Raw genomic sequence first — 46,109 nt, forward strand, 5'->3', positions numbered from 1 at the left:
TCTCGATTACCATCCTCCAGTTAGCCGGCTGGGCCTTTCCGTGAACAACCTGGTGGGTTTACACATCTAGGGATCCCCAGAACGCAGTTTACAGGGTTTCCCCGCCCGCCAACCCCGCCGGCGATGGCGGGCTGTGCCTCTGGCAGGTGTGACGTGCCTACCGTTTCAGATGTCTCAACAATGACGTCTGCAGGGCTCGCCGATTGCCCCTGAGGCCAAACTCAATTTGGATGGGCTGGAGTGCCCGCCCTTGAGGACCTCGTGAATCATGTCCGGGTGCCATCCAGCGCCCAGTTGAAATCATTGATGCGTTCATCGGCGATGTAATACAGCACACTCCCCGGCGCGACCTGCATGGACAGCGAGGGATTGATGGCAATCGGGTCGTAGTGACTGGCGGCCACGCCGATCAGTGTCGCGTCGTAGCGTTCCTTGAAGAGGTGAAAGAGCGCCTTGAGTTCGACGCTTTGCTCACCGGCATACTCGATGGAATATTGCGTCATGCCCTTGTCGACACTCAGCAGCTCGTGCTGCACACGACTGGAGCCCGGATCCATGGCCGCCTTGGCGAGCATTTCGGTGGCAACGGAGGGCATCGGCTCGATATTGGGCAGGTGGCGCTTGAGCAAATGCCCCATGTTCTGGTTGTTGAAATAGGTGATGACATGGGCCTCGGAGTTGGCATTGCAGACGAACAGGGCCGCCGAGGAGGTGGCGTCATCGTCCTGACAGTCGATGATGATGCGTGCCGCTCTGTCGACGCCGGCGCGCTTCATGTCGGCTTCGTCGGTGAAGCTTGCCACCCGCACAAAGCCGATCCGGTCGGGGATGGGGTTTTCCATCTCGGTCCGCACGCACAAGGCCAGCGGGCGCTTGTCGGCTTGATAGTCGAGCTCGCGCAGCAGGAGTTTCAACAACTGCAGCGTGTGTTCCTCGTTCCAGCCAATCACCAGGATATGCTGGTCGTAATCCAGAGAATCCAGACCCATCACGCCCTTTCTCCACAAGAAGGAAATATGGGCCGCCAGGCGGCCAATGAGAATACCGAAGAGCCCCAGCCCCAGGGGAAGGACAAACAGGCTGGTTACCCACTTGCCGGCCGAGGTGACCGGCGAGAAATCGCCATAGCCGACGGTGGAGGCCGTCACCACGATCCAGTAGAAGAAGTTGCCGGGGGCGACAATATCAGCTTCCCCGCACAGCCACATCAGCAGCCAGCTGGCCACCAGGTAGAACATCAGAGCCAGCAGCAGGTTGTACCACTTGAGCTCGATGAAATGGCGAATCAGCAGTTGTTTGACTTTGTACAGTATATGCATGCTGAGTCGTTTTCCCGGGCCTTCCGAAGTGGGCGAAGGTGTCAGGGAAAGGGGGAAGTTGGTCGCATTGACCGTGTCCGTTCATCCGTGACAACTGTCGTGCCAGCGGTTCCATGAGCGGCTTGCGCCGAGGGGCCAGGGTCCGCCAGTGCTGTGTCGGCGGCCGTCCTTTAGCCGCGTCCGAAGCGCCGGTATATTGGCAAAAAAGGGCGGAGCTGGCAACGCGCATCACGCCCTTGTGTAGCCAAGGGGCGCGGACTGCCCGCCATCATCCAAGGACCCTGCTATGACCCTGGTCGAGGCGCTGGCGCTGCTGCTGATCGGCAGCCTGGCTGGTTTCATCAATGTACTCTCGGCCGGCGGCTCCATGCTGACCCTGCCGTTACTGATGTTCATGGAGTTGCCGCCGCAGGTCGCCAACGGCACCAATCGCGTCTCCATCGCGCTGCAGAGCGTCTCGGCGGTCTATCATTTTGTGCGTGCCGGGGCGCACCATCTCGGCCTCTCGCTGCGCCTCGCGTTACCGGCGGTGGCGGGCTCGCTGGCGGGCGCCTGGCTGGCCCTGCGCACCGGCGATGCGCTGTTCGAGGCGATTCTCATCGTGGTGATGAGTGGTGCGGCGCTGCTGATGCTGCTGCCCCAAGCGCCGCTCGATACCCGGGCGCTGACCCCGGCGCGACTGACGCCGGCGGTCTATCTGGCGATGTTCGCCATCGGCCTCTATGGTGGTTTCATTCAGGTGGGAGTAGGGGTCCTGTTTATCGTGGTGCTGTATCGCATGCTGCGTATTGACCTGGCGCAGGTGAATGTCTTCAAGGTGCTGATCGTGCTGATCTATACCCTGCCGGCGCTGGCGCTTTTCGTGCTCAACGACCAGGTGCGCTGGGGGTATGGCCTGCTGATGGCGGCGGGCAGCATGACCGGGGCCTGGCTGGCGGTGAAGGTCAATGTCAGCCCGCGTGGCGCCCTGGTGGTCCGTTGGCTGACCTTGGCGGTGATTGCCGCCATCATCCTGCGGCTTTTGCTCGGGTGAGGCGCTGGCGGAGCGCCTCGGGTGCCGGCCTGTCGCGTCAGCGCGGCGGGGCCGCGTCACTGGCGTCATCGGCACTCAGGCCCAGGTTGCTGACGCCGTCATTGCGCCCGAGCGTTCGCATTGCCTTGATGGCGTCTTTGTCGAGTCTGGCCTGGGCGGCTTCGAGCGCGGCGTCCTGGAAGTCGTTTTCCTCGATCATGAGGGGGTGCTCGCGGGCCAGTTGCGCCAGCTTCTCGGCATCCTCCTCGCCCTCGGTCAGTTCGATGAAGGCGCGGACCCCGCCCCGCGAAGTGCGGCTGACCTCGAGGATCGAGCCGGGGGCATCGCCGCGCAGCGTATCGAGCAGCGAGGAGAGAGCGACCACGGCCTCCAGGGCGCGTCGTGCGCCAAAGCTGTCGTCCTCGGCGGGAGGCTCCAGCTCGGCCAGCTTTTCGGCCTGGCGCTCGAAGTCGATGCGCGCCTCCTTGACGCTCAGTTGCTCCCAGACCAGGGCCAGTATCGCGCGCAGGGCCTGGGGGTCGCCGTGACCGCTGGTCTCGGCATAGAGGGCATAGTTGGGCACCAGGCGCTCGCAGAGCGCGGCCATGAAAGCCTGCTGGCCGCGCGGCGGCAGGGCCTGGAGTCGGTCAAAAAAACCGGAGGGTGACGAGGACATGCAATCTCCTGTGTGACATCTTGCTCAGGGCCAGAGGCGTTCCGGGGCAACCCGGCCGCGCTGGTCGAAGGCTACGCCTTCCTCGATCAGGCGGCGGCCTTGTTCGTCGGCGCCGGGGTGGTCAGCCAGCCGGCGTGACGCGGTGATGACGCGGAACCAGGGCAGGCCGTGACCGGCGGGCAGCTCGCGCAGTGCCCTGGCGACTAGGCGCGGAGTGGCACCCTCGTTCATGGCGGCGATCCGCCCGTAGGTGGTCACCCGGCCGTGAGGAATCTCGGCCAGAATGGTCAGAATCTGTTCCTTGAGGGCAGGCTTCATGTACCCTTTCGCTCCAATCCGTCCTTCATGCCATCCGCGAGGTCTGACATGCATTTTCATCTGCTGCAGCACAGCCCGCACCAGGGGCCTGCTCGAATCGCCGACTGGCTGGATAGCATGGGGCATAGTCATACCGTTTTCCATCTGCATGACGGCGAATTGACCCCGAAGCTCAAGGATGCCGACGGGCTCATCGTGCTGGATGGGCCGGAGGAGCGGCAAGTCGACCCCGCAGCGCCCTGGCCGCGCCCCGAGAACAAGCTGATCGATCGGGCGCTGGACGGCCGCAAACCCCTGCTGGGGGTGGGCTACGGCGCTCGACGCATTGCCGAGGCACTGGGCGCCGTGGTGTCCGGCGGCACCCATGCCGAGCGTGGCTGGCACCGGGTGCATTTGGCGCCGCAAAGCCCCTTCGATCTGCCCGAGGTCTTCGAGGCGTTCATGTGGCATCGCGATATCTTTGCGTTGCCCGAGGAAGCCCTGCCGCTGGGGGGCAGTGAGGCCAGCCCCATGCAGGGCTTCAGCTGGGATGCCCACCGGGTGATCGGTCTGCTCTGTCACCTCGAGGCCACTCCGGCGAGTGTTGAGTCCATGCTGGCGCATCGGCCCGCGCTGGATAGCGGCCCCTATGTGCAGTCGCGCCCGGCCATGCTCGACGACGCGCGACGTTTCGATCGCCAGGCGCCGTTGCTGGATCGCCTGCTTTCCCAGTGGCTGGCCAGCGTGCCGCGCTGAGCGACGCCTTGCTCCGGGTCAGGCCGTGGCGCTCTGGCGAGCCGCCCAGTCCTGCGCGGCGGCCAGGCAGCTTTCCCAGTCGCCGACGTGTAGGAAGTGCTGGTCGTGGTGCTTCTCCAGCTGATAGCGGTACATCGGATCGTAGTACTCGGTCAGCAGGGGCGCTAGCCAGGCTTCGTGGGCTCTGGGGTTGCCGCGCTCGTGCTCGCGGAAGGCGAGTTCCTGCAGGCGCTGCAGGCGAGCCAGCCGGGCGCTGCCGAGCCGCTTGCGCAGGCGCAGAAGAGCACTGGACAACTGCTTGCGCATCAGGCGCCAGCCCAGCCAGTCGCCGAACTGCCCCTGATAGACCGCCCACAGATCCTCGATATAATCCTTGTGAATTTGCTCCAGCCGCCAGTCCAGCGGCATCTCCACGCGGAGGCGGGGTGCCTGCTGCATGCCTCGCCAGAAGGTCAACGGGATGTTGGCGACGCCGATCTGGCGGGACTCGTCCTCCAGGACCAGCGGCCCGGGTAGCCCCAGTAGGCGCCGCCCCATGTCGTGCTCGAAGTCGATCTGTGACGGCGCCTCCAGAGGATGTCGGCCAAAGGCCGAGCCCTTGTGGCGGGCGCAGGCCTCGAGATCCAGCCCGCACTCGAGGGCCTTAATCAGGCTGGTCTTGGCACAGCCGGTGAGGCCGCCGACCACCAGCTGGGGCTGCTCGGCGGCGGCATCGATGCGCGCACACAAGGCCTGGCGCATGGCCTTCCAGCCCCCCTGGATGCGCGGCCGTGGCATGCCCGCCTCGGCCAGCCATTGCTGGGCAATCCGTGAGCGAAGCCCGCCGCGAAAGCAGTAGATGATGGCGTCCGGGTGGCGTTCCACCAGTGCCTGCCAGGCGGCGATCCGCTCGCGGCGCACATCGCCCGCCACCAGTCGCTCGCCCAGCGCGATGGCCGCCTGCTGACCGGCCTGCTTGTACTCGATGCCGACTCGATGACGTTCCTCATCGTTCATCAGCGGCAGGTTGACGGCTCCCGGCAGGGCGCCCTGGCGGAACTCCACCGGCGCGCGCACATCGACCAGCACCTTGCCTGCCTGCAGTAACGCCAGATCGGGCTCGATCAGCTCGGGGTTCATCCCCGCACCTCGATACGCGCCTCGCCACGGGCCGTGACGACTTCCCCGAAGGATTCGAGCGCGAGGCCATATTCCCGCCCGAGGCGTTCGATATCGTCCTCCCAGGACGGGTGTACCGAGAGCAGCAGCCCGCCGGAGGTCTGGGGGTCGCACAACCACTGCCAGTGCGCCTCGTCCATGGCTGGCAGGGCCTTGCCGAGGGCCTCGCGGTTGCGTCCCGAGCCGCCGGGCACCGCACCCTGGCGCCGATAGGCCTCGGCCTCGGCCAGGCGCGGCAGTCGGCGGAAGTCGATGCGTGCCGCCACGCCGCTGGCCTCGCACATCTCGGCCAGGTGGCCGGCCAGGCCGAAGCCGGTGACGTCGGTCATGGCATGCACGCCCTGGATGCGTGCCAACGCCATGCCGATGCGGTTGGTCTCGAGCATGGTGCGGCGGGCCAGACCCTGATGACCGGGCTCCAGGCGGCCCTGCTTCTCCGCCGTGGTCAGCATGCCCACGCCGAGCGGCTTGGTCAGATAGAGCAGGTCACCGGGCCTGGCCCCCTTGTTGAGCTTGAGGTGCTCGAGGTCGACCAGGCCGTTGACCGCCAGGCCGAAGATCGGCTCCGGAGCATCGATGGAGTGCCCGCCGGCCAGTGCCAGCCCCAGTTCTCGGCACACGGCCTGGGCGCCGCCAACCACGTCCCCGGCGATCTCCGCGCCGAGCTTGTCCAGCGGCCAGCCCAGGATACCCAGCGCCATGACCGGCGAGCCGCCCATGGCGAAGACATCACTGATGGCATTGGTGGCAGCGATGCGGCCGAAATCGAAGGGGTCGTCGACAATCGGCATGAAAAAATCGGTGGTGGCAATCATGCCGCGGCCGTCTCCCAGGTCATAGACCGCTGCATCCTCGCGCCCTTGGTTGCCGACGATCAGTTGCGAGCTCGAGGTGCCGGGACCGGCCCTGGACAGGATGCTGTCCAGTACGTCGGGGGCGATCTTGCAGCCGCAGCCGGCGCCGTGACTGTATTGGGTCAAGCGGATCGCACTCATTGGGGTCTCCTTGGCAGATGGGCCTGATGTATCGCACGTGTAAGCCCGGGGGATCAGCCGCCGGCGCGCTTGACCTTGAAACCGCGCTTCTCGAGCTCTTCCTGCAGGGCATCGCGCTGATCCCCCTGGATCTCGATTACGCCCTCCTTTAGGGCGCCGCCGGTGCCACAGCGCTTCTTGAGGGCCTTGGCCAGGGTCCTGAGCTCCTCGGTCTTGAGCGGCACCCCTTCCACCAGGGTCACGCCCTTGCCCTTGCGGCCCTTGGTTTCACGCCGCAGGCGCACGATGCCATCCAGCGCCGACAAGCGCTCATCCTCGGCGGCGTCGGCACAGCGGCACTCCTCCACCGGCTGCCGACAGTCCGGACAGGTATCGCCGTGCTCAGTCGAGTACACCAGCCCGCTCAGTTGGTCGCGCAGAGATGCCATCTCGGGCTCCTCATCTCGTCATGGCTTTGTTGACCATGGTAACGCGTCAGGCGACGCTAAGGCATGTCAGGTTATCCACAGCCGGATGGCTTTCATGCCCTGTGGATGATGCCGCGAGCAGCGGCCTCCGCGCTCATGGCGTGCCACGGCGCGGCAAGTCGAGCTCGCCCGGTGTCTAGCCGGAGGTGAAGACCAGCGACAGGGCCCCCACCAGGTAACACAGCGCGATGCCCAGACTCTCGAACCCGATGCGCCCCGGGCCTTCGCGCTCGCGGTGGATCATGCCGACCATCAGAATGGCGGTCATCAGCAGCGAAAGGGCGACCCACAGCGCCACTGGGTCGGCGATGGCGTGATAGATCGAGCCACCGCGATAGGCCACATCCGAGGCGGCAACGAAAAGCGTGTCGAAGGCATTGCCGCCGATGATGCCGGCCACGGCCAGGGTCAGGGCGCCACGTCGCACCGCGGCCACCGAGGTGACCAGCTCGGGCAGTGACGTCACCACAGCGGTCATCAGAGCGCCGACCACGGATTGGCCAAGGCCGGTCGCCGAGGCGATCACGGAGGCGGCACGCTCGAGCAGAAAGCCACTGACGGCGAGCGCCAGGGCCAGGCCGATAAAGCTCAGCCACAGGTTCAGGGCCGAGCGGGTCATGGCCTGTTCATCCGGGGTTTCGGGCTGTGTTTCCCGGGTGTTGGCTGGCCGCCACATCGGTCGGTCCTTGGTCCGGTCCGCCAGGCGCAGGCCGTACAGATAGGCAATCAGCAGTAATGGCGTGATCGGATGAACCTGCCACAGGGTCCACTCTGGGGCGAAGCGCCCTACCAGCACCAGCGACAGCAGGCACAGCAGCAGCCCACCCTGCATGAGGTTGCCGATGGAGGCCGCCGCATGTTCCAGGTTGGCGCGCCGGTGAACCAGGTCGGCGATGGTCAGGAAGAGGGTCTGCACGGCGATGCCGCCCAGCGCATTGCTCATGGCCAGGGTGGGCTTGTCGTCGAGGGCCGCGGACACCGACAGCACCAGTCCCGAGAGAGAGGTGGCCATGCCCAGCAAGACGGCGCCGGCAATGGCTTCGCCGAGTCCGGTTCGGTCGGCGAGATCATCGACGATTCGCGTTAGCTTGGTGCCGGCCACGCCGATCACCAGGGTGCAGCCCAAGAAGAGAGTAATGGCGGTGCCCAGGGGAAGGTTGGTCAACACGAACGCAGCCCCTCCAGCGTCAGACAAGGGGGAAGGGGGCAAGCGTGGAATCTGGCCCGGTCACAGGCGGGTTCGGGCATTTGGGCTCCTGCTGGGCATTGCTGGACGATCAGGTTCTCGCCCTGCCATGATGCGGACATGGGCGACATTGGCTCGCCAGTTCACAGTGTTCAGCGGAGGTCGTCAAGTCATGAAACGCCACATGCTCTGGTCAGTGGTCGGTTACACGGCGGTCATGGGCGCCAGCCTTCTGACACGTCGCTCGGCCCGCGAGGCCTACCGCAGAACCACCGGTGATACGCCTCCCGAAAATCCCGCTCGTCGTGATACGCGCTGGCGCGATGCGCTGCTCTGGGGCATGGCAAGCGGCGCGGTGGTGGGCGTGGCCCGTGTGGCAGGCAGTCGTCTGGGCGAGGAAGCCCGGCGGCGAGGCGAGCGTGGTCGAACGCGGCGCTTGCTGAAGCATCTCGAAGACTGAGCCGGACGCTGCCCCGGCTACCGGGCTTTGCTCTGGCTCAGTTGACCATCACGCTGGGCTGGGAAAGGCGTGCGATCACGGTGGGCAGTTGAAACATGCTGGTGATGCCGATGGCGCCTTCCGGCGTTTCCTCGACATCCGGGAAGCGATTGAGATGGATGACCGTCATGCCGGCGGCCAGCGCCGACTCGACGCCGACCAGGGAATCATCGATGGCCACGCAGTCGGCGGCGGCAAAGCCCATGATGCTGGCAGCATGCAGGTAGATGCAGGGGTCGGGTTTCCAGCACTGGGCATCGTAGGCACTGAACAGACACTTGCCGAACAGCTCGGCCAGCCCGGTCGCCTCCAGGGACGTGCGGATCTTGGTTTCCGGGCCGTTGGAGACCACGCCCATGGGGATCTTCGACAAGGCGGCCAGGGCCTCGGTGGCGCCCTCGATGGGTTTGAGGTCGGTTGCTAGGCGCCGGTTGAGGTTGCGGCGCATCTCGCGTTCCAGAGGGTCCAGCCGGGCGGCATCGACCTCGCCGTGACGGCGCTCCAGTTCGGCGACGATATGCCGGAAGCGTGCGCCGCGGAACTCTCCGATATAGTCGCCGGCGTCGAAGGGCAGGCCCACGGCGTTCAGGCTGGTCGCCATCTCGTCGGCCAGCAGCGGTTCGCTGTCGACCAGGGTGCCATCGCAATCGAAGAGCAGGCAGAGAGGGCGCATTGTTACTGAGCCTTGTTGTAGATGTTGATAAGCGAACACGATGCAGGACCAAAGGATGCTTGCCGTTAATTAAAGACTATGTTCGGCATTTTGTGAACACTGTTTTTCAATGCTTCATCATCGTTGCCCTTTCGATACCCCGGTGAGAGCCGCCATGCCGGGCGATACTCGGGTGTTCGCATCCGAAACCCGCGAACTGTCGCCGCGCGATACGCCCACAAAAAGGGGCGGCCAAGTGCCGCCCCTCGCCGGTCGAGTGCCGAACCCGATCAGGTCACGCGCGGAGCCAGTTCGCCACGCTCGTAGCGCAGGAACATCTCCTCGAGATTGATCGGCTTGATCCTGGACGCGTTGCCGGCGGTACCGAAAGCCTCGTAGCGGGCCTTGCAGACCTCCTTCATGGCGGCGGTGCTGGCCTTGAGGAACTTGCGCGGGTCGAACTCGGCCGGGTTCTCGGCCAGGAAGCGGCGCACCGCGGCGGTGGAGGCCAGGCGCAGGTCGGTGTCGATATTCACCTTGCGAACGCCGTGTTTGATGCCCTCGACGATTTCCTCGACCGGCACGCCATAGGTCTCCGGAATCTGGCCGCCGTGCTCATTGATCACCTCCAGCCACTCCTGTGGCACGGAAGATGAGCCATGCATCACCAGGTGTGTTTCCGGGATGCGGGCGTGGATCTCCTTGATGCGCTGGATGGAGAGGGTGTCGCCGGTGGGCGGGCGGGTGAACTTGTAGGCGCCGTGGCTGGTGCCGATGGCGATGGCCAGGGCGTCCACATGGGTCGCCTTGACGAACTCGGCGGCCTCTTCCGGGTCGGTGAGCAACTGGTCGTGGTCGAGCTTGCCGGCGGCGCCCACGCCGTCTTCCTCGCCGGCCATGCCGGTTTCCAGGCTGCCCAGGCAGCCCAGCTCGCCCTCGACGGAGACGCCGCAGGCATGCGCCATCTCGACGGTGCGGCGGGTCACCTCGACGTTGTAGTCATAGCTGGTCGGGGTCTTGCCGTCCTCGCCCAGCGAGCCGTCCATCATCACCGAGGAAAAGCCGAGCTGAATCGAACGCTGGCAGACGGCGGGGCTGGTGCCGTGATCCTGGTGCATGGCCACCGGGATGTGCGGGAACTCTTCCACGGCGGCCAGGATGAGGTGCCTGAGGAAGGGGGCGCCGGCGTATTTGCGCGCCCCGGCGGAGGCCTGAATGAGAACCGGCGAATCGGTCTCGTCGGCCGCCTCCATGATGGCGCGCATCTGTTCGAGGTTGTTGACGTTGAAAGCGGGTATGCCGTAGCCGTGTTCGGCGGCATGGTCCAGCATCTGGCGCATGCTGATGAGTGCCATGGAGGTTCCTCTGGGGTCGATAGCGGGTCTTGAAGGTGTGGCGCACCGGGGCGCCACGGGATTGGATGTCGCTGGGCCCGGGCGCGCCGCCACCCGGGCCGCCGGCGTGAGCCTTATTGTGCCGCGGCTTCCAGGGCGGCAACGGCGGGTAGCGTCTTGCCCTCGACATATTCGAGGAAGGCACCGCCGCCGGTAGAAATGTAGGAAACGCGATCGGCAATGCCGTACTTGTCGATGGCCGCCAGGGTGTCGCCGCCACCGGCAATCGAGAAGGCGTTACTCTCGGCGATGGCCAGCGAAAGGGCTTCGGTGCCGCGACCGAACTGGTCGATCTCGAAGACGCCCACCGGGCCGTTCCATAGGATGGTGCCGTCGGCCTTGAGTTGTTCGCCGAAGCGCGCGGCGGTCTCTGGGCCGATGTCCAGGATCATCTCGTCATCACCCACTTGGTCGATCGGCCGAGTGACCGCGCTGGCGCTTTCGGAAAACTCGGTGGCCACCACCACGTCGCTGGGCAGCGGGACCTCGACCCTGGCCATCAGTGCCTTGGCCTGGTCGATCAGGTCGGCCTCGTGCAGCGACTTGCCGACGTTGTAGCCGGCGGCGGCGATGAAGGTGTTGGCGATTCCGCCACCGACGATGATTCGGTCGCACTTCTCCGACAGTGCCGTCAGGACGTCCAGCTTGGTGGAGACCTTGGAACCGCCGACGATGGCGGTCATGGGACGTGCCGGCGTGGCCAGGGCCTTCTCCAGGGCGGCCAGCTCGTTGGCCAGCAGCGGGCCGGCGCAGGATTCCGAGGCAAAGCGGGCGACCCCATGGGTCGAGGACTGGGCGCGGTGGGCGGTGCCGAAGGCATCCATGACGAAGACATCACAGAGGGCGGCATACTGACGCGAAAGCCCTTCGGCGTCCTTCTTCTCGCCGGTGTTGAAGCGTACGTTCTCGAGCAGCGCCACTTCACCTTCCACCAGCTCGACCGGGGTGTCGAAGTAGTCCTTGACCAGGCGCACCGGGCGCTCGAGCAGCTCGCTCAGGTGCTCGGCCACCGGCGCCAGGGAAAACTCCTCGGCGGGATCGCCCTCGGTGGGCCGGCCCAGATGGCTCATCAGCATCACCCTGGCACCGCCGTCGAGCGCGGCCTGGATGGTCGGCAGGCAGGCACGCAGGCGGGCATCGCTGGTCACCTTGCCGTGCTTGACGGGCACGTTCAGGTCTTCGCGGATGAGTACACGTTTGCCGCTGAGGTCGAGGTCGGTCATCTTGCGCACGTTCATGAAGTAGAATCCTCGTCTGAAAAGCCGAAAATGATCAAGTGTGAAAAGTCAGGCGCTGCCGAGCCTGGCGACCCGCTGGGCCACATCAAGCATGCGATTGGCAAACCCCCACTCGTTGTCGAACCAGCACATCATCTTGATCAGGCGGCCACCGGCAACCCGGGTTTGCGTGGCATCCACAATACCCGAGCGCGGGTCGTGGTTGAAGTCGATCGAGGCCATGGGCTCTTCGGTATAACCGAGCAGCCCGGCCAGGCGAGTGGTACAGGCGCTGTGCAGCAACTGGTTGACGCTGGCGGCCGTGGTATCGGCACGCACGCAGAGTGACAGGTCCATGGCCGAGACATTGATGGTCGGCACGCGCACGTGCAGGCATTCGAAACGCTCGGCCAGTTGCGGCATCAGGCGACTGATGCCGCGCGCCAGGCCGGTGTCCACGGGAACGATGGAGTGCATGGCCGAGCGTGTCAGGCGCAGGTCGGTCTGGTGATAGGCATCGATCACCGGCTGGTCGTTCATCGCGGAGTGAATGGTGGTGGTGACGCCATGCTCCAGGCCCAGCGCCTCGTCGAGCACGGTCAGCACCGGCACCAGGCAGTTGGTGGTGCAGGAGGCCGCCGAAATGATGCGGCAGTCGGGCGTCAGTTCGGCGTCATTGATTCCGGTGACGATGGTGGCGTCAACATCGCTTTCGGCCGGTTGGGAGAACAGCAGGCGCCCGGCCCCGGCCTGCAGATGCTGCTCTGCCGTCGCGCGGTCTTTGAAGCTCCCCGAGCACTCGAGGACCAGGTCGATGGCCAGTTCGTCCCACGGCAGGGCGGTGGGCTCGGGCTCGGAGAGAACACGGATTGGCCGGCCGTTGATGAAAAGGTGCTCGCCAGCGACGCTCACTTCCCCGGGGAAACGGCCATGGGTGGTGTCATAGCGGGTCAGATAGGCGATAGTATCCAGCCCTGACAGCTCATTGATGGCGACCACTTCGAGATCAGGCTCGCCACGCTCGACCAGGGCGCGCAGGACGCACTGGCCGATACGGCCGTAACCATTGATGGCGATGCGAAGAGCCATGTTGGGCCTCGGTAAGCTCGGTAAAATTGTGCTGGCGCCGAAAATGACAGGCCGCTTAGTCTACCGCAAAACACGCCTGGCGTCCCGGGTGGCTGGACGTGCTCCGGTGGCTTCGGCAGTCTGTGGGTAGTGTCTTGCCTGATGGCGCCAGCCGATGCAGACCCCCGGGTAGACTTCGTCATCCGTCAAACCACCATGGAGAGGAATCAATACATGACTGACACGACTCAGCTGCTTGGCGATGAAGCCGACAGCCTGCTGAATCACGTATGCCGGGGTGTGCCGGCGACGTCGATTCACCAGCCGGGGCCGGACTTTATCGACCGTGTGATGGCCGACAGCGACCGAAGCCCCCAGGTACTGCGCAACATGCAGTCCATCTACAACCATGGCCGTCTGGGCGGTACCGGTTATGTCAGCATTCTGCCGGTCGATCAGGGCATCGAGCACTCCGCCGGGGCCTCCTTTTCCCCCAATCCGCTGTACTTCGATCCGGCCAATATCGTCGAGCTGGCGATCGAGGGTGGCTGCAACTGCGTGGCCTCGACCCTCGGCGGGCTGGCCTCGGTGGCGCGTCGTTACGCCCACAAGATTCCGATGATGGTTAAGCTCAACCACAACGAGACGCTGACCTATCCGGCGGTCTACGACCAGACGCTGTTCGGCCAGGTTGAGCAGGCCCATGCCATGGGCTGTGTCGCGGTGGGGGCGACCATCTACTTCGGCTCTCCGGAAAGCCGCCGCCAGATCCAGGAAGTCAGCGAGGCCTTCGAGCGGGCGCATCAGTTGGGCATGGTAACGGTCCTCTGGGCCTATCTGCGCAACCCCGAGTTCAAGAAGGATGGCACGGACTATCATGTGGCGTCGGACCTGACCGGTCAGGCGATCCATATGGCCGCGACTCTCAAGGCGGATATCGTCAAGCAGAAGCTGGCCGAGAACAACGGCGGCTATCGCGCCGTCGGCTTCGGCCATACGCATGACAAGGTCTACGATGAGCTGACGTCCGACAACCCCATCGACCTGGCGCGTTACCAGGTGGCCAACTGCTACATGGGGCGTACCGGCCTGATCAATTCCGGCGGCGGCTCCAAGGGGCACTCCGACCTGGGCGAGGCGGTGCGTACCGCGGTGATCAACAAGCGCGCAGGCGGCATGGGGCTGATCTCCGGTCGCAAGGCCTTCCAGAAGTCGATGGCCGAGGGCGTCGAGCTGCTCAACGCCATTCAGGATGTGTACCTGGACGACCGCATCACTATCGCCTGATACGAGGTCGATCCATTGCGGCGCTCGCGGCATGGATCGACGCTTTCAGGGGCGGATCGAATGAGTCTCGTGAGACATGAAAGGGGCGCGGCCGGTAGGTCGCGCCCCTTTGTTCGTCTTGAGTTCCTGACGGTTGCCGGGCCGATGGCCTCATGGCTTCTTTCGCAACCCCGTCGATCAGGCATGTCGCCCGTGGCTGATCCGTCGACAGGTCTCCGAGGGGGCGCTGTGAACCTTTCCCTGGGTGCTACCGATACCATTCACGGCATCGGCCCCTTCTTCGACCTGTCGCCGGCGCCCTTCGCGAGCTCCAAGGGTGATTTGGCGTCAGCCTTCGGCGTCGTCCAGCAGTTGCTCGGCTTCCTCGATCACGTTCTCGGCGGTGAAGCCGAAGTGCTTGAACAGGTCGCCGGCCGGGGCGGACTCGCCGAAGGTGGTCATGCCGATGACGCGACCCTCGAGGCCGACGTACTTGTGCCACAGGTCCGGGTGAGCGGCCTCGATGGCCAGGCGGTTGCCGACCTCGGCGGGCAGTACCGACTGACGGTAGGCGGCGTCCTGGGCATCGAAGACATCGGTTGACGGCATGGAGACCACGCGTACCGCACGGCCTTTGTCGGCTAGCGCCGCGGCGGCGTCCATGGCCAGGCCCACCTCGGAGCCGGTGGCGATCAGGATCAGCTCCGGCGTGTCGGCGCTGTCCCGCAGGATGTAGCCACCGCGCTGGATGCCGGCCAGCTGCTGCTTGTCGCGGGTCTGATGGGGCAGGTTCTGGCGCGACAGCACCAAGGCGGTGGGGCCGGACTGACGCCTGAGGGCGGCGCTCCAGGCGGCGGCGGTCTCCACGGCGTCACAGGGGCGCCAGGTCGACATGTTGGGCGTGGTGCGCAGGCTGGTCAGTTGTTCGATCGGCTGGTGGGTGGGGCCGTCCTCGCCCAGGCCGATGGAGTCATGAGTGAACACATAGACGCTGCGCACTCCCATCAGCGCGGCCATGCGCACGGCATTGCGCATGTACTCCATGAAGATCAGAAAGGTCGCGGTATAGGGCACGAAGCCGCCATGCAGGGCGATGCCGTTGGCGATGGCGGCCATGCCGAACTCGCGCACGCCGTAGTGCAGGTAGTTGCCCTCGGGGCTGCCTTCCTGGGAGCCGTCGGGGGCGATGGCCCGGGCGCCCTTCCAGGAGGTCAGGTTGGAGGGCGCCAGATCGGCGCTGCCGCCGAGCAGCTCGGGCAGCTGCGGGCCGAGCTCGTTGAGGCAAGCCAGCGAGGCCTTGCGCGAGGCGGTGGTCTCGGCCTTGTCCTGGGCCTGCTCGATCAGCGCTTCGCTGCTCAGTTCGGCGGGAAGATCGCCCTGCTGGCGGCGCAGAAACTCGCGGGCCAGCTCGGGATGTGCCTCGGCATAGCGCTCGAAGCGGGCTTGCCAGTCGGCCTGGCGCTGCTGGCCGACTTCGGTGGCGTCCCAGCCCTGGTAGAGCGCCTCTGGCACATGGAAGGGCGCATGCGGCCAATCCAGCTGCTCGCGGGCCGCGGCGACCTCGTCTTCGCCGAGCGCCGCGCCGTGGCATTCTTCTTTGCCCTGCTTGTTGGGCGCGCCGAAGCCGATCACCGTCTTGCAGATGATCAGGCTGGGCTTGTCGTCTTGGCTGTGGGCGAGCTCGATGGCGGCCTTGACCTCCTCGGGCTTGTGGCCGTCGACGTTGGGCACCACGTGCCAGCCGTAGGCCTCGAAGCGCTTGGCGGTGTCGTCGGTGAACCAGCCCTTGACCTCGCCGTCGATGGAGATGCCGTTGTCGTCGTAGAAGGCGACCAGCTTGCCGAGCTGCTGGGTGCCGGCCAAGGACGCCACCTCATGGGAGATGCCTTCCATCAGGCAGCCGTCGCCGACGAAGCAGTAGGTGTGATGGTCGACGATGGTGTGGCCGGGGCGGTTGAACTGGGCGGCCTGGGTGCGCTCGGCGATGGCCATGCCGACGGCATTGGCCAGGCCCTGGCCGAGGGGACCGGTGGTGGTCTCGATGCCCGGCGCGTAGCCGTACTCGGGATGGCCGGCGGTCTTCGAGTGCAGCTGGCGGAAGTTCTGCAGCTGCTCGAGGCCGAGCTCGTAGCCGGTGAGATGCAGCAGGGAATAGAGCAGCATGGAGCCGTGTCCGTTGGACAGCACGAAGCGGTCCCGGTCGGGCCAGTGCGGGTCGGCCGGGTTGTGCTGGAGGAAGTCGTTCCACAGCACCTCGGCGATGTCGGCCATGCCCATGGGGGCACCGGGATGCCCGGAGTTGGCCTTCTGGACGGCATCCATGGAAAGAGCGCGAATGGCGTTGGCCAGTTCGAAGCGGGTTGGCATCAGGTTGCTCCTCGCCTGCGGCGGTAGTCTACAAATACCCTCCGGCCGGGGCTGGCCGGGCATTTAGCTGGCTGGAAGCGCCGCGAGAGGTAGCGGCGCGGCCGAAATCGAACGGTTATTGTCGCCGAGATGCCAGCTGCCTTCAAATTGTCGCGCGATCCGCCTGGCCATGGGCGACCTTGCTAGGAAGGCTGGCAGCTAAAGTGTAGAATTTCTCATCGAATAATTGCCCGAGTGGTGTCGCAAGCACCGCCCGGCGTCTGCGTCGCCGCCTGTTCTGGCGGCATGCCCTGCCGCCGTTACCACCTTATGTTGAGGGTCGAGGACGCCATGAGCGAATATCCCCTGTTCACCTCCGAATCCGTGTCCGAAGGACATCCGGACAAGATTGCCGATCAGATCTCCGATGCGGTGCTGGATGCCATCATCGCCCGCGACAAGCATGCCCGCGTGGCCTGCGAGACCATGGTTAAGACCGGCGTGGCGATCGTCGCCGGCGAGATCACCACCTCGGCCTGGGTCGATCTCGAGGATCTGGTGCGTCGCGTCATCCTGGATATCGGTTACACCTCGTCGAAGGTCGGCTTCGATGGCGAGACTTGCGGGGTGCTCAACCTGATCGGCAAGCAGAGCGTGGATATCGCCCAGGGCGTCGACCGCGCCAAGCCAGAGGACCAGGGGGCCGGTGACCAGGGCCTGATGTTCGGTTATGCCACCGATGAGACCGAGTCCTACATGCCGGCGCCGATCCACTACTCGCATCGCCTTGTTGAGCGGCAGTCGGAACTGCGTCGTCAGGGCGTGCTGCCCTGGTTGCGCCCCGATGCTAAGAGCCAGCTGACCTTCCGCTATGACGACCAGGGCAAGCCCTGTGCCGTGGATGCTGTGGTGCTCTCGACCCAGCATGACCCCGAGATCGATCAGCAGGAGCTGCGCGACTGCGTGCGTCGCGAGATCATCGAGCAGGTGATCCCCGCGGAGTGGCTGACCGCGTCCACCCAGTATCACATCAACCCTACCGGCCAGTTCGTCATCGGCGGCCCGGTGGGCGACTGCGGCATGACCGGCCGCAAGATCATCGTCGACACCTACGGCGGCACGGCACGGCACGGGGGCGGTGCCTTCTCCGGCAAGGACCCCTCCAAGGTCGACCGCAGCGCTGCCTACGCCGGCCGCTATGTGGCCAAGAACCTGGTCGCGGCAGGGCTCGCCGAGCGCTGCGAGATCCAGATCTCCTACGCCATCGGCGTCGCCGAGCCGACCTCGGTGTCTGTCAACACCTTCGGTACCGGCCGGATCAGCGACGAGCGCATCGTTGCCCTGGTGCGCGAGCACTTCGACCTGCGACCCAATGCGATCACCCGCATGCTCGATCTGCAGCATCCGATGTATCAGCTCACGGCGGCCTATGGCCACTTCGGCCGCGAGCCGTTCGAGCATTCCTATACCTGGACCGACACCAACGGTCAGGAGCAGGTCGAGACCTTCACCGCCTTCCCCTGGGAAAAGACCGATCGCGCCGCCGATCTGCGTGCGGCCGCTGGCCTCCAGTGACGCCGGTTGTGTGCGTGACCACGCCGCGCGTGCGTAGTGGATGTCGCACAGGGTGAGAGGCTCAGCAGCGTGGCTCCTGCCGGCTCGACTTGCTAGGTTTCCTGTCATGCACCACCTGATGGGATCTGGCGGGGGAGGTTGTCATGGCGGGGCGGGGCGGTCTGGCGGCGCGATGTTCGGGGCGGGGTCTGCTGCTGTTGTGTCTGTGCTGGCCCGCCGCCGGGCTGGCGGACTGCCCGCCCTGGTCTTCCGAGCGCGCCGAGCGTGAACTCCAGGCGCTTCAGCAGCGTCTGGTCGCCTGGGATCGCGCCTATCGTCAGGATGGCCATTCTGCGGTCAGTGACGCTGTCTATGACCAGGCACGGGCACGTTATCGGGACTGGCGCGCGTGTTTCCCGCAGGTTGCCGCACTCGCTGACCCGCACTTTTCCACCCCGGCTTCCAGCGGGGCCGGCCAGGCAGCAATGCCGTTGACCGATGGCCGCTTGCGGCATCCCGTTCCCCAGTCAGGCCTGAACAAGCTGGACGACGCCGCGGCGGTCGAGGTCTGGCTGCAACGCCGCGATGACGTCTGGATGCAGCCCAAGGTCGATGGCGTGGCCGTGACCCTGGTGTACGAGTGGGGCCGACTGCAGCAGGCCATCAGCCGCGGCGATGGTCGGGTCGGCCAGGACTGGACGACGACGGCGCGTCGCATCCCGGCGGTGCCGGATCGCTTGCCGAGCGAGCAACGTCTGGTGCTGCGCGGTGAGCTCTATCAGCGTCTCGAGGGCCATGTTCAGGCCGCGGGCGGCGCGGCCGGTGCCCGTAGCCGGGTCATCGGCTGGATGGCCCGTGACCGGCTGGGCGATGCGCAGGCCGAGCGTATCGGGCTGTTCGTCTGGGACTGGCCCGGCGGGCCGCCCACCATGCGCAAGCGGCTGGCCCGCCTGGCCGAGCTGGGGTTTCCCGAGGCGGCGCGCTGGACCCTGCAGGCCGATTCGCTGGGCGCGGTTCGCGATCAGCGCGAGTACTGGCATCAGGCCGCGCTGCCCTTCGCCACCGATGGCCTGGTGCTCAAGCAGGCCGGGAGGCCTGGTCTTGCAGGGCGCGGCGAGGTACCTCCCGACTGGGCGGCGGCCTGGAAATACCCGCCCCGCTCGGCGCTGGCCGAGGTGCGTGGCGTGGCCTTCGAGATCGGCCGCACCGGACGCATTACCCCGCTGCTGCACTTGCACCCGACGCCACTGGCCGGGCGCAGCATCCGCCGCGTCTCCGTCGGCTCGCTGGCGCGCTGGCAGAAGCTGGATATTCGCCCGGGGGACCGGGTGGCGATCAGCCTGGCCGGGCATACCATCCCGCGGCTGGATAACGTCGCCTGGCGCGCGCCTGAGCGGCCCGACGTCACGGCGCCCTCTCCCGATGAATACCATGCGTTGAGCTGCTGGCAGCCCGAACCGGGCTGCAAGGGCCAGTTCCTGGAGCGCCTCGCCTGGCTGAGCGGGGAACAAGCACTGGATCTGGCGGGCGTCGGGCCGGGGACCTGGAAATCCCTGGTCGAGGCCGGGCTGGTAACGCGACTGCTCGACTGGATGGGGCACTCCGCCGAGTCGTTGCAGGCGGCGTCGGGGATCGGCGAGGTACGCGGGCGGCGCCTGGCAGCTCGCTTCGCGGCAGCGCGCCAGCGCCCTTTTCGTGCCTGGCTGGAAGCGCTGGGCGCGCCACCCGGCGCCCTGGCCGGTGTGGCAGCGGGTGAGCGCGTCAGCTGGGCCGAGCTGGCCACGCGCCGCCGCTCGCAATGGCAGGCCCTGCCGGGCGTGGGGCCGGTGCGTGCGCGTGCCCTGCGCGACTTCTTCCGCCATCCGGAGGTACGCCGGCTGGCGGCTCGGCTGGAGCAGGCGGCAATATCAGGCTTCTAGCGCGATACCTTGTTGGGGATCCGTCCCGCTGCCTATAGTGAAGATAGTCTCGCCCAACAACGAGGTGTCTCATGAATCAGCCCGCTGTGACGGTACCCACTGGTGTGGATTATCGCGTTGCCGACATGACTCTGGCCGATTGGGGGCGGCGCGAGATGCGCATCGCCGAGACCGAAATGCCCGCCCTGATGGCCATTCGAGCGCGCTATCGCGACACGCAGCCCCTGGCGGGGGCCCGCATTGCCGGCTGCATTCACATGACCATCCAGACCGCCGTGCTGATCGAGACGCTGGTCGATCTCGGTGCCAGTGTTCGCTGGTCCTCCTGCAACATCTTCTCCACCCAGGACCATGCCGCCGCCGCGATCGCGGCCGCCGGGATTCCGATCTTTGCCTGGAAGGGCGAAAGCGAGGAAGCGTTCTGGTGGTGCATCGAACAGACCGCCGAGGGTCCGGACGGTTGGCGACCCAACCTGGTGCTCGATGATGGTGGCGACCTGACCGCGCTGCTGCATGACCAGCGTCCCGAACTGCTCGATGCCATCCACGGCATCAGCGAGGAAACCACCACCGGCGTGCATCGTCTGCTCGACATGCTCCAGGCAGGCACACTCAAGGTGCCGGCCATCAACGTCAACGACGCGGTGACCAAGTCGAAGAACGACAACAAGTATGGCTGTCGCCACTCGTTGTCGGATGCGATCAAGCGGGGCACCGACCACCTGCTGGCCGGCAAGCAGGCACTGGTCATGGGCTACGGCGATGTCGGCAAGGGCTCTGCGGCCTCGTTGCGCCAGGAAGGCATGATCGTCCGGGTCGCCGAGGTCGACCCGCTGTGCGCCATGCAGGCCTGCATGGATGGCTTCGAGGTCGTCTCCCCCTACCGTGACGGCCTCAATCAGGGCGAGGCGAGCCTCGACCGCGACCTGCTGGCAAGGATCGATCTGGTGGTCACTGCCACCGGCAATATCGACGCCTGTGACGCGCCGATGCTGCGCTGGCTCAAGCCAGGCGCGGTGGTCTGCAACATCGGCCATTTCGACAGTGAGATCGATACCGCCTACATGCGTCGTCAATGGCACTGGGAAGAGGTCAAGCCGCAGGTCCACAAGGTCTATCGCGACAGCACCCCGGATGACTACGACCCCGAGAGCCGCGACTACCTGCTGTTGCTCTCCGAAGGTCGGCTGGTCAACCTGGGCAATGCCACCGGGCATCCCTCCCGGGTGATGGACGGCTCCTTCGCCAATCAGGTGCTCGCCCAGATCCACCTCTTTGAAGCCGGCTTTGCCGCCCTCCCGGACGCCGAAAAGCCGGCCGCCCTGGGCGTGCGGGTACTCCCGCGCCACCTGGATGAAGAAGTCGCGCGTTACATGGTCGAAGGCTTCGGCGGCGTGATCACCCGCATGACAGACGCCCAGGCCGACTACACCGGCGTACCCGCCGAAGGCCCCTACAAGAGTCTGGGGTATAGGTACTGAAGGCCCGAGCCACGGGCCGCGAGATACGAGCAGTACGGTGCCGGCAAACTGCTCGCGACTCGTGGCTCGTTACTCGCTGCTCGTGACTCGCGGACACAACATCGTCATCTCTTCGCCATGGGGTGGTCACTCGTTTTCGTCATGCTGGTTCGGCATCGATTGGAGAGAGCCTCATGTCGAATCCCGTGTCCGTGCGTACCCTCTTTGTCTCAGACATTCATCTGGGCACCCGCGATTGTCAGGCGGAGTTGCTGGCGCGGTTGTTGCGGCGTGTGCGCCCGGAGCGGTTGTATCTGGTCGGGGATATCGTCGACCTGATCGCCATGCAGAAGCGGGCGATCCTGCCGCCGGCGCAACAGCGCCTGGTGGCGCGTCTGCTGCGGCTGGCTCGCAGTGGCTGCGAGATCATCTACATTCCCGGCAACCATGATGCCGCCTTCCGCCGCTTGAGCGGCCTCAAGGTTCACCGCGTGCGCATCGAACGGCGTATGGTGCATGAAACCGCCGACGGACGGCGTCTGTTGATCAGCCATGGCGATGAGTTCGATACCCATGTGCGTATCGCGCCCTGGCTGCTGGCGCTGGGCGACGGCATGCACCAGTTCGTGCTGGCGCTTAATCGCTGGTGCAACCGCGGGCGGCGCCTGTTCGGCATGCCCTACTGGTCGCTGGCCGCCGCCCTCAAGCGGCGCAGCGGTGCCGCCCGACGCTATGTCATGCAGTTCGAGCAGGCCGCTCTGCACCAGGCGGCCCGTGAAGGGCTGGACGGCTATGTCGGTGGCCATATTCACAAGGCCGGCTTCCGCGCCCGTGACGGCGTGCTCTACTGCAACGACGGCGATTGGGTCGAGCACTGCACGGCGCTGATGGAAAACCATCAAGGCGGCCTGCAGTTGATCGATTGGCAGGGTGAGCTGATCGAGCGCGAGCCTCCCATGGCCAGCGCGCCGCTACCCGAGGGCGTCGAGTTGCCGATGGCCGGGCGGGCGTCCTGAGTTCAGCCACTCACCAATGGCAGCATCCAGCCCAGGTAGAGCGGGATCAGCAGCGGGGCGGCGAGGGTGGTGATCAGTACGGCGAGGGCGCCCTTCTGAGGGGCGATGCCGAGCTCCATGGCGACCACCACCACATTGGCGGCCATGGGCACCACGCCGATGAGCAGCAGGGCCATGGCGAGATCCGCGGAGATACCCAGCGTGGCCTGCAGGCCGAGCACCGCGCCCAGTGCCAGCAGCGGCCACCACAGATAGCGGATCGCGACACAGGCGCCGATGAAGCGCCAGTCGAACTGGCGCAGCGAGATGCGGCCCAGTGTCATGCCGATGATCATCATGCCCAGCAGGGTGTAGGTCGGAGGGAAGACCTCCAGCCCCTCCATGACCGCCTCGGGCACCTCGGTGCCGAGCGCCTCCACCAGCAGGGCCGCGAGGAAGGCGTAGATCAGCGGCAGACGCAGGATCTTGACCAGGCTCTCGCGCACCGAGAAGCGACCACGGGCGCTGAGGTAGAAGCCCAGGGTGAATTCATACAGGGTCATCCCCAGCACGCCGAACAGGTAGAGCGTGACCCCGCTGGGCGGGAGCAGCACCAGAGCGACTGGCAGGCCGAAATAGCCGGTGTTGCCGGTGCCCGCCGAGAAGGCCAGGACGGCGCTCTCCTCGGCCGGTAGCCGGCGTCGCGCCACCAGGCTGGTGATCAGGGCCACCAGACAGGCCGTGACAAATAGTCCAAGGGTGACCAGCAGATAGCCAGGGGTCGGGCCGCCGAGTACCAGGCCGCGAAAGAAGGTCAGCGGTGCGATCAGATAGATCAGCAGGGTCGCCATCGGCCGTGGGTCGATGCCGAGACGGCGCGCGGCTAGCCAGCCCAGCCCGACGAAGGCCAGCAGTGTCCAAAGCGGACCCATCAGGGTGTCGGGGTCCAGGGTTGCCATCCTTGAGTCAGCCTCTGGTATCGAGTCGGGTCTCTATCATGCCTTGGCGGCCGGCGACTGTCAGCACCTGGCACCGAGTCGGTCTTTATTACACCTGGTTATTTTGTCTCCGGTTTTTATATGAACCTGATTGATGATGACCTGCGCACCTTTCATTGGTTTCGACTCGCGTGAATCGTCACAATGACGCCTCATCGATTCACCAAAAGGAACCGCAGATGAGCGCGCAACAGCACCCGATGGGCATCAGCTTTGAATTCTTCCCGCCCAATACCGAGGCCGGGCGCGACAAGCTGATGCAGGCTCGGGATGCCCTGGCGGCGCGCGATCCGCGCTTTTTCTCGGTGACCTATGGCGCGGGGGGCTCAACCCAGCATCGCACTCTGGATGCCGTCAGGGCGGTGCGCGAGTGTGGCATCGACACCGCGCCGCACTTGTCCTGCATCGGCAGCGAAAAGTCTCAGCTCCGCGATCTGCTGATGCGCTTCAAGGAAGACGGTATCAAGCGCATCGTGGCCCTGCGCGGTGATCTGCCCTCCGGCATGGCCGGTGTGGGCGAGTTGCGCTATGCCAATGAACTGGTCGAGTTCATCCGCGCCGAAACCGGCGATCATTTCGAGATCGCCGTGGCGGCGTACCCTGAGTCGCATCCCCAGGCGCCGAGTCTGGACCACGATCTCGAGAATTTTGCCCGCAAGATGCAGGCCGGTGCCGATATTGCCATCACCCAGTATTTCTTTACGGCGGACGCCTACTTCCACTTCGTCGAGCGGGCGCGTGCCCTGGGCGTCGAGGCGCCGATCGTGCCGGGCATCATGCCGATTACCAACTACACCAGGCTGGCGCGTTTCTCCGATGCCTGCGGCGCCGAGATTCCGCGCTGGATCCGCAAGCAGCTCGAGGCCTATGGCGATGACAGCGCGAGCATCGCGGCCTTCGGTGAAGACGTCATCTCGCGGCTCAGCCAGCGGCTGCTGGATGGCGGCGCGCCGGGCCTGCACTTCTACACGCTCAACCAGGCCGAGCCGACCCTGAAGGTGCTGGATAACCTGCGCTTTTGAGCTGCCGAGAACGCGCTCTGCACAGCCACGGACTGAGGTGAATCAGCCTTCGAGGATGGAAAAGGGCCCCGCCGGCTGAATGAACCGTCCAACTATTGGGGGGCAGTTCATTGCCTCGGCGAGGCCCTTGGATTTGGCGACCGATACGGTCCTCTAACGCTAGAGCGTCCAGCTGGATAGGCGTCGACAAGTCTTCGCGAGGGCGCTGTGAACCCCTCCCTGGGCGCTACATCCGCCCTGCGGCGCTCCCGCCTCCTGCTTCGCTTGCAGGACCTGGGCTGGCCTTCCATGGCCAGCCCGTTCGGCGCATGCGCCTCACCCTTGGGCGGATGACCCTCGCTTCAACTTGTCCCCGCCAATCTATCTGGGTTGTGCATGCCCGTGTCCACCCTCAGAAAGTGACTGACCTCAGCTCGTGGCGGCGGTCCGCGTGCCACCATCGCCGCGGCCGCGCTGCATCAGGAAGAGCGCGATGCCGATGGCCAGGCCGGCCACATCGGTGATCAGGCCGCCGTAGATCATGCACAGCGCGCCGATCAACATGACCACTCGCTGCCAGGTCTTCACCGGCCCGAAGAACCAGGCCTGAACGGTGGCCGACAGCAGCACGATGCCCAGGGTGGCGGTCAGGCCGACCCGCAGGATCTGCAGCCAGGAACCTTCCATCAGCATGGCCGGGCTGTAAAAGAACATGAAGGGCACGATGAAGGCCGCCAGGCCGACCTTGAACGATGCCACCGAGGTGCCCATGGCGCGGTCGCCCGAGATGCCGGCCGCCGCATAGGAGGCTAGCGCCACCGGCGGCGTGATGGCCGAGACCACCGCGAAGTAGAACACGAAGAAGTGCGCCACCAGCGGCTGAATACCGATCTCGATCAGGCCGGGTGCCACCACCGAGGCGGCCACGGCATAGGCCGCCGTGGTCGGCATGCCCATGCCCAGCAGGATAGAGATGCACATGGCGAAGAACAGCGCCAGCAGCTGGCTGACCCCGGCCAGGCCCAGCAGCAGCGAGGAGAAACGCGCCCCCACCCCGGTCAGTGCAATGACGCCGACGATCAGGCCGGCACAGGCACACACGGCAATGATCTGGATGGCCATGCTGCCGGCCAGTTGCAGGGCCTTGAGAATGGCACCCGGCCCCATCCGGTAGGGTGTCAGCCAACTGACGATGGCGGCCGAGGCGGTCGCCAGAGTGCCGGCGCGGATCACCGAGTAACCCATGAAGAGGGCCACGATCAGGATGATGATCGGCGCGAACAGATAGACCTGCTTGACCAGGCGGCGGAACTGCGGAATCTCCTCCTTGCGCATGCCGCGCATGCCCTTGCGGGCCGCCTCGAAGTCGACCATGCAGTAGATCGAGAGGAAGTAGAGAATGGCGGGAATCAGTGCCGCCACGGCGATCTCGGTATACGGAATACCCGTCACCTCGGCCATGATGAAGGCGCCGGCGCCCATGATGGGCGGCATGATCTGCCCACCGGTGGAGGCGGCAGCCTCGATGGCACCGGCACTGCGCGCCGGGTAGCCGACCTTTTTCATCAACGGGATGGTCAGCGAACCGGTGGAGACCACATTACCGGCGCTGGTGCCGTTGATCATGCCCATCAGGCCCGAGGCGAAGATCGATACCTTGGCCGGGCCACCCCGGGCGCGCCCGGCCGCGGCGAAGGCAAAGTTGACGAAGTAGTCGCCGACCTTCGATGCCTGCAGGAAGGCCGCAAAGATGATGAACAGGATGATATAGGTCGACGAGACCGCCGTGGTCGGCCCCAGGATGCCGGCATCGGTATACACCTGGCTGAAGAAGCGGCCCACCGACAGCCCCGGGTAGCCGAGAAAGCCAGGCAGGTAGGGGCCGATGAAGACATAGCCGAGGAATATCGCCGAGATGGCCACCAGTGCCAGGCCGGCCACGCGGCGCGTCAGCTCGAGAATCAGTAGCGAGCCGGCAATGGCCGCATAGGAGATGCCCATGGGGGCAAAGGAGGTACCGGTGGAGGCGCGCAGCGGACTGTTGAACATCACCAGCAGATAGCCGGCCACGGCCATGGCACAGACCATCAGCACCAGATCGGCGGGCGAAAGGCGGTCCCGCGCCTCGCGGTCTGCCCAGGAGAGCAGGATGGCCGCGGTGCTGGCGAGAATCAGCGGGTAACCGAAGTGCCAGGCCTCGATAGCCGGCGCGATGCGCATGGCGCCGGCATTCATCTCCTGATACATCATCACCACGCGAACCAGGGCGTAGATGGCAGGAATGAGCAGTGCATAGCTCAGCCAGCGCATCCAGGTGGCCGAGCGACGCTGGTCGCCGTCGGCAAACTGGGTACCGGCATAGAAGCCGTAGCCGAGGATGAGTGCCCCGGCGATGTGCAGAATACGAAAGGACCAGGTCTCGAGCGGATAAAGGTTCAGCGAGACCAGGTGGAAGAGCGAGTAGACGATGGCCAGGCCACCGAACAGTATCCATTGCCAGCCGCTGTAGAGCCGGCGGTTGGCTTCGACAGCGACATCATCGACGCCTTCGGCGTTGACGGTCTGGACGTCGTCGATGGCGGCCTCGTCACGCGAGTCTGGAGTTTGCGACATGGGAACACCCTTGGGTGTGGAGCGGAGGGGCAGACAGATGGCCCCGCACCGGCGTGTGCGGCACGGGGCTGAAGCACTGAAATGGGCTTACAGCTTCAGGTCGTCGGGAATTTCGTAGCCGTTCTCTTCGTACCAGCGCACGGCGCCGGGGTGGAAGGGCAGCACGGTGTTGTACTCGAGGTTCTCGGGAACACTGAACTGGGCGCTGCGATGGATATCCATCATCTTGTCGTTGTTTTCCATGCTCAGCTTGGTGATCTCGTAGACCAGGTCTTCGGGCAGGTCACAGCCAGCGATGGTGAAGTTCCACATGGCGACGGCGCGGGCATCCTCGTCCAGGGTTTCGTAGGTGCTGGCCGGAATCTCGAAGGCCGAGACCGGATATTCTTTCATGACTTTGGCCTGCTCTTCCTCGGTGAACTCGATGATGTTCACGTCGGTCTGCACTTCGAGCTGGCTGACGGCGGGGATCGGAATGCCGGCGGCGAAGGCGATGACATCGATGAGACCATCCTGCAACTGACCGCCCAGGTCGTTCCAGCCACCGTTGCGACGGTCGAACTCGACGCCGAGGGTCTCGAGCATGGCCGGGAAGTAGGTGTCGGAGGTCGAAGCGGCCGGGCCGAAACCGATGCTGGCGCCATCCGGGATATCCGAGATCGACTCGATGCCGCTGTCGGCCAGGGTGGTGATCGAGAAGGGGGTCTCGTACATCGGGAAGAGCGCGCAGACGTTGTCCATCTTCACGCCCGGCGCCAGGGAGCTTTCGCCGGCCACGGCGTCGGCGGCCGGGCCCATGGTGGTCAGCCCGAGGGCGACGTCACCGCCATGGACCAGGGCGAGGTTCTGGTTGGGGCCGCCGGTGACTTCGCCGCCGCCGGAGAGGCCGAGCTCATCGGCGATCAGGTTGGCCCAGCCGGAGCCGTAGACGAAATAGGTGCCGCCCTGACTGGCGGTGCCCACGGTAAAGTTGTCCGGCCAGTTTTCGCGATCGGCCTGGGCGCTGCCGGTGATCAGCATGACGCTGGTCAGGGTGCCGGTGATCAAGCAAGTCTTGAGGGTCATGGCGCGTCTCCCGCTGTTGACTGGTTGTTCTTGCTGGTGGCGTGGTCGGCTCAGTGGGCCGACCCAGGTTATGCCCTGTACCAATAGCAAGGGATGTTCCAGAAGCGGGTTAACGCTTTTTAATCAGTGATTTATGGGTTTAATATGCCACTAAAGTGGCAGAAGAGCAGCCCCGCCGGGGCTGGGAGTTCGCACACTGCCGGTTCGTGGTTGTGCGGCATTCCGCACACGCCGTGTCAAGGTTTCGAGGGGCCGGGGTCGAGGATCCTCACCGGCTGCAGGTCATCCTGGGGGGAGGCGGGTGCCGCTTGTGACTGACTGATACGGGTATTCAGCTCGGGCGGTGCCTCATCCTCGATGGGCAATTGCTCGAAGAAGTCGCAACTGACGCAGTCACGGTAGCGCATGCCGTTCTGTTCCCAGGTGCGAACACGGTCCATCTCGGCGCAGCGCGGGCAGACGGCGCCGGCGATAAAGCGTTTCTGGTTGGCCATACGGCCTCCTGATGATGCAGCGCCGGGTCCTGCCCGGCGCTCGTCGGGTGAAGCAAGGGTTCAAGCGGCGCGGATGCCGCAGTGGCGAAGCAGCGGCTCGACGCTGGGCTCGCGCCCACGAAAGGCCCGAAACAGCTCGGCGGCATCCTGCGAGCCGCCTCGCTCGAGGATTTCGGTGCGGAAACGGCGCCCGGTGTCCGGGTCGAAGATACCGGCTTCCTCGAAGGCGCTCCAGGCATCGGCCGAGAGTACCTCGGCCCACTTGTAACTGTAGTAGCCGGCGGCGTAGCCACCGGCAAAGATGTGGCCGAAGCCGTTCTGGAAGCGGTTGAAGTCGACCCGCGGTACCACCGAGACCTGGTCGCGTACTTCGTCGAGCAGGGACTGGATGTCGGCGGCGCTGGGCGCCTCGGTCTCCATGTGCAGGCGGAAGTCGAACAGCGAGAGCTCGAGCTGGCGCGCCATGCCCATGGCGGACTGAAAGTTGCGGGCGGCCAGCAATTTGTCAAACAGCGCCTGGGGCAGCGGCTCGCCGGTATCGACATGGCCGGCGATCAGGTCCAGGCCTTCGCGCTCCCAGCAGTAGTTTTCCATGAACTGGCTGGGCAGTTCCACGGCGTCCCAAGCCACGCCATTGATGCCGGAAATGTCAGCAATGGTCTGGCGGGTCAGCATGTGATGCAGGCCGTGGCCGAACTCGTGGAAGAGGGTGGTGACCTCGTCATGGGTCAGCAGCGCCGGCGTGTCGCCCATCGGCCTCGTGAAGTTGCAGGTCAGGTAGGCCACCGGCAGCTGCAGCTCACCGTTTTCCTCGCGACGTACCCGGCATTCGTCCATCCAGGCACCGCCGCGCTTGCCTTCGCGGGCATAGAGGTCCAGGTAGAAGCCGGCGATGGGGGCGCCGTTCTCCATGATGTGGAAGAAGCGCACGTCCGAATGGTAGCGCGGCACCTGATAGTCTTCCTCGAAGGTGACCCCATAGAGTTTGCCGACCACCTGGAAGAGGCCATCGACGACCCGGGGAGCCGGGAAGTAGGGGCGCAACTGCTCGTCGGAAATCGCATAGCGGGCCTCGCGAAGCTTCTCGCTGGCGTAGCCCACGTCCCAGGGCGCCAGCTCGTCGAGGCCCAGATGCTCGCGGGCAAATTCTGCCAGCTCGGCATATTCCTCGCGCGCTTGGGGCACGGCACGCCTCGCCAGGTCTTCCAGGAAGCCGATCACGGCCCCGGGGGAGTCGGCCATCTTGGTGGCCAGTGAATAGTCGGCATAGGTGGAAAAGCCCAGCAGTTCGATCATTTCCTGGCGCAGTGCGAGTATCTCCTCCATGACCGGCGCATTGTCGAATTCGCCAGCGTTGGGGCCGGTCTCCGAGGCACGGGTGACGAAAGCGGTATAGACCTCGCGACGCAGCTCACGATCGTCGGCATGGGTCATGACCGGAAAGAAGCTGGGGAAGTCTAGCGTAATGCGATACCCCGTCACGCCCTTGGCCTCGGCATTGGCTGCCAGGGTATCGAGCGCGCTCCGGGGTACTCCGCCCAGGCGGCTGTCGTCTTCCAGCACCAGTTGCCAGGCCTGGGTGGCATCCAGCAGCTGGTTGGAAAAGGTGTTCGACAGGCTCGACAGACGGGCCCGGATCTCGCCATAACGCTCCTGCTTGTCGCGCGGCAGGTCGACACCGGCCAGCCGGAAGTCGCGCAGGGCATTTTCGACGGTGCGGCGCTGGCTGGCATCGAGTTCGGCCCAGCCCGGGCCGTCCTTCAAGGCCTGCCAGGCGCGAAAGAGTCCTTCGTGCTGCCCCAGCCAGGTGGTGTACTCGGACAGCATGCCCAGGCTCTGCTCGTAGGCGTCACGCAGTGCCGGGTTATTCATGGTGCCATTGAGGTGTGACACCGGCGACCAGGCGCGTTCCAGACGGTCGTTGAGGGCCTCCAGAGGGGCGGCGAGGGTTTCCCAGCGTGGCGTTTCCTGCTCTGCACGCGTGACCAGGGCATCGATGGCCCGGCGGTTTTCGGCGAGCAGCGTCTCGATGGCCGGCACCACGTGCTCGGGCTGTATCTCCGCAAAGGGGGGAAGCGAGTGATGGTCGAGCAGCGGGTTGGTGGACATGCACACCTCGGTGAAAGGATGAAATCATCTTTTTAGGTGCGGGCAGCGACGGCGTTTTTCAATGTGCCCAGGCAGTGGGCGCATGCGGCCTCGCTTGCTAGACTGCGTGCTTGTCGTGTCGCCCCGGTTGTTGCCCTTGATCGGCCATCCCCGGCGGCCTGGTGAACCCGAACGGAGCAAGATCATGCATGAGACCCTGGAGCGCTGGAGCAGCCGTCGCGCCTTCATCCTGGCGGTAACCGGCGCAGCGGTCGGGCTGGGCAATATCTGGCGCTTTCCCTATATCACCGGTGAGAACGGCGGCGCCGCCTTCCTGATGTTGTATGTGGCCTTCGTGGTGCTGCTCGGCTTACCGGTGATGATGGCCGAGATACTGATCGGCCGAGCCGGCCGCCGCAGTCCCATGCAGTCTCTCGGGTATCTGGCAGGCGCCGCATCGGCCAGTCGTCACTGGCGCTGGCTGGGGCTCTTCGGAGCCTTCACGGTGTTCTGCATCCTGTCGTTCTATTCGGTGGTGTCGGGCTGGTCGATCGAGTTTATCACGGCGGCGTTGCAGGGTGAGTTCGTGGGACGCAGCGCTCAGGAGATCGGTGCCGGCTTCGATGCCTTCCTCGCTAACCCGGCCTTGATGGCGATCAATCACAGCCTTTTTCTGTTGATGACCATGCTGGTGGTAGCGGCCGGTGTCGCCAAGGGGCTGGAACGACTCAACAATGTCTTGATGCCGCTGCTGTATCTATTGCTGCTGGTGCTGGCCGGCCATGCGGCCACCACCAGCGGCTTCAGCACGGCACTGGCCTGGCTTTTCACGCCGGATCTGTCGGCGATCACCCCCATGGTGTTGGTGAACGCCATGGGGCATGCCTTCTTCACCCTGGCGGTGGGAGCCTGTGCGCTGATGGCCTATGGTGCCTATATGCCGGACCAGCAAAGCCTGCCACGTGCCGCGGCATCGGTGGCGGTGCTGGATGTGAGCGTGGCGCTGCTCGCCGGTATCGCCATCTTCTCGGTGGTCTTCTCCCAGGGCATGGACCCCGGGGAAGGGCCTGGGCTGATGTTCGTGACCCTGCCGGTGGCGTTCGCCGACCTGCCACTGGGTGCTCTCTGGTTGACACTGTTTTTCCTATTGTTGCTGCTAGCGACCTGGACGTCGTCGATCAATCTAGCCGAGCCGATCGTTGCCACCCTCCAGGGCGCTGGCCTGAGTCGCGGCAAGGCCGCGGCGGTGGTCGGCCTCGCCGTCTGGGCCCTGGGGCTGCTTTCGGTGCTGTCCTTCTCGACCATGGCCGAGGTCGAGGTGCTGTTCGGCATGAATGTCTTTGCCCTGGTGAGCACCATTCCACCCGAGATCTTTCTGCCGGTGGGCGGGCTGCTGATTGCCGTCTTCGCGGCCTGGGTGATGCCCGAGGCAGCGGTTCGTGACGCCCTGGGCGTGGGGTCGAGGGGCTTTTATCTGTGGCGCAATGTCGTGCGCTGGGTGTCGATCCCGCTGACGCTGGTAATATTGGGGGCCGGGTTACTGTGAACCAGCGATGCCACTTGATGAGGGGGGAAGGCATGGTGAGCGATTCCGTCACGCTGCGCGCCTGGAAGGGCCTGACGCCGCAACTCGGTGAACGCGTCTATATCGATCCGCAATGCATGGTGCTGGGCGATGTCGAGCTGGGTGACGACAGCTCGGTGTGGCCCATGGCGGTGGTGCGTGGCGACATGCACCGCATCCGCATCGGGGCACGCACCAGCGTGCAGGATGGCAGCGTGCTGCACATCACCCATGCCAGTGATTTCAATCCGGATGGCTTTCCGTTGACCATCGGCAATGAAGTCACCATTGGCCACAAGGCGATCCTGCATGGCTGTACCCTGGGCGACCGCATCCTGGTCGGCATGGGAGCCATCGTCATGGATGGCGCCGTGGTCGAGGATGAGGTCATTATCGCCGCCGGCGCCGTGGTAACGCCCGCCAAGCGCCTGGAAAGCGGCCATGTGTACGCTGGCAACCCGGCTAAGGCACTGCGACCCATCAAGGATACGGAGCGCGCCTTTTTCTCCTATACCGCCGGCAACTACGTGAAGCTCAAGGACGATTACCTGGCCGGAGGCTGACCTCGCCGGCGTCGATGTCTTGACGTGTCGGCGGATGCTGGATAACTGATTGTTGTGTATGGCAGTTTTACGCAATAATGGATGTTTATCCAGTACTTGAGGTAACCGGCATGGCAAACTTTGGCACCCACATCAGCGTGGCCGCCGGCAGTGGCTGCGTGCTGGCGCTGGGCGGCTGGCACCTGGGGCTTTGGACACCATGGCAGGCCTGGCCATTGATGTTGCTGACCACCCTGGGTGGCATCATGCCGGATATCGACTCTGACCACTCTCATTCGGTGCGTCTTGTCTTCGGTCTGCTGGCCTTCATCTCCACTGCTTCGGCGGCCTGGCTGCTGCAGGCGAGGCTCGACTTCGGCTATTGGCTGATGGCCTGTGCCGCCACCTACCTCATGGTGCGCTATCTGCTGGCGCCGCTCTTCAAGCGTTTTTCCGTGCACCGGGGCGTCTGGCACTCGCTGTTGGCGGCGCTCTTCGTCGCCTGGACCGGCAGCGCCCTGAGCCATGGCGTGCTCGGCCAGCCGGCCTGGCTGGCCTGGACGCACGGCACGGCGCTTCTGCTGGGTTGTCTAGTACATCTCACGCTGGATGAAGTCTACAGCGTCGACCTGGAAGGCATGCGCCTCAAGCGCTCCTTCGGCACGGCCCTCAAGCTGTTCGATTATGACAGGCCCTGGCGGGCCGTGGTGCTGCTGCTGTTGATGGCCGCCATGCTGCCCTGGCTGCCGAGTTGGCAGAGTCTCGCGGCGGTAGGGGAGCAGTGGCTGGCGCTGTGGCCACAATGAGCTCTCGAGGGACCGTCATGCAGGCATCATGAAAGTCTTGACCCGGGCGTGTAGCATATCGTGACGTATGCCATCTGCCAGGAGCCAAGCCGCATGAATGATGCGATCAGCGTGAGTGATGTGCTGCAGCGTCTGCAGGACGAGGCGAAGGCGGGCAATGTTGCCGTGGGGACCCTGGTGGATGCGCTCAATTCCCGGGGCTTTGGTCCGCTGCTGCTGGCACCGGCGCTGGTGGCCATGCTGCCCACCGGCGGCATCCCGGGCGTACCCACTGTCTGCGGCGTCCTGATCTTTCTGATTGCCCTTCAGGGGAGTCTGGGCATGCCATCCCCCTGGGTGCCGAGACGCCTGCGGCGTCTGGCGATTCAGCAGCAGGCCATGATCGCCATGACCGAGCGTGCCATGCCGGTCGCCAGTCGCCTCGACCGCTGGTTTCGGCCGCGTTTGGGGGTGCTGACCCGTGCGCCGGTCAGCCAGCTGGTGGCGTTGTTCTGTGCGATCAGCGGGCTGGCGATGATTCCCCTGGAAGTGATTCCCTTTGCCAGCGGCATTCCGGCCCTGGCCGTGACCCTGGTGGCGATCAGCATGACCACGCGGGATGGCGCCCTGGTGGTACTGGCCGGTCTGGCGGTGGCCAGCGGGGCCGGGCTGTTGATCCTGATGGCCTAGCCGGCCTACTGACGGACCGCTGATGCGGCGCCTCGCCCGGTGTGTGCTCAGCTTTCCGCAGCGTGGCGATAATGCTCGGCCTTGAGGTCATGCCGGCGCAGCTTGTCATAGAGGGTCTTGCGCGGCAGGCCCAGGTGTTCGCAGACCTCGCTGACATGGCCATGGTGGCGGGCCAGCGCCTGGCTGATCAGTTGCTTCTCGAACAACTCCACCTGCTCGGGCAGGGAGAGTTCCGGACTGTCATGGTCAACGCCTTCCATCAGCATTCCCAGGTGGTAATCGCAGGTCACGCCGAGCAGCACGTAGCGTTCGGCCAGGTTGCGCAGTTCGCGGGCATTGCCCGGCCAGTCGTGGGCCATCAGGGCCGAGACACCCGTGGCATTCAGCGGAGGGGCTTCCATGCCGCTGCGGCTGGCGGCGACCGCGGCAAAATGCTGAAACAGCAGCGGAATGTCCTCGCGACGTTCGCGCAGTGGCGGGATCGGCAGGGTGACCACATTGAGCCGATAGTAGAGGTCTTCGCGGAATTCGCCGGCCTCCGCGGCAGCCTTGAGGTCCACCTTGGTGGCGGCGATGACCCGGATGTCCAGCGCAACCGGCTGGTTGGAGCCGAGGCGCTCGACGCTGCGCTCCTGCAGCACGCGCAGCAGCTTGACCTGCAGGGACAGCGGCATGGATTCGATTTCGTCGAGGAAGACGGTACCGCCGGCGGCATGTTCGAACTTGCCGATTCGACGCTCCAGAGCGCCGGTGAAGGCTCCCTTTTCATGGCCGAAGAGTTCGGATTCGATGGTGGTCTCGGGAACGGCACCACAATTGATGGCCACGAAGGGGTGGCCACCCCGCGAGCTGCGCTCGTGGATCGCGCGAGCGGCCAGGTCCTTGCCCGTGCCGGTCTCGCCGAACAACAGGACATCCGCCTCGACCCGACTGATGCGCTGGATCATGGCGGCCAGGCGCTGGATGGCTGGGGTGCGACCCACCAGGCGCGGCCCGGGCGCTGATTGCTGGGCTTCGAGCTCCGCCTTGAGGGCACGGTTCTCAAGGCTCAGGCGACGCTTGTCGCTGCCACGTCGCACGACCTCGACCAGGCGTTCGCCGGCAAAGGGCTTTTCCAGAAAGTCCCAGGCACCCTCGCGCATGGCTTCCACGGCAGTGGAAATGTCGCCGTGGCCGGTGATCAGTACCACGGGCAGGTCCGGGTCGCGGCGGCGCACTTCGCGCAGCAGGGCCATGCCGTCCATGCCCGGCATGCGAATGTCGCTGACCACGACACCGGGAAAATCGGTTTCGAGATCCGCCAGGGCCGCTTCGGCGTTGGCATAGCCCTGTGGCCGGTAACCGGCGAGCTCGAGTGTCTGCCCGGCGGACATCCGCAAGTGGGCTTCATCGTCGATGATCATCACCGGCACCTCGGTGTTGTCATGCATCACTCACAGGCTCCTCGCTGGCGTTCCGGGGTGTTGGCCCGGCATCCCGGGGCAGCGTAATGGTAAAGAGGGCGCCACCGCCAGCATTGTGTCCGGCCTCGATGCGCCCGCCCAGGTCGTCGATGATGCGCCCCGAAATGGAGAGCCCCAGCCCCAGCCCGCTGCCGCTCGACTTGGTGGTAAAGAAGGGTTCGAAGACACGCGATAGGCGGGATTCCTCGATGCCCGGCCCATTGTCGGCCACGCTGATGGAGACTCGTTCGGCTTCAGCCCGGATCGTCAGGGTCAGGCACGGCGCCGGGGTGTGGCTCATGGCCTGGAGCGCATTGCCGATCAGGTTGACCAGGACCTGTTCAAGCCTCACCGGATCGGCGCGAACCCAGATGTCATCGGGCGCCCAGTCACGTTCGACACTGACGGCCAGTTCGTTGAGCCGTGTCTGGAAAAGTCGCAGGGCATAGTCGAAACAGGAAGGTACCGAGACACTGGTCAGGGTATCGCCGCTCTTGCGCGAGAATTGGCGTAGCTGGGCGCTGATCTCAGCCATGCGGTCGGTGAGCTCGATGATCTGGGCCAGGTTGGCCGCGGCGGTGTCGGTGCGACCGCGCTCGATGAAGGCGCCGGCATTCTCCGCATAGGCACGAATCGCCGAGAGTGGTTGATTGAGCTCATGGTTGATGCCGGCGGCCAGCTGTCCTAGCACGGCGAGCTTGGCGGCCTGCACCAGTTCGTCGCGGGTTTCGCGCAGGCTCTGTTCGGCGCGCCGGCGCTCCTCGATTTCATCGGACAGGCGCTGGTTGGTGGCCACCAGGTCACGGGTACGGTTGGCCACGTTGCGCTCGAGCTCGTCGCGGGCCCGGGCCAGGGTGCGGCGTTCGCGCTCGGCAAATCGCTCGCGTTCGCGACGCAGGCGCCAGCGCTGCCAGCCGATGGCACCGCCCAGGGCCACCACGCCATAGAGACCGCCGGCGAGCAGTGACGAGACCCACTGGGCATTCACGACCGGCGTCACCGGCTTGAGAATATGCATGTCCCATTCGAACTCGGGCATGGCCCGGGTCAGGCTCAGATAGCGGGTGGTGGCCAGGGGGCCGGACGTGACATCGACCAGGCGCGTGCCGCTGTCGGGGCGCTCCAGGGGAGTGATACCGGCATGCGGCAGCGCGGCCTCGCCATAGCGTCGCGAGCCATGAATCGCCCGGCGCTGCTCGTCGCTGAGAGGCTGCATGGCCGTCAGGCGCAGGTCCGGCTGGCTGGCCATGAAGATGATGCCGTTGCGATCGGTCACCAGCAGTTCGGCATCCTGTTCGGCCCAACTGTGCTCTACATCACTCAACTGAACCTTGACCACTATGACGCCCGCCGGCCGCGCCGAGGGATTGGCCTGGTCAAGCCAGACCGGCGCCGAAAAGTAATAGCCGCGGTCGCCGGACTGTGACCCCAGGCCGAAGAAGCGTCCATTCTCACCCTTGATGGCCTCCTGGAAATAGCGCCGGAATGCGTAGTTCTGGCCGACAAAGGTGTCCGGGCGATGCCAGTTGCTGGCGGCCAGGGTATCGCCCTGGCGATCCAGCAGATAGATGTCGGACACACCGGCAGTGGCGCGGAAGCGGTCGAGAAGCAGGTTGAGCGGCATGGCGTCCTGTTGCTGAGGTTTGGCAAGGAAGCGCTTGACCAGCTCCCGGGAGGCCAGCAGCTCGGGTAGGTAGTCATGACGCGACAGGTGCCCGACCAGGCCGGCAGCTGACAATCGCAGCTCGTTTTCCGCATCCTGGCGCAGGTCCTCGAGGGCTTGCTCACGGGCGACATGGGCGGTCTGCCAGATACACAGCAGCAGCCCGGCCAGCACCACGCACAGCAGCAAGAGGCGTGCATGACGGCGGCGACGTTGCATCGGCCGGCTCATGTGGTGGACTGGGCGCGACGCAGTGAACGTTGCGAGCGAGTCTCGGAGCGTTCGAGCTCGAGCATGCCTTCCTCAACGAACAGCATATGCTCATGGGCACGCTGCCGGGCCTCTTCCGGGTCGCCATCGAGGATGGCCTGAAGCAGCGCCCGGTGCTGCTGGACCAGCCTGGGGCGGGCATCGGAGCGTGCAAACAGGAGTCTGAGATTTTCGACGATGCTTTTTTCCAGCAGGTGAAACACATCGCGAATGGTGTGTAACAACAGCACGTTATGGGCCGCCTCGGCGATGGCCAGGTGAAAGGCCGCATCCAGGCTGGCCTCGTATTGCGGGTCCTTGCCCTGGAAGGCGGCTTCGAGTTCGTCGTGTCGCTGGATCAGCATCTGGCGGTCGGCCGGGGTGGCACGCATTGCCGCATAGTAGGCCGCCAGTCCTTCCAGGGCGTCACGGAACTCCAGCAGGTCGAGATGAAATTCCGAGTGACGGCTCAGCATTCCCAGTAGGGGGTCGGTATGCCGAGTGTTGAGGTCCTCGGTGACAAAGTTGCCGCCGCCCTGTCGGCTGACCAGCAAGCCCCGTGCGGCCAGGGTCTGGATGGCACCGCGCAGCGAGGGGCGCGACACGCCGAACTGTTCGGCCAGCTGGCGCTCCGGTGGCAGTCGTTGCCCGGGTTTCAAGCTGCCTTCCAGAATCATCGACTCGAGGCGCTCGACGATGGCATCCGCCAGACGGGGTTGCCTGACCCTCTGGTCGACCATGGCAAATTCCTTTCAAGTAAATGGTAAGACCAATATTAGGCTGTTGTCCGGGTCATGGCAATTACCCGCCACGGATTTTTCTTCCCCTTTAAACAGCGTTTTATAAATCTTTTTATGGCTCTAATACTAAAGTTTAGGTGGCGGAGGGTCAGGATTGTTTGACCCCTCTGGTAAAGCGCTCTAGTGTCTAGATTCGATTGTTTGTAAATTGGTTTTACCAATTGTGGCGATTCTGCCAGTGAGCGGGTCAGGGTGTCTGCGTCGTGGTGCGGTCCATGGATACCTTCTGCCTTCATTTCACCATCCGGTAACAAGTGTGGAGAGGCCATGGATGCCATCAAGTGTTATCCCCCCAAGCCAGCGAAGGTCTACTTCTACGGCACCTGTCTGATCGATGTGCTCTATCCCGAGGCAGGAATGGACGCCATTCGCCTGCTCGAGCGCGAAGGGATCGAGGTCGTCTTTCCCGACGATCAGACATGCTGCGGTCAACCGGCCTACACCTCCGGTTACCAGACCGAGGCGCGCGCCGTCGCAGAAGCGCAACTCGAGCTGTTTCCCGAGCCCTGGCCGATCGTGGTGCCCTCCGGCTCCTGTGGCGGGATGATGCGTACGCATTATCCGTCATTGTTCACCGGCACGCCCAGCGAGGCTCGCGCCAGGGAGCTGGCCGGGCGAGTGTTCGAGCTGACCGAGTTTCTGGTGCACGTCTGTCATCTACGGCTGGAGGACAAGGGAGCCCCGCAGGTGGTGGCGATGCATACGTCATGCAGCGCGCGTCGTGAAATGGGGCTGGCCGATACCGGCCCTGCACTGCTGACACAGCTGTCGTCCGTCGAGCTCGTCGAGCAGGCCCGAGCAACCGAATGCTGTGGCTTCGGGGGGACCTTTGCGGTACGCCATGGCGAGGTGTCGGGCGCCATGGTCGAGGACAAGCGCCGTGCCATCGAAGCCACCGGGGCCGAGTGCTTCGTTACCTCCGACTGTGGTTGTCTGATGAATATCGATGGGCGCCTCGAGCGCTGCGGCTCGGCGGTGCGTGGCGAACATATCGCCAGTTACCTGTGGCGGAGAAGCGCATGAGTGTCGAGACCTATACCCCGCAGCGTTTCCACGAGCAGGCGCATGATGCGCTCGGCAATGCCCAGATTCGCGACAACTTCCGCTCGGCCATGGATGGTTTGATGGCCAAGCGCCAGGAGAGCTTTGCCCAGTGGGATTTGCCCCGGCTGCGCGAGCTTGGTGCCAGCATTCGCCAGCGTGCGCTGGCGTCTTTGCCGGATCTGCTGGAGCAACTGGAAACCCGGTGCGAGGCCAATGGCATTCACGTGCACTGGGCGGAGGACAGCGAGCAGGCCTGTCGGCTGATCCGCGAACTCTGCCAGTCCCGTAACGCGCAGTCGGTGATCAAGGGCAAGTCGATGGTCTCCGAGGAGATGCACCTCAACGAGCATCTGGAAGAGGCCGGCATCTCGTCGCTGGAATCGGATCTCGGCGAGTATCTGTTGCAGCTCAATGAGCAGACGCCATCGCACATCATCATGCCGGCGATCCATCTCAACGCCGACCAGATTGCCGACATCCTCCACGATAAGACCGGCATCGAGCGCACCGAGGATGTCGACCTGATGACCGGCGCGGCACGTCAGCAACTGCGTGAGCGTTTCATGCAGGCCGATGTGGGCATTTCGGGGGTCAATTTTGCGGTGGCCGAGACTGGCACCCTGTGTCTGGTCGAGAACGAGGGTAACGGACGTATGACCACCGGCGTGCCGCCTGTGCACATCGCCGTGACGGGTATCGAAAAGGTGGTGGAGCAATTGCGTGACGTGCCGCCGCTGTATGCCTTGCTGACACGTTCGGCCACTGGCCAGCAGGCGACCACCTACCTGAACATGATTTCGGGGCCTCGCGGTGACGCAGAGCATGACGGGCCGAGCGAGGTCCACCTGGTGCTGGTCGACAATGGGCGATCGACGATCTATCAGGATGACCAGCTGGTCGACACTCTGCGTTGCATTCGCTGTGGCGCCTGCATGAACCACTGTCCGGTCTATACCCGGGTCGGCGGGCACAGTTATGGCACCACTTACCCGGGCCCGATCGGCAGCATCCTGATGCCGCACCTGCAAGGCCTGGAAGCGACCCGCGAACTGCCATCGGCCTCCAGCCTGTGTGGGGCCTGCGGCGAAGTCTGTCCGGTGAAGATTCCGATCCCCGATTTGCTGGTGCGCCTGCGACAGGAAGCCGTTGGAGAAGGCCGCGGCAATGTCGCCGGCGCCGGTGTCAAGCGGCGTCGCAGTGAGGTGGCCGCCTGGAAGGGCTGGCAATGGCTGGCCACGCATCCCGCCGCCTGGCGAGGGGCGACGGCGCTGGCGGGGCCGTTGCGCGGCCTGACGCCAAGCCGTCTGGGGCCATGGACCGAGCATCGCAGTGCCCCGAAGCCCGCGCCTCGGACTCTGCATGCCATGCTCAAGCGGCGCCATCGGGGAGGGACGTCATCATGAGTGCGCGCGACAGGATTCTTGCTCGCCTGCGGCAGCGAACGGATGGCCAGCTGGTGCCGCCGCCCAGTGACTTCTCGGTGATGACAGGGCGTGCCTGGACGCCATCCGAGCGTCTGGCGCGCTTCGAGCAGTTGATGACGACTGCCCATGCCCGGGTGGTGCACACCTCGATGGATGCCTGGACCTCGGCGTTGCGTGAGGTGTTGCACGAAACAGGGGTCAAGCGCCTTGCGCTGGGACGTGATCATGAGGTCGCCCGGCAGGCCCGGGAGGCCCTGAGCGGATCGGACATCGCTCTGGTCGATGCCGATCGTGCGGTGGAGAGCTGGCAGGCCGAGTTGTTCCACCGGGTGGATGCCGGGCTGACGTCATGTCGGGGCGCTATTGCCGAGACCGGCAGTCTCTGGTTGTGGCCAACACCGGATGAACCACGCCTGCTGAGTCTGGTGCCACCGCTGCATCTGGCCATTCTGGATGCGGCAACGCTCGAGGACACCTTCTTCGAGGTGGTCGAGCGACACGGCTGGACCGAGAGGATGCCCGGCAACGCCTTGTTGATTTCCGGTCCCAGCAAGACCGCCGATATCGCCCAGGTGCTGGCATATGGCGTGCATGGCCCACGCGATCTGGTGGTGCTGGTGCGTCACTGAATTCCTTTAAACCAATTCCCTTTCAACCACGTTGCATAACAATGATGGGTCGACGCACCCGGCAGAGCGCTCCGCGTGCTCTGATGTGATCTGGCCCGGGAGGAACCGTGATGACTGATACCCTATCGTCCCTGCTGGCCTTTGCCCCTCTGGTGGTGGCCGGCGTCCTGCTGGTCGGCATGAACTGGCCGGCCCGCCGTGCCATGCCAGTAGTGCTGGGCGTTGCCGTGCTGATCGCCCTGTTTGTCTGGGAGATGACGCCGGTGCGCGTCGCTGCCTCGGTGATCCAGGGGCTGATCCTGACCGTCGCTATCCTGTGGATCATCTTTGGCGCCATTCTGCTGCTTAACACGCTCAAGCACTCGGGCGCCATCACCGCCATACGCGGCGGCTTTTCCTCGATCAGTCCGGATCGTCGGGTACAGGCGATTATCGTTGCCTGGCTGTTCGGTTGCTTTATCGAGGGTGCCTCGGGTTTCGGCACACCGGCCGCAGTAGCGGCGCCCCTGCTGGTGGCGCTGGGCTTCCCGGCGCTCGGGGCGGTGATGATCGGCATGATGATACAGTCCACGCCGGTTTCCTTCGGCGCGGTCGGCACGCCCATCGTGGTGGGTGTCACGGGGGGGCTGGACAAGGCGGCGATCACCGCCAGCCTTGAAGCCCAGGGCGCCAGCTGGGAGATGTTCTATCGGCTGATCACCTCCGAGGTGGCGATCACTCACGCCCTGGTGGGAGTGCTGATGCCGCTGTTCATGTGCGTGATGCTGACTCGCTTCTTCGGGCGTAACCGCTCCTGGCGCGAAGGGCTCGATGTGGCCCCCTTCGCCATCTTTGCCGGTCTGAGTTTCGTGTTGCCGTACGCGGCGGCAGGTGTCTTCCTCGGCCCCGAGTTCCCTTCACTGATTGGAGCGCTGGTGGGCATGGCCATTGTGCTGCCCGCGGCCAGAACCGGGTTCCTGCTGCCGAAAACGCAGTGGGATTTCGCGCCGGCCAGTGAGTGGCCGACAGCCTGGATGGGCAATCTTGAAATCAAGCTCGACAGCCTGACCGCCAAGCCCCCGATGTCGCTGAAAATGGCTTGGCTCCCCTACCTGTTGCTGGCGGTCCTGCTGGTCATCTCGCGTGTGTCAGCGCCGGTCAAGGACTTCTTTACGAGCTTTCTGGCCTTTGGTTGGAGCGACATCCTGGGGCAGTCAGGTATATCCGGGAGTGTGCAGCCGTTGTACCTCCCCGGCGGTATCATGCTGATGGTGGTACTGGTGACCTTCCTGCTGCATCGCATGCGAGGGGGTGAGCTGGGCGCGGCGGTGAGCGAGTCCTGGCGGACCCTGCTGGGTGCCGGCTTTGTGCTCATCTTCGCGGTGCCGATGGTGCGCATTCTGATCAATTCGGGCATCAACGCTGCCGACCTGCCGGCGATGCCCGTGGCCATGGCGGATCTGGTCGCCAATGCCGTGGGGCAGGTTTATCCCCTCTTTGCGGCGAGCGTGGGCGCCCTCGGCGCTTTCATTGCCGGTTCGAATACCATCTCCAACCTGATGTTGTCGCAGTTCCAGTTCAGTGTCGGCGAGCTGCTAGGGATCTCCAGTGCCCTGATGGTGTCCATGCAGGCCGTCGGCGCGGCGGCAGGCAACATGATTGCCATCCATAATGTGGTAGCGGCTTCGGCTACCGTGGGGCTGCTCGGGCGAGAGGGGCGAGTCCTGCGACTGACGATCATTCCCACGGCCTACTATCTGCTGGCGGCCGGTATTCTGGGGCTGTTGGCCGTCGGACTGGCGGGCGGTCTCGACCCGTTGAACTCATGAGGAGGTCGCGATGAGTGTCACACCCCAGACGTCTGGCTATCGGGCATTGAAGCAGGCCTTGCAACCTCATTTGCCGGAAGAGAGGCTGATCGACGACCCGCTGCGCACCCTGGCCTATGGCAGCGACGCCAGCTTCTATCGCTTGATTCCCCGCCTGGTGGTGCGGGTCGAGAGTGAGTCCGAGCTGCAGGCCCTGCTTGCTGAGTGTCGCCAGCGCTGTTTGCCGCTGACCTTCCGTGCCGCCGGTACCTCGCTGTCCGGGCAGGCCCTGACGGACTCGGTGCTGGTCCAGCTGGGGCGTGACTGGCGGCATGCCGAGGTGCTGGACGACGGTGGGGCGATTCGTCTTCAGCCGGGGGTGATCGGGGCGCGGGCCAATGCCCTGCTGGCCCCCTTCGGACGCAAGATCGGTCCCGACCCGGCATCCATCGGCAGCTGCATGATCGGTGGCATCGCCGCCAACAATGCGTCCGGCATGTGCTGTGGCACGGCGCAGAACAGCTACCAGACGGTCCAGGACATACGATTGATCCTGGCCGACGGCGCCCTACTGGATACCGCAGATGCCGAGAGCGTGGCGGCGTTTCACCGGAGTCATGGCGATCTGTTGCAACGTCTCGAGGGGCTGGCGGCTGAGACCCGAGCCAACAGCGTGCTGGCGGAGCGCATACGTCACAAGTATCGCCTCAAGAATACCACCGGCTATGCCCTCAACAGTCTTGTCGACTTTGTCGACGGCATCGAGATTCTCAAGCATCTAATGATCGGCTCCGAGGGCACCCTGGGCTTCATTGCCTCGATCACCTATCGCAGTGTCACGGATGAAGCCTGCAAGGCGGCGGCGTTGGCGTTCTTCCCCGACATGGCTGCGGCCTGCCGAGCCACCATGCGGCTCAAGCCCACGCCGGTATCGGCCGTGGAGCTGATGGATTACGCGGCGCTGTGTTCCGTGCAGGGCAAGCCGGGCATGCCGGAGGCCCTGAACAATCTGCCGGAAGGCGCGACCGCGTTGCTGATTGATGTGCGCGGCAACAGTGAAGCGGAACTGGCGGCACGCCTCGAGGAGGTTCAGGAAGCCATGGCGGATGTCGTGACCCTGGACCGCCTGGCGTTTACCCGTGACAGTGCGACCTATGAGGCTTACTGGAAGGTTCGCAAGGGCCTTTTCCCGGCCGTGGGTGCGGTGCGCGACAACGGAACCACCGTGGTCATCGAGGATGTGGCCTTTCCCATCGAACGGCTGGAAGAGGGGGTGAACGCCCTGAGTGCTGCCTTCAAGCGACATGGCTATGATGATGCCATCCTCTTCGGCCACGCTCTGGATGGCAATCTGCATTTTGTATTTCCCCAGGGCTTCGAGCAGCCAGGCGAGACTCAGCGATATCAGGCTCTGATGGACGACGTTGCCCAGCTCGTCGGGGTGGAATATGGAGGCTCGCTCAAGGCCGAGCATGGCACCGGTCGCAACATGGCACCTTATGTCGAGCTGGAGTGGGGCAGTGATGCCTATCAGCTGATGTGGGAGATCAAGTCACTCTTCGATCCGCAGGGGCTGGTCAACCCGGATGTCATGCTCAGTCGTGACCCGACCCTGCACCTCAAGAACCTCAAGCCATTGCCCGCCGCCGACCCCCTGATCGACAAGTGCATCGAGTGCGGTTTCTGCGAGTCTGTCTGCCCCTCCCGGCAACTCACCCTGACGCCTCGACAGCGCATCGTGGTGCGTCGAGAGCTGGCGCGTCTCGAAGCGCTGGGGCTGGCTCGTGCCCCGGAGGACCAGGCGCGGCTGGAGGAGCTGCAGGATGCCTACCAATATCAGGCAGTGGATACCTGCGCCGCCGACGGACTCTGCGCGACCCAGTGCCCGGTGAATATCAATACCGGCGACCTGATGCGCGCCATTCGTCATGATCAGGGGCGTGGCCAAGCGCCGCTGGCAAGGCAGGTAGGGGCGCATTTCACCGCCACGACGCGCATGGCCCGGGGTGTCCTGATGCTTGCCGGGGCAGGGCGTAAGGTCATCGGTGAGCGCGGGATGCTGGCCATGAGTCGTGCCGCGCGGCGTGCCAGTGGTGACCGCCTGCCTGTATGGCGACCCGCGATGCCTGCCGCGGCACCGGTCCGTGTGCTGGGTCATCTGCCCGCCGGGCCGGATGCAGCCGACAAGGTGGTGTATCTTCCCTCCTGTGCCACACGGATGTTCGGGGCCGGGCCCGACCCGCAGGAGTCACGGTCGGTCATGGAGATTACCCTGGCGTTACTTCAAAAGGCCGGCTTCTCGGTGGTGGTGCCGGAGGAGGTATCATCCCTGTGCTGTGGCATGGCCTTCCAGTCCAGGAGCCAGTTCGAGGAGGGGGATCGCAAGGCAGCCGAAGTGGAACGGGCGCTGCTGGCGGCCAGCGAGAATGGCCGCTGGCCGGTTGTCTGCGACACCAGCCCCTGTACCCTGCGACTGGGTGAGCGGTTCGAGTCTTCCTTGATGGTGCATGATCCGGTGGCATTCGCTCACGACCATTTACTGGGGCGTCTGGATATCACCCCTCTGCCCGAACGTGTCGCCCTGCATGTCACCTGCTCCAGCACACGCATGGGGCTGAATGACAAGTTTCAGGCGCTGGCCAGCGCCTGCGCCCGGGATGTGGTGATACCCGAAGGGATTGAGTGCTGTGGCTTCAGTGGTGACAAGGGGTTCAGCGTGCCTGAGCTGAATGCCTCGGCGCTGGAGGGGCTGGCAGCCCAGGTGGCGGGCTGCGATGCCGGCTATTCGAACTCGCGTACCTGTGAGATCGGCCTGAGCGAACACGGGGCTATTCCCTACCGCAGTATTCTGTCATTGCTCGACCGGGCAAGTCGGCCGGCCAGCCAGGTACGCTGAGCCGGCCTGGGCCAGGCTGGGAAAAATTCCTTGCATGAAGCCGGCTGAGGTCATATAGTACGCATCCGCTGCCGGCGACGGGCCAACCTCGCTAGCGGC

The 46,109-nt window shown here is 64.9% G+C and carries 38 protein-coding genes; 18 read left to right on the plus strand and 20 right to left on the minus strand.

Annotation, left to right across the window (positions count from 1 at the left end; translation table 11 throughout):
• Positions 1-266 precede the first annotated feature (266 nt).
• Complete coding sequence (locus QWY74_RS06420) at positions 267-1,319, minus strand: potassium channel family protein (protein ID WP_264826913.1); 1,053 nt, start codon at positions 1,317-1,319, stop codon at positions 267-269.
• 286 nt (positions 1,320-1,605) lie between these two features.
• Between QWY74_RS06420 and QWY74_RS06425 the strand changes: the two genes are divergently transcribed.
• On the plus strand, positions 1,606-2,352 hold the full coding sequence (locus QWY74_RS06425; RefSeq protein WP_264826912.1) for a sulfite exporter TauE/SafE family protein: 747 nt from the start codon (positions 1,606-1,608) through the stop codon (positions 2,350-2,352).
• A gap of 37 nt (positions 2,353-2,389) precedes the next feature.
• On the opposite strand, the gene QWY74_RS06430 is transcribed toward QWY74_RS06425, so the two are convergent.
• Both QWY74_RS06430 and QWY74_RS06435 read right to left on the minus strand, forming a co-directional pair.
• Positions 2,390-3,007 carry a YjaG family protein gene (locus QWY74_RS06430; RefSeq protein ID WP_264826911.1) on the minus strand — a complete coding sequence of 206 codons (618 nt, stop codon included), beginning with the start codon at positions 3,005-3,007 and terminating at the stop codon, positions 2,390-2,392.
• A 24-nt stretch (positions 3,008-3,031) separates the two neighbouring features.
• Positions 3,032-3,325 carry an MGMT family protein gene (locus QWY74_RS06435; RefSeq protein WP_264826910.1) on the minus strand — a complete coding sequence of 98 codons (294 nt, stop codon included), beginning with the start codon at positions 3,323-3,325 and terminating at the stop codon, positions 3,032-3,034.
• A gap of 48 nt (positions 3,326-3,373) precedes the next feature.
• Here QWY74_RS06435 and QWY74_RS06440 point away from each other — a divergent pair, with 48 nt between their 5' ends.
• A complete protein-coding gene (locus QWY74_RS06440; RefSeq protein WP_264826909.1) occupies positions 3,374-4,060 on the plus strand; it encodes a type 1 glutamine amidotransferase in 687 nt (228 codons plus the stop codon).
• 18 nt (positions 4,061-4,078) lie between these two features.
• Here QWY74_RS06440 and mnmH read toward each other — a convergent pair whose 3' ends face one another.
• From mnmH to QWY74_RS06460, 4 genes are all read right to left on the minus strand, one after another.
• Positions 4,079-5,179, minus strand: coding sequence for a tRNA 2-selenouridine(34) synthase MnmH (gene mnmH, locus QWY74_RS06445; RefSeq protein WP_290314019.1), 1,101 nt, complete (start codon positions 5,177-5,179; stop codon positions 4,079-4,081).
• Entirely contained in the window at positions 5,176-6,213 is a 1,038-nt protein-coding gene (gene selD / locus QWY74_RS06450) for a selenide, water dikinase SelD (RefSeq protein ID WP_264826906.1), read from the minus strand. Before selD ends, mnmH begins: the two co-directional genes overlap by 4 nt.
• A 53-nt stretch (positions 6,214-6,266) precedes the next feature.
• Complete coding sequence (locus tag QWY74_RS06455; RefSeq protein WP_264826905.1) at positions 6,267-6,641, minus strand: translation initiation factor Sui1; 375 nt, start codon at positions 6,639-6,641, stop codon at positions 6,267-6,269.
• Positions 6,642-6,816: 175 nt separating this feature from the next.
• A complete protein-coding gene (locus QWY74_RS06460; RefSeq protein WP_264826904.1) occupies positions 6,817-7,848 on the minus strand; it encodes a sodium:calcium antiporter in 1,032 nt (343 codons plus the stop codon).
• 190 nt (positions 7,849-8,038) lie between these two features.
• On the opposite strand from QWY74_RS06460, the gene QWY74_RS06465 reads away from it, so the two are divergent.
• A complete protein-coding gene (locus QWY74_RS06465; RefSeq protein WP_264826903.1) occupies positions 8,039-8,326 on the plus strand; it encodes a DUF4235 domain-containing protein in 288 nt (95 codons plus the stop codon).
• A 37-nt stretch (positions 8,327-8,363) separates the two neighbouring features.
• On the opposite strand, the gene QWY74_RS06470 is transcribed toward QWY74_RS06465, so the two are convergent.
• The 4 genes from QWY74_RS06470 to QWY74_RS06485 all read right to left on the minus strand — a co-directional run bounded on the left by QWY74_RS06470 (position 8,364) and on the right by QWY74_RS06485 (position 12,717).
• A complete protein-coding gene (locus tag QWY74_RS06470; protein WP_264826902.1) occupies positions 8,364-9,038 on the minus strand; it encodes an HAD family hydrolase in 675 nt (224 codons plus the stop codon).
• 269 nt (positions 9,039-9,307) lie between these two features.
• On the minus strand, positions 9,308-10,372 hold the full coding sequence (gene fba, locus QWY74_RS06475; RefSeq protein ID WP_264826901.1) for a class II fructose-bisphosphate aldolase: 1,065 nt from the start codon (positions 10,370-10,372) through the stop codon (positions 9,308-9,310).
• A gap of 113 nt (positions 10,373-10,485) precedes the next feature.
• Complete coding sequence (locus tag QWY74_RS06480; RefSeq protein ID WP_264826900.1) at positions 10,486-11,649, minus strand: phosphoglycerate kinase; 1,164 nt, start codon at positions 11,647-11,649, stop codon at positions 10,486-10,488.
• 48 nt (positions 11,650-11,697) lie between these two features.
• Entirely contained in the window at positions 11,698-12,717 is a 1,020-nt protein-coding gene (locus QWY74_RS06485; RefSeq protein WP_290314021.1) for a type I glyceraldehyde-3-phosphate dehydrogenase, read from the minus strand.
• 213 nt (positions 12,718-12,930) lie between these two features.
• Between QWY74_RS06485 and QWY74_RS06490 the strand changes: the two genes are divergently transcribed.
• On the plus strand, positions 12,931-13,983 hold the full coding sequence (locus tag QWY74_RS06490; RefSeq protein ID WP_264826898.1) for a class I fructose-bisphosphate aldolase: 1,053 nt from the start codon (positions 12,931-12,933) through the stop codon (positions 13,981-13,983).
• Between the two features lie 327 nt (positions 13,984-14,310).
• On the opposite strand, the gene tkt is transcribed toward QWY74_RS06490, so the two are convergent.
• The gene (gene tkt / locus QWY74_RS06495) at positions 14,311-16,329 is read right to left on the minus strand and encodes a transketolase (RefSeq protein WP_264826897.1); all 2,019 of its coding nucleotides are present in this window, start codon (positions 16,327-16,329) and stop codon (positions 14,311-14,313) included.
• Between the two features lie 330 nt (positions 16,330-16,659).
• Between tkt and metK the strand changes: the two genes are divergently transcribed.
• The 4 genes from metK (at position 16,660) to QWY74_RS06515 (ending at position 22,257) form a co-directional block, all read left to right on the plus strand.
• Positions 16,660-17,883, plus strand: a complete 1,224-nt coding sequence (metK, locus tag QWY74_RS06500) for a methionine adenosyltransferase (protein ID WP_264826896.1) — start codon at positions 16,660-16,662, stop codon at positions 17,881-17,883.
• A gap of 143 nt (positions 17,884-18,026) precedes the next feature.
• Entirely contained in the window at positions 18,027-19,781 is a 1,755-nt protein-coding gene (ligB, locus tag QWY74_RS06505) for an NAD-dependent DNA ligase LigB (RefSeq protein WP_290314022.1), read from the plus strand.
• A 71-nt stretch (positions 19,782-19,852) separates the two neighbouring features.
• Positions 19,853-21,262 carry an adenosylhomocysteinase gene (ahcY, locus tag QWY74_RS06510; protein WP_264826894.1) on the plus strand — a complete coding sequence of 470 codons (1,410 nt, stop codon included), beginning with the start codon at positions 19,853-19,855 and terminating at the stop codon, positions 21,260-21,262.
• A gap of 173 nt (positions 21,263-21,435) precedes the next feature.
• Positions 21,436-22,257 carry a UDP-2,3-diacylglucosamine diphosphatase gene (locus QWY74_RS06515; RefSeq protein ID WP_264826893.1) on the plus strand — a complete coding sequence of 274 codons (822 nt, stop codon included), beginning with the start codon at positions 21,436-21,438 and terminating at the stop codon, positions 22,255-22,257.
• A 2-nt stretch (positions 22,258-22,259) separates the two neighbouring features.
• Here QWY74_RS06515 and QWY74_RS06520 read toward each other — a convergent pair whose 3' ends face one another.
• Positions 22,260-23,195, minus strand: coding sequence for an AEC family transporter (locus QWY74_RS06520; protein ID WP_264826892.1), 936 nt, complete (start codon positions 23,193-23,195; stop codon positions 22,260-22,262).
• Positions 23,196-23,413: 218 nt separating this feature from the next.
• Between QWY74_RS06520 and metF the strand changes: the two genes are divergently transcribed.
• Positions 23,414-24,256 carry a methylenetetrahydrofolate reductase [NAD(P)H] gene (gene metF / locus QWY74_RS06525; RefSeq protein WP_264826891.1) on the plus strand — a complete coding sequence of 281 codons (843 nt, stop codon included), beginning with the start codon at positions 23,414-23,416 and terminating at the stop codon, positions 24,254-24,256.
• Between the two features lie 408 nt (positions 24,257-24,664).
• On the opposite strand, the gene QWY74_RS06530 is transcribed toward metF, so the two are convergent.
• From QWY74_RS06530 to prlC, 4 genes are all read right to left on the minus strand, one after another.
• Positions 24,665-26,848, minus strand: coding sequence for a TRAP transporter permease (locus tag QWY74_RS06530; RefSeq protein WP_264826889.1), 2,184 nt, complete (start codon positions 26,846-26,848; stop codon positions 24,665-24,667).
• A gap of 87 nt (positions 26,849-26,935) precedes the next feature.
• Positions 26,936-27,913, minus strand: a complete 978-nt coding sequence (locus tag QWY74_RS06535; protein WP_264826888.1) for a TAXI family TRAP transporter solute-binding subunit — start codon at positions 27,911-27,913, stop codon at positions 26,936-26,938.
• Between the two features lie 236 nt (positions 27,914-28,149).
• On the minus strand, positions 28,150-28,407 hold the full coding sequence (locus QWY74_RS06540; RefSeq protein WP_264826887.1) for a YheV family putative zinc ribbon protein: 258 nt from the start codon (positions 28,405-28,407) through the stop codon (positions 28,150-28,152).
• Between the two features lie 60 nt (positions 28,408-28,467).
• Positions 28,468-30,516 carry an oligopeptidase A gene (gene prlC, locus QWY74_RS06545; RefSeq protein ID WP_264826886.1) on the minus strand — a complete coding sequence of 683 codons (2,049 nt, stop codon included), beginning with the start codon at positions 30,514-30,516 and terminating at the stop codon, positions 28,468-28,470.
• Positions 30,517-30,700: 184 nt separating this feature from the next.
• On the opposite strand from prlC, the gene QWY74_RS06550 reads away from it, so the two are divergent.
• The 4 genes from QWY74_RS06550 to QWY74_RS06565 all read left to right on the plus strand — a co-directional run bounded on the left by QWY74_RS06550 (position 30,701) and on the right by QWY74_RS06565 (position 34,076).
• Entirely contained in the window at positions 30,701-32,041 is a 1,341-nt protein-coding gene (locus QWY74_RS06550; RefSeq protein WP_264826885.1) for a sodium-dependent transporter, read from the plus strand.
• 35 nt (positions 32,042-32,076) lie between these two features.
• A complete protein-coding gene (locus tag QWY74_RS06555) occupies positions 32,077-32,622 on the plus strand; it encodes a gamma carbonic anhydrase family protein (RefSeq protein ID WP_435389132.1) in 546 nt (181 codons plus the stop codon).
• Positions 32,623-32,732: 110 nt separating this feature from the next.
• Positions 32,733-33,407, plus strand: coding sequence for a metal-dependent hydrolase (locus tag QWY74_RS06560; protein WP_264826881.1), 675 nt, complete (start codon positions 32,733-32,735; stop codon positions 33,405-33,407).
• A gap of 93 nt (positions 33,408-33,500) precedes the next feature.
• Positions 33,501-34,076 (plus strand): exopolysaccharide biosynthesis protein, encoded by a 576-nt coding sequence (locus tag QWY74_RS06565; RefSeq protein ID WP_264826880.1) that lies wholly within the window; start codon positions 33,501-33,503, stop codon positions 34,074-34,076.
• Positions 34,077-34,123: 47 nt separating this feature from the next.
• Here QWY74_RS06565 and QWY74_RS06570 read toward each other — a convergent pair whose 3' ends face one another.
• The 3 genes from QWY74_RS06570 to QWY74_RS06580 are packed head-to-tail and all read right to left on the minus strand — an operon-like array spanning position 34,124 to position 38,170.
• Positions 34,124-35,506, minus strand: a complete 1,383-nt coding sequence (locus tag QWY74_RS06570; protein WP_264826878.1) for a sigma-54-dependent transcriptional regulator — start codon at positions 35,504-35,506, stop codon at positions 34,124-34,126.
• Positions 35,499-37,400 carry a sensor histidine kinase gene (locus tag QWY74_RS06575; RefSeq protein ID WP_264826877.1) on the minus strand — a complete coding sequence of 634 codons (1,902 nt, stop codon included), beginning with the start codon at positions 37,398-37,400 and terminating at the stop codon, positions 35,499-35,501. The genes QWY74_RS06570 and QWY74_RS06575 overlap by 8 nt, the downstream gene beginning before the upstream one ends.
• 8 nt (positions 37,401-37,408) lie before the next feature.
• Entirely contained in the window at positions 37,409-38,170 is a 762-nt protein-coding gene (locus QWY74_RS06580; protein WP_264826876.1) for an FCD domain-containing protein, read from the minus strand.
• A 327-nt stretch (positions 38,171-38,497) separates the two neighbouring features.
• On the opposite strand from QWY74_RS06580, the gene QWY74_RS06585 reads away from it, so the two are divergent.
• The 5 genes from QWY74_RS06585 to QWY74_RS06605 all read left to right on the plus strand — a co-directional run bounded on the left by QWY74_RS06585 (position 38,498) and on the right by QWY74_RS06605 (position 46,010).
• Positions 38,498-39,253, plus strand: a complete 756-nt coding sequence (locus QWY74_RS06585) for a (Fe-S)-binding protein (RefSeq protein ID WP_264826875.1) — start codon at positions 38,498-38,500, stop codon at positions 39,251-39,253.
• On the plus strand, positions 39,250-40,677 hold the full coding sequence (locus tag QWY74_RS06590) for a LutB/LldF family L-lactate oxidation iron-sulfur protein (protein WP_264826874.1): 1,428 nt from the start codon (positions 39,250-39,252) through the stop codon (positions 40,675-40,677). Before QWY74_RS06585 ends, QWY74_RS06590 begins: the two co-directional genes overlap by 4 nt.
• Positions 40,674-41,327 (plus strand): LutC/YkgG family protein, encoded by a 654-nt coding sequence (locus tag QWY74_RS06595; RefSeq protein WP_264826872.1) that lies wholly within the window; start codon positions 40,674-40,676, stop codon positions 41,325-41,327. The genes QWY74_RS06590 and QWY74_RS06595 overlap by 4 nt, the downstream gene beginning before the upstream one ends.
• A 110-nt stretch (positions 41,328-41,437) precedes the next feature.
• Positions 41,438-43,135, plus strand: a complete 1,698-nt coding sequence (locus QWY74_RS06600; RefSeq protein ID WP_264826871.1) for an L-lactate permease — start codon at positions 41,438-41,440, stop codon at positions 43,133-43,135.
• Positions 43,136-43,145: 10 nt separating this feature from the next.
• Entirely contained in the window at positions 43,146-46,010 is a 2,865-nt protein-coding gene (locus tag QWY74_RS06605) for an FAD-binding and (Fe-S)-binding domain-containing protein (protein ID WP_290314023.1), read from the plus strand.
• Positions 46,011-46,109 lie beyond the last annotated feature (99 nt).

This window comes from Halomonas almeriensis (assembly GCF_030409235.1).
GTDB classification, from domain to species: domain Bacteria; phylum Pseudomonadota; class Gammaproteobacteria; order Pseudomonadales; family Halomonadaceae; genus Halomonas; species Halomonas almeriensis.

What these genes read in the sequence shown, in the direction of transcription:
- selD (WP_264826906.1), bottom strand. Translation starts at nt 6,213, where the DNA reads ATGAGTGCGATCCGCTTGACCCAATACAGTCACGGCGCCGGCTGCGGC.
- QWY74_RS06550 (WP_264826885.1), top strand. Translation starts at nt 30,701, where the DNA reads ATGCATGAGACCCTGGAGCGCTGGAGCAGCCGTCGCGCCTTCATCCTG.
- QWY74_RS06585 (WP_264826875.1), top strand. Translation starts at nt 38,498, where the DNA reads ATGGATGCCATCAAGTGTTATCCCCCCAAGCCAGCGAAGGTCTACTTC.
- QWY74_RS06455 (WP_264826905.1), bottom strand. Translation starts at nt 6,641, where the DNA reads ATGGCATCTCTGCGCGACCAACTGAGCGGGCTGGTGTACTCGACTGAG.
- QWY74_RS06490 (WP_264826898.1), top strand. Translation starts at nt 12,931, where the DNA reads ATGACTGACACGACTCAGCTGCTTGGCGATGAAGCCGACAGCCTGCTG.
- QWY74_RS06485 (WP_290314021.1), bottom strand. Translation starts at nt 12,717, where the DNA reads ATGGCTCTTCGCATCGCCATCAATGGTTACGGCCGTATCGGCCAGTGC.
- QWY74_RS06590 (WP_264826874.1), top strand. Translation starts at nt 39,250, where the DNA reads ATGAGTGTCGAGACCTATACCCCGCAGCGTTTCCACGAGCAGGCGCAT.
- QWY74_RS06420 (WP_264826913.1), bottom strand. Translation starts at nt 1,319, where the DNA reads ATGCATATACTGTACAAAGTCAAACAACTGCTGATTCGCCATTTCATC.
- QWY74_RS06565 (WP_264826880.1), top strand. Translation starts at nt 33,501, where the DNA reads ATGAATGATGCGATCAGCGTGAGTGATGTGCTGCAGCGTCTGCAGGAC.
- metF (WP_264826891.1), top strand. Translation starts at nt 23,414, where the DNA reads ATGAGCGCGCAACAGCACCCGATGGGCATCAGCTTTGAATTCTTCCCG.
- QWY74_RS06540 (WP_264826887.1), bottom strand. Translation starts at nt 28,407, where the DNA reads ATGGCCAACCAGAAACGCTTTATCGCCGGCGCCGTCTGCCCGCGCTGC.
- QWY74_RS06520 (WP_264826892.1), bottom strand. Translation starts at nt 23,195, where the DNA reads ATGGCAACCCTGGACCCCGACACCCTGATGGGTCCGCTTTGGACACTG.
- QWY74_RS06600 (WP_264826871.1), top strand. Translation starts at nt 41,438, where the DNA reads ATGACTGATACCCTATCGTCCCTGCTGGCCTTTGCCCCTCTGGTGGTG.
- QWY74_RS06595 (WP_264826872.1), top strand. Translation starts at nt 40,674, where the DNA reads ATGAGTGCGCGCGACAGGATTCTTGCTCGCCTGCGGCAGCGAACGGAT.
- QWY74_RS06530 (WP_264826889.1), bottom strand. Translation starts at nt 26,848, where the DNA reads ATGTCGCAAACTCCAGACTCGCGTGACGAGGCCGCCATCGACGACGTC.
- QWY74_RS06605 (WP_290314023.1), top strand. Translation starts at nt 43,146, where the DNA reads ATGAGTGTCACACCCCAGACGTCTGGCTATCGGGCATTGAAGCAGGCC.
- QWY74_RS06570 (WP_264826878.1), bottom strand. Translation starts at nt 35,506, where the DNA reads ATGCATGACAACACCGAGGTGCCGGTGATGATCATCGACGATGAAGCC.
- QWY74_RS06465 (WP_264826903.1), top strand. Translation starts at nt 8,039, where the DNA reads ATGAAACGCCACATGCTCTGGTCAGTGGTCGGTTACACGGCGGTCATG.
- QWY74_RS06575 (WP_264826877.1), bottom strand. Translation starts at nt 37,400, where the DNA reads ATGCAACGTCGCCGCCGTCATGCACGCCTCTTGCTGCTGTGCGTGGTG.
- QWY74_RS06425 (WP_264826912.1), top strand. Translation starts at nt 1,606, where the DNA reads ATGACCCTGGTCGAGGCGCTGGCGCTGCTGCTGATCGGCAGCCTGGCT.
- QWY74_RS06470 (WP_264826902.1), bottom strand. Translation starts at nt 9,038, where the DNA reads ATGCGCCCTCTCTGCCTGCTCTTCGATTGCGATGGCACCCTGGTCGAC.
- ligB (WP_290314022.1), top strand. Translation starts at nt 18,027, where the DNA reads ATGGCGGGGCGGGGCGGTCTGGCGGCGCGATGTTCGGGGCGGGGTCTG.
- prlC (WP_264826886.1), bottom strand. Translation starts at nt 30,516, where the DNA reads ATGTCCACCAACCCGCTGCTCGACCATCACTCGCTTCCCCCCTTTGCG.
- QWY74_RS06535 (WP_264826888.1), bottom strand. Translation starts at nt 27,913, where the DNA reads ATGACCCTCAAGACTTGCTTGATCACCGGCACCCTGACCAGCGTCATG.
- QWY74_RS06515 (WP_264826893.1), top strand. Translation starts at nt 21,436, where the DNA reads ATGTCGAATCCCGTGTCCGTGCGTACCCTCTTTGTCTCAGACATTCAT.
- metK (WP_264826896.1), top strand. Translation starts at nt 16,660, where the DNA reads ATGAGCGAATATCCCCTGTTCACCTCCGAATCCGTGTCCGAAGGACAT.
- QWY74_RS06435 (WP_264826910.1), bottom strand. Translation starts at nt 3,325, where the DNA reads ATGAAGCCTGCCCTCAAGGAACAGATTCTGACCATTCTGGCCGAGATT.
- QWY74_RS06430 (WP_264826911.1), bottom strand. Translation starts at nt 3,007, where the DNA reads ATGTCCTCGTCACCCTCCGGTTTTTTTGACCGACTCCAGGCCCTGCCG.
- QWY74_RS06480 (WP_264826900.1), bottom strand. Translation starts at nt 11,649, where the DNA reads ATGAACGTGCGCAAGATGACCGACCTCGACCTCAGCGGCAAACGTGTA.
- fba (WP_264826901.1), bottom strand. Translation starts at nt 10,372, where the DNA reads ATGGCACTCATCAGCATGCGCCAGATGCTGGACCATGCCGCCGAACAC.
- tkt (WP_264826897.1), bottom strand. Translation starts at nt 16,329, where the DNA reads ATGCCAACCCGCTTCGAACTGGCCAACGCCATTCGCGCTCTTTCCATG.
- mnmH (WP_290314019.1), bottom strand. Translation starts at nt 5,179, where the DNA reads ATGAACCCCGAGCTGATCGAGCCCGATCTGGCGTTACTGCAGGCAGGC.
- QWY74_RS06580 (WP_264826876.1), bottom strand. Translation starts at nt 38,170, where the DNA reads ATGGTCGACCAGAGGGTCAGGCAACCCCGTCTGGCGGATGCCATCGTC.
- QWY74_RS06560 (WP_264826881.1), top strand. Translation starts at nt 32,733, where the DNA reads ATGGCAAACTTTGGCACCCACATCAGCGTGGCCGCCGGCAGTGGCTGC.
- ahcY (WP_264826894.1), top strand. Translation starts at nt 19,853, where the DNA reads ATGAATCAGCCCGCTGTGACGGTACCCACTGGTGTGGATTATCGCGTT.
- QWY74_RS06440 (WP_264826909.1), top strand. Translation starts at nt 3,374, where the DNA reads ATGCATTTTCATCTGCTGCAGCACAGCCCGCACCAGGGGCCTGCTCGA.